The sequence below is a fragment of the Enterobacter sp. BIDMC 27 genome (genome assembly GCF_000534415.1).
Lineage (GTDB): Bacteria > Pseudomonadota > Gammaproteobacteria > Enterobacterales > Enterobacteriaceae > Enterobacter > Enterobacter hormaechei_C.
Genome location: NZ_KI973178.1, coordinates 1206992 through 1264662, shown reverse-complemented (window position 1 = coordinate 1264662; position 57671 = coordinate 1206992). Strand labels below are relative to the sequence as shown.

Annotated in this window: 52 protein-coding genes, 1 tRNA gene and 3 rRNA genes (2 of these 56 running past the window's edge); 42 read left to right on the top strand and 14 right to left on the bottom strand. The window is 52.5% G+C overall.

Features of this window, described 5'->3' with window-relative positions; all coding sequences use genetic code 11:
- Positions 1-58: the 5' end (the start) of a hypothetical protein gene (locus L463_RS16530; protein ID WP_032610111.1), read on the bottom strand. 1361 nt of this gene lie to the left of the window's left edge; 58 of the gene's 1419 nt are visible here — the first part of the coding sequence; the start codon lies at positions 56-58; its stop codon lies off the left edge, out of view.
- Positions 59-598: 540 nt separating this feature from the next.
- Between L463_RS16530 and L463_RS16535 the strand changes: the two genes are divergently transcribed.
- On the top strand, positions 599-1786 hold the full coding sequence (locus L463_RS16535) for a site-specific integrase (RefSeq protein ID WP_032673101.1): 1188 nt from the start codon (positions 599-601) through the stop codon (positions 1784-1786).
- Between the two features lie 51 nt (positions 1787-1837).
- On the opposite strand, the gene L463_RS16540 is transcribed toward L463_RS16535, so the two are convergent.
- From L463_RS16540 to L463_RS16550, 3 genes are all read right to left on the bottom strand, one after another.
- Positions 1838-2188, bottom strand: a complete 351-nt coding sequence (locus L463_RS16540) for a hypothetical protein (RefSeq protein ID WP_032673100.1) — start codon at positions 2186-2188, stop codon at positions 1838-1840.
- 75 nt (positions 2189-2263) lie between these two features.
- Entirely contained in the window at positions 2264-4186 is a 1923-nt protein-coding gene (locus L463_RS16545; RefSeq protein ID WP_032610115.1) for a DUF927 domain-containing protein, read from the bottom strand.
- Between the two features lie 61 nt (positions 4187-4247).
- The gene (locus L463_RS16550) at positions 4248-5579 is read right to left on the bottom strand and encodes a tyrosine-type recombinase/integrase (RefSeq protein WP_032610116.1); all 1332 of its coding nucleotides are present in this window, start codon (positions 5577-5579) and stop codon (positions 4248-4250) included.
- A 599-nt stretch (positions 5580-6178) separates the two neighbouring features.
- Here L463_RS16550 and L463_RS16555 point away from each other — a divergent pair.
- The 15 genes from L463_RS16555 (at position 6179) to L463_RS16620 (ending at position 20480) form a co-directional block, all read left to right on the top strand.
- Positions 6179-6532, top strand: coding sequence for a hypothetical protein (locus tag L463_RS16555; protein ID WP_023337776.1), 354 nt, complete (start codon positions 6179-6181; stop codon positions 6530-6532).
- The gene (locus tag L463_RS16560) at positions 6525-6956 is read left to right on the top strand and encodes a hypothetical protein (protein ID WP_050596928.1); all 432 of its coding nucleotides are present in this window, start codon (positions 6525-6527) and stop codon (positions 6954-6956) included. Before L463_RS16555 ends, L463_RS16560 begins: the two co-directional genes overlap by 8 nt.
- A gap of 47 nt (positions 6957-7003) precedes the next feature.
- Positions 7004-7432, top strand: coding sequence for a DUF2787 family protein (locus L463_RS16565; RefSeq protein ID WP_023337778.1), 429 nt, complete (start codon positions 7004-7006; stop codon positions 7430-7432).
- A gap of 58 nt (positions 7433-7490) precedes the next feature.
- Positions 7491-7955 carry a lecithin retinol acyltransferase family protein gene (locus L463_RS16570; RefSeq protein ID WP_032610117.1) on the top strand — a complete coding sequence of 155 codons (465 nt, stop codon included), beginning with the start codon at positions 7491-7493 and terminating at the stop codon, positions 7953-7955.
- Positions 7943-8173: a DeoR family transcriptional regulator gene (locus L463_RS23395; RefSeq protein ID WP_157843390.1), complete on the top strand. Its 231-nt coding sequence runs from the start codon at positions 7943-7945 to the stop codon at positions 8171-8173. Before L463_RS16570 ends, L463_RS23395 begins: the two co-directional genes overlap by 13 nt.
- 77 nt (positions 8174-8250) lie before the next feature.
- Positions 8251-8634, top strand: a complete 384-nt coding sequence (locus L463_RS16575) for a hypothetical protein (protein ID WP_023337780.1) — start codon at positions 8251-8253, stop codon at positions 8632-8634.
- Between the two features lie 142 nt (positions 8635-8776).
- On the top strand, positions 8777-9526 hold the full coding sequence (locus L463_RS16580) for a YaaW family protein (RefSeq protein ID WP_032610118.1): 750 nt from the start codon (positions 8777-8779) through the stop codon (positions 9524-9526).
- A 102-nt stretch (positions 9527-9628) separates the two neighbouring features.
- Positions 9629-10342: a helix-turn-helix transcriptional regulator gene (locus L463_RS16585; RefSeq protein ID WP_032610119.1), complete on the top strand. Its 714-nt coding sequence runs from the start codon at positions 9629-9631 to the stop codon at positions 10340-10342.
- Positions 10343-10400: 58 nt separating this feature from the next.
- A complete protein-coding gene (locus tag L463_RS16590; protein WP_000582609.1) occupies positions 10401-10712 on the top strand; it encodes a hypothetical protein in 312 nt (103 codons plus the stop codon).
- Positions 10713-10782: 70 nt separating this feature from the next.
- Complete coding sequence (locus L463_RS16595; protein WP_223866199.1) at positions 10783-12651, top strand: DUF262 domain-containing protein; 1869 nt, start codon at positions 10783-10785, stop codon at positions 12649-12651.
- A 203-nt stretch (positions 12652-12854) separates the two neighbouring features.
- Positions 12855-14411: a type I restriction-modification system subunit M gene (locus tag L463_RS16600; protein ID WP_032673099.1), complete on the top strand. Its 1557-nt coding sequence runs from the start codon at positions 12855-12857 to the stop codon at positions 14409-14411.
- A complete protein-coding gene (locus L463_RS16605) occupies positions 14408-15631 on the top strand; it encodes a restriction endonuclease subunit S (protein ID WP_032610121.1) in 1224 nt (407 codons plus the stop codon). Before L463_RS16600 ends, L463_RS16605 begins: the two co-directional genes overlap by 4 nt.
- Before the next feature lie 116 nt (positions 15632-15747).
- Complete coding sequence (locus tag L463_RS16610; protein ID WP_032673097.1) at positions 15748-18864, top strand: HsdR family type I site-specific deoxyribonuclease; 3117 nt, start codon at positions 15748-15750, stop codon at positions 18862-18864.
- 220 nt (positions 18865-19084) lie between these two features.
- Positions 19085-19423: a 5-fold beta-flower protein gene (locus tag L463_RS16615; RefSeq protein WP_020838577.1), complete on the top strand. Its 339-nt coding sequence runs from the start codon at positions 19085-19087 to the stop codon at positions 19421-19423.
- Positions 19424-19862: 439 nt separating this feature from the next.
- Positions 19863-20480 carry a DUF2238 domain-containing protein gene (locus tag L463_RS16620; RefSeq protein WP_032104127.1) on the top strand — a complete coding sequence of 206 codons (618 nt, stop codon included), beginning with the start codon at positions 19863-19865 and terminating at the stop codon, positions 20478-20480.
- 107 nt (positions 20481-20587) lie between these two features.
- On the opposite strand, the gene rrf is transcribed toward L463_RS16620, so the two are convergent.
- The 4 genes from rrf to L463_RS16640 all read right to left on the bottom strand — a co-directional run bounded on the left by rrf (position 20588) and on the right by L463_RS16640 (position 25685).
- Positions 20588-20703 (bottom strand): 5S ribosomal RNA (gene rrf / locus L463_RS16625).
- Positions 20704-20895: 192 nt separating this feature from the next.
- A 23S ribosomal RNA gene (locus L463_RS16630) occupies positions 20896-23801 on the bottom strand.
- A gap of 182 nt (positions 23802-23983) precedes the next feature.
- A tRNA-Glu gene (locus L463_RS16635) sits at positions 23984-24059 on the bottom strand.
- Positions 24060-24143: 84 nt separating this feature from the next.
- Positions 24144-25685 (bottom strand): 16S ribosomal RNA (locus L463_RS16640).
- The 16S, 23S and 5S rRNA genes sit together here with 1 tRNA gene alongside, the layout of an rRNA operon.
- A 485-nt stretch (positions 25686-26170) precedes the next feature.
- On the opposite strand from L463_RS16640, the gene L463_RS16645 reads away from it, so the two are divergent.
- Positions 26171-27124: a nickel/cobalt transporter gene (locus L463_RS16645; RefSeq protein ID WP_032105089.1), complete on the top strand. Its 954-nt coding sequence runs from the start codon at positions 26171-26173 to the stop codon at positions 27122-27124.
- A 33-nt stretch (positions 27125-27157) separates the two neighbouring features.
- Here L463_RS16645 and proP read toward each other — a convergent pair whose 3' ends face one another.
- Entirely contained in the window at positions 27158-28660 is a 1503-nt protein-coding gene (gene proP, locus L463_RS16650) for a glycine betaine/L-proline transporter ProP (RefSeq protein ID WP_015570231.1), read from the bottom strand.
- 646 nt (positions 28661-29306) lie between these two features.
- On the opposite strand from proP, the gene kdgT reads away from it, so the two are divergent.
- Complete coding sequence (kdgT, locus tag L463_RS16655; protein ID WP_017694692.1) at positions 29307-30299, top strand: 2-keto-3-deoxygluconate transporter; 993 nt, start codon at positions 29307-29309, stop codon at positions 30297-30299.
- 33 nt (positions 30300-30332) lie between these two features.
- On the opposite strand, the gene L463_RS16660 is transcribed toward kdgT, so the two are convergent.
- Together L463_RS16660 and crfC are read right to left on the bottom strand one after the other, a co-directional pair.
- Positions 30333-31211, bottom strand: coding sequence for a diguanylate cyclase regulator RdcB family protein (locus tag L463_RS16660; protein WP_023295782.1), 879 nt, complete (start codon positions 31209-31211; stop codon positions 30333-30335).
- The gene (gene crfC, locus L463_RS16665; RefSeq protein WP_023302944.1) at positions 31208-33562 is read right to left on the bottom strand and encodes a clamp-binding protein CrfC; all 2355 of its coding nucleotides are present in this window, start codon (positions 33560-33562) and stop codon (positions 31208-31210) included. The genes L463_RS16660 and crfC overlap by 4 nt, the downstream gene beginning before the upstream one ends.
- Positions 33563-34153: 591 nt before the next feature.
- Here crfC and L463_RS16670 point away from each other — a divergent pair.
- The 16 genes from L463_RS16670 to phnP all read left to right on the top strand — a co-directional run bounded on the left by L463_RS16670 (position 34154) and on the right by phnP (position 46208).
- Complete coding sequence (locus L463_RS16670) at positions 34154-34489, top strand: zinc ribbon domain-containing protein YjdM (RefSeq protein WP_003860206.1); 336 nt, start codon at positions 34154-34156, stop codon at positions 34487-34489.
- Between the two features lie 80 nt (positions 34490-34569).
- On the top strand, positions 34570-35007 hold the full coding sequence (gene yjdN, locus L463_RS16675) for a VOC family metalloprotein YjdN (RefSeq protein WP_032104775.1): 438 nt from the start codon (positions 34570-34572) through the stop codon (positions 35005-35007).
- Positions 35008-35143: 136 nt separating this feature from the next.
- On the top strand, positions 35144-35932 hold the full coding sequence (gene phnC, locus L463_RS16680; protein ID WP_032104776.1) for a phosphonate ABC transporter ATP-binding protein: 789 nt from the start codon (positions 35144-35146) through the stop codon (positions 35930-35932).
- Between the two features lie 23 nt (positions 35933-35955).
- Entirely contained in the window at positions 35956-36972 is a 1017-nt protein-coding gene (gene phnD / locus L463_RS16685; protein WP_032104778.1) for a phosphonate ABC transporter substrate-binding protein, read from the top strand.
- 158 nt (positions 36973-37130) lie between these two features.
- The gene (gene phnE / locus L463_RS16690; protein WP_023302942.1) at positions 37131-37910 is read left to right on the top strand and encodes a phosphonate ABC transporter, permease protein PhnE; all 780 of its coding nucleotides are present in this window, start codon (positions 37131-37133) and stop codon (positions 37908-37910) included.
- Positions 37911-37930: 20 nt separating this feature from the next.
- Positions 37931-38656, top strand: a complete 726-nt coding sequence (gene phnF / locus L463_RS16695; RefSeq protein WP_006810434.1) for a phosphonate metabolism transcriptional regulator PhnF — start codon at positions 37931-37933, stop codon at positions 38654-38656.
- A complete protein-coding gene (phnG, locus tag L463_RS16700; RefSeq protein WP_017694700.1) occupies positions 38657-39109 on the top strand; it encodes a phosphonate C-P lyase system protein PhnG in 453 nt (150 codons plus the stop codon).
- Positions 39106-39690, top strand: a complete 585-nt coding sequence (phnH, locus tag L463_RS16705) for a phosphonate C-P lyase system protein PhnH (RefSeq protein WP_003860219.1) — start codon at positions 39106-39108, stop codon at positions 39688-39690. The genes phnG and phnH overlap by 4 nt, the downstream gene beginning before the upstream one ends.
- A complete protein-coding gene (locus L463_RS16710; RefSeq protein ID WP_032104783.1) occupies positions 39690-40754 on the top strand; it encodes a carbon-phosphorus lyase complex subunit in 1065 nt (354 codons plus the stop codon). Before phnH ends, L463_RS16710 begins: the two co-directional genes overlap by 1 nt.
- On the top strand, positions 40747-41592 hold the full coding sequence (gene phnJ / locus L463_RS16715; protein WP_006810438.1) for an alpha-D-ribose 1-methylphosphonate 5-phosphate C-P-lyase PhnJ: 846 nt from the start codon (positions 40747-40749) through the stop codon (positions 41590-41592). The genes L463_RS16710 and phnJ overlap by 8 nt, the downstream gene beginning before the upstream one ends.
- Complete coding sequence (gene phnK / locus L463_RS16720) at positions 41589-42344, top strand: phosphonate C-P lyase system protein PhnK (protein ID WP_015570221.1); 756 nt, start codon at positions 41589-41591, stop codon at positions 42342-42344. Before phnJ ends, phnK begins: the two co-directional genes overlap by 4 nt.
- A gap of 307 nt (positions 42345-42651) precedes the next feature.
- Complete coding sequence (gene phnL / locus L463_RS16725; protein WP_017382651.1) at positions 42652-43332, top strand: phosphonate C-P lyase system protein PhnL; 681 nt, start codon at positions 42652-42654, stop codon at positions 43330-43332.
- Positions 43329-44465, top strand: a complete 1137-nt coding sequence (gene phnM, locus L463_RS16730; RefSeq protein WP_032104478.1) for an alpha-D-ribose 1-methylphosphonate 5-triphosphate diphosphatase — start codon at positions 43329-43331, stop codon at positions 44463-44465. Before phnL ends, phnM begins: the two co-directional genes overlap by 4 nt.
- Positions 44462-45013, top strand: a complete 552-nt coding sequence (gene phnN, locus L463_RS16735; protein WP_032104477.1) for a ribose 1,5-bisphosphokinase — start codon at positions 44462-44464, stop codon at positions 45011-45013. The genes phnM and phnN overlap by 4 nt, the downstream gene beginning before the upstream one ends.
- Positions 45006-45440, top strand: coding sequence for an aminoalkylphosphonate N-acetyltransferase (gene phnO, locus L463_RS16740; RefSeq protein WP_032104475.1), 435 nt, complete (start codon positions 45006-45008; stop codon positions 45438-45440). Before phnN ends, phnO begins: the two co-directional genes overlap by 8 nt.
- 9 nt (positions 45441-45449) lie before the next feature.
- Positions 45450-46208: a phosphonate metabolism protein PhnP gene (phnP, locus tag L463_RS16745; protein WP_015570216.1), complete on the top strand. Its 759-nt coding sequence runs from the start codon at positions 45450-45452 to the stop codon at positions 46206-46208.
- Between the two features lie 54 nt (positions 46209-46262).
- Here phnP and yjdP read toward each other — a convergent pair whose 3' ends face one another.
- The gene (yjdP, locus tag L463_RS16750) at positions 46263-46586 is read right to left on the bottom strand and encodes a DDRRRQL repeat protein YjdP (RefSeq protein ID WP_017382647.1); all 324 of its coding nucleotides are present in this window, start codon (positions 46584-46586) and stop codon (positions 46263-46265) included.
- A gap of 69 nt (positions 46587-46655) precedes the next feature.
- Positions 46656-47105 (bottom strand): bifunctional allose-6-phosphate isomerase/ribose-5-phosphate isomerase RpiB, encoded by a 450-nt coding sequence (gene rpiB / locus L463_RS16755; RefSeq protein WP_023295775.1) that lies wholly within the window; start codon positions 47103-47105, stop codon positions 46656-46658.
- A 351-nt stretch (positions 47106-47456) separates the two neighbouring features.
- On the opposite strand from rpiB, the gene alsR reads away from it, so the two are divergent.
- From alsR to alsK, 6 genes are all read left to right on the top strand, one after another.
- The gene (gene alsR / locus L463_RS16760; RefSeq protein ID WP_015570213.1) at positions 47457-48347 is read left to right on the top strand and encodes a MurR/RpiR family transcriptional regulator; all 891 of its coding nucleotides are present in this window, start codon (positions 47457-47459) and stop codon (positions 48345-48347) included.
- A gap of 64 nt (positions 48348-48411) precedes the next feature.
- Positions 48412-49347, top strand: coding sequence for a D-allose transporter substrate-binding protein (alsB, locus tag L463_RS16765; RefSeq protein WP_015570212.1), 936 nt, complete (start codon positions 48412-48414; stop codon positions 49345-49347).
- Between the two features lie 76 nt (positions 49348-49423).
- Positions 49424-50956, top strand: coding sequence for a D-allose ABC transporter ATP-binding protein AlsA (gene alsA / locus L463_RS16770; RefSeq protein WP_017382645.1), 1533 nt, complete (start codon positions 49424-49426; stop codon positions 50954-50956).
- Positions 50935-51915, top strand: coding sequence for a D-allose ABC transporter permease (gene alsC, locus L463_RS16775; protein WP_017382644.1), 981 nt, complete (start codon positions 50935-50937; stop codon positions 51913-51915). Before alsA ends, alsC begins: the two co-directional genes overlap by 22 nt.
- Positions 51916-51925: 10 nt before the next feature.
- Positions 51926-52621 (top strand): D-allulose 6-phosphate 3-epimerase, encoded by a 696-nt coding sequence (gene alsE / locus L463_RS16780; RefSeq protein WP_032104472.1) that lies wholly within the window; start codon positions 51926-51928, stop codon positions 52619-52621.
- Positions 52605-53549: an allose kinase gene (gene alsK / locus L463_RS16785; protein WP_032104466.1), complete on the top strand. Its 945-nt coding sequence runs from the start codon at positions 52605-52607 to the stop codon at positions 53547-53549. The genes alsE and alsK overlap by 17 nt, the downstream gene beginning before the upstream one ends.
- On the opposite strand, the gene L463_RS16790 is transcribed toward alsK, so the two are convergent.
- On the bottom strand, positions 53482-55779 hold the full coding sequence (locus L463_RS16790) for a hybrid sensor histidine kinase/response regulator (RefSeq protein ID WP_032104465.1): 2298 nt from the start codon (positions 55777-55779) through the stop codon (positions 53482-53484). The two genes, alsK and L463_RS16790, sit on opposite strands and share 68 nt — an antisense overlap.
- A gap of 181 nt (positions 55780-55960) precedes the next feature.
- Between L463_RS16790 and L463_RS16795 the strand changes: the two genes are divergently transcribed.
- On the top strand, positions 55961-57481 hold the full coding sequence (locus L463_RS16795) for a sugar ABC transporter ATP-binding protein (protein ID WP_032104464.1): 1521 nt from the start codon (positions 55961-55963) through the stop codon (positions 57479-57481).
- Positions 57478-57671, top strand: the start of a protein-coding gene (locus tag L463_RS16800; protein WP_015570206.1) for an ABC transporter permease subunit. Its footprint extends 802 nt past the window's final position; the window shows 194 of its 996 coding nt (coding positions 1-194); its start codon is at positions 57478-57480; the stop codon falls past the right edge of the window. The genes L463_RS16795 and L463_RS16800 overlap by 4 nt, the downstream gene beginning before the upstream one ends.

Sequence of the window (57671 nt, the reverse complement as noted above, 5' to 3'; positions counted from 1 at the left end):
ATATATCGTCAAACGAAACATCATTTGAAACATAGAAACCAGTGGAGAAAAACTTCATTGGCATTGTCCTTTTGATATGAGGTTACCTTAAGAAGATAATGAAAATTAAATTTAAAATCAACCCACAAGCCCTCCCTTCCCCCAAAAAAACAACTATATCAACTGAGATAGGGGGGGCAGAACAAAGACGATGTATTCCACATGATCATGAAATAAACCTACAACACCAAAATTAAAAAATGTAGCCCTATAAAAAACAACACCTACTAAATTAATGATTAATCATTAATGCAGAAGCATGCTCTCAAAATAAGCACATACTCTCCAATAAGGTATTTCTGGATAATGTCGCCCATATATGTAATTAAAATCAACCAAAGCACATATTATTTTTTTGAATACATCCCCCACCGGTATTTTTTCCATTAAGACCAGAAACAGACCGTAACACCTATTTTTGCGGCATTTCTCGCCTTCAATCATCTCAAGTAACACCAGCATCCCCTTCGCCACGCTAGAAAATCAACTTAGCCATTTACAACACCGTGCCGGGGATGGGTCAACCCTGACGTACTTAACACCAGTCACAGGAGGTAATATGTCCAGCCCGAAACGCTTCCGTTTTACTAATCAGCTCATTAAATCCCTGCCCCCTAACACATCAGATTCACACAGCACCGATGCCGAATACAGCGATACCGAGATTTCTGGCCTGAAGTGTCTGGTCAGCAAAGCGGAAGGACGTAAAAAATTTTTGCTCCGCTACCTCTATCATGGACGAAAACGCGCCATAGCTATTGGTCACTGGCCTGAGGTAGATGTCACCTTAGCCCGTAAGATTTCCATGGAGCATAAACGCTCACTTGCCACCGGAACTGACCCTAAGCAGGAACGTGAAAACAAGAGACAAGAAATGACATTCGATGAACTCTTTAACCAGCATTATCTGGTATGGGCAAAATCTGCAAAACGTAGCTGGGGAAAGGATTTCCAGCGCTACCGGGATCATATCCGTCCCGTCTTAGGTCTAATGCTACTGAGTGATATCACACCAGCCAGGATTCTTCGCCTCCAGCAGACGTTAAGCATTTCACTGTCAGCAGCAACCTGTAATCGTGTCATCGTACTGGTTAAAGCGGTATTTACCTGGGCAGGAAGGCGAGGCATTACCTCTATCCATCCGGCAAGAGTGGTACAGCTTCTCAGGGAGAACAACGCCCGACAGCGCTATTTCACCGAGGATGAAATTCGTCGTATTTTTCTCTCCGCCGATGATGATACCAGCACCGTCGCTGCATGCTATGTCAAACTGCTGTTACTGACCGGCCTTCGTCGTGATGAGCTGCGTCTGGCTAAGTGGGAGCATGTTGACCCGGTTAAACGCACCCTGTGGCTCCCTGAAACCAAGAATGGCTATGGACGGATTGTTCATCTTAACTCACTGGCGATGGACGTAATCAGAACGCTGCCAACACAGCGTGGAAATCCGTGGTTGTTTATCGGTAAAAAACAAGGAATGCCGCTGAACAATCCGGTCAAAGCCTTTCAGCGTATCGTGCGACGGGCGGGAATTTTCGACAAAGAAGTGTGTATTCATACCTGCCGCCATTCGGTTGCGGCGCTCATCGTTTCCCATGGTGGAACGCTGTATGACGTTCAGGCGCAGTTAGGTCATCGCAGTAGTCAGTCATCACAGCGTTATGCGCACCTTCATCCTCAGCGCTTACAAAACACCAGCCAACTTCTGGCGGAAAGGATAACAGCTCAGCTACCTTCTTTGCGATAACTGAAAAGCAGAGGCAAATGCCCCTGCTTTTTTTGAGGGTAAACTCATCAATCAGAATGGGATGTATTCATAAGCGGTCTCATCCTCATTACTTCTGGCAAGATATCGGGCTTTATTGCGAGCCTGATCGATTGATAGTGTTGGTAATTCGCCAAGATAATCATAACGAACGTTACCTTTGAAAATATAACTGGCAAAGAAACGAATCTTTTCATTCCGGTTAATCATTGCTTTTAATTCAGGATACTCACTGTCTGTCACTTCCCTACAGATACCATAGAAATTGCATTTAGCCTGCGTCATGATAAGACCATAAAGCGTAAATGGTGGACGAATAGTTTCACAGCCTGTAATAGCGCCAGGAAAAAAGTGAGTCTCATTTAATTCGCAGAATTCAGTCATGGGGTTCCCCTTCTGTTAATTTATTCAGAATAATAAGTTTAAAGATAAGTTAGTTAACTACATTCAGATAATGCTTTAAGAAAAATTCAAATCAACACTGATAAACTCCCGCTTAATATGGTAGTAACACTTATCCATACCAGTAAGAGGACGCTTTTTGTAATGCCCTTTACTTTCTACCCGAAGAAGTTTTCGGCATGCCAGCTCCTTAGCGACTTCTCGAGCGCTTAATGAATGTTTCTGGCACCACTCTTCAAATACAGGTGCGAAGATTAAAAAATCCTCATTAGTATGGTGGATATACCCCCAGTGGTTTCCGGGTTTACGGCTCTCACGATCTTTCAGGCCGATGAAATGTGCCCCTTCCCTTTTTACAAGATCACGCTGAATATCAATCAATGCTTGCTGGACCGGGTTATATTGCACAGAGGTATCACTCAGCCAACGAACAACTATTTCCCAGACGGCGGTCGCAATTCGTTCCGGAGAGTAAGGCAAGATACCCAGTTCCTGCGCCAGCAGACCTACAGCCATTACGAAAGAAAAGCGTCGAAGCGCACGGAGTTGAACATCCGTCAGGAGATACCCTTCATCAATCAGCTCAGCCAGAAGCAGGCCTTCACATTCTGATACCTTAGCTTTAACGGATTCATGTAACCATTGATAACTCACGGGAAGCCCCTCTTCATCAGTCTGAGAAAGCAGACTACGGAGAAAAGCGGGTCCAGCCGTCCCACAGAAGTGCTCAAGTCCCGACTTAAGTTTGTCAGCATGCTGACGAATAATTTCCGGCCCCTCTCCAGGGGCTCCGGCATCTTTCGGGAAAATCTGGAGATTGATAACCCGATGCTCATGACCGCCCTGCAGGTTTTGTTTTTTTTCTCGCAGCTTATGGGAAAATGATATCTCGCCGGAAGACACAAAGAACGAGTTCCACCTTAACGGTTCGCGCATCTCCTGCGTTTTATCCATACGAATTTTTGAGACACCGGATGTCAGGTTATAGATCAGGGAGGAAAGCTCTTTTCCAGAAAATGCTCCTAATTCATCAAGACATACCACGGTACCGGATTGTAAAGCAGCATGACTCTCGATACCGTTGCTCGTGGCATTCCACCGGGCAATGAGCGACGGGCCGTTACTTCCGGCATCTCCTCCATACCCGTGACACGATGCACTCAGTTGCAGCAGGATTGTTTTTCCTGTCGTGGAAAGACCATAGAAATGGAATATAGCAATATCCTGCCCGGCAAGCCCAAGCAAAGGGGATGCAAGAGAGAGCATGATGGCAAAAATTTGATAATCACCTTTTGCATGTTCAGCAATAAGTTCCTGCCACTGATCTAGCTCACCGTATTCCTTAATCCCTTCGGGGATACGCTTTACAGAAGCCGGGATAATATTTTCAAATCCGTCAAGGTCACAGAAAATAGGGGTTTTTCCGTGCAAAAAAGCGGCTTTCTTATCGATCATCCCCATAGATGGCGTCACCAGATAACACGGTAACTTCATATCCATGCACTTGAGAATGAATCTAATCAGTTCATTTTTACGAACAGGATCAATCGCAACGCCTCTGTGAGCGAGAGAGGCCATTACCCGATCAATATCGGCATACAGTTCATCCATTTTGATACGAATAGAAATAATCTTTCCAGCCTGATTCCTTGCAACAAGCAACAACTGCATATCAGACTGACTATCAGCAGAAAAGCATTTCGCATAAGGAAATACAGGTGTAAATGTAAACGGTACCGGGGCCTTACCTGAGAGTGAATAAAGCGCTTCTGCACTGGCTCCATAACCCTCCGGCAATCCCTCACGGAATACCATTTCGTTGATAACGGAAAGATCGATATCTTTATGTTGTGAAGCTTTTCTCAGCAGCTTCTTGACATCTGACCTGTCAGTTTTTTCACGATGCATATTTGACATAATTTTCGCGAGTGGTGAAAGCGCAGGTGGTAGCGTTGATAATGTTTTAGTTTCAATTGTCATTAATTCTGTCCTGTAAAATATATAACGGTATAAGCCATGTCCTGCTCTATGAATGTTTTCATTAAGTCATGTTTACAAGGTTCAAATCTGCCATCGCCCGGTTAACGGCTTCGTGGTAACGCGCCGGTGATGAGTGCAAGTAAAGTGACGTTACTTTGATCGTGCTGTGGCCCAGTAAGTCTTTGACGGTGTGAATGTCGGCCCCGCTCTCAATGAGCTTTGTCGCAAAGGTATGACGCATCTCATGGATGGTGAACGGTGGAATACCCGCAGCCTCACAAAGTCGTTTTTGCAGGCGACGCGGCTCAGCAACCGGATTGTCGGTCCCCTTGCCCGGAAATACCCAGCCTTCATCACCCAGATGCTGACGCTGTTCTGTCAGAAGAACGAACGCCTTATCACATACCGGTACACGGCGGAGTTTGCCGTTTTTGGTGTGGCGAAGAGTGATAACTTTGCGGCTCCAGTCCACATCCTCAAGGCGAAGATGACGGGTTTCCCCCAGACGCAGTCCCGTCAGGGCAAGGAACATGAGCAGAGCAAGGGCTTCATGATCGGGTTTACCATTACGCCAGCACTCACACACTTCCATCCAGCACTGAAGCTGGGAATCATCCATGGCGCGGCGATCTGACGTCACTTCAGGCAGCGCTTTGATATAAAGCGCCGGAGAGCGGTTGGTGTATCCCATGCGTATAGCCCAGGTAAACACCGCTTTAATGAGCGCCAGATGGCGGTTGCGGGTGGCTGGCTTGAGATCGAGAGCATACAGATAGCTCAGAATATCCGCCTCCGTCATACCTGCCAGCTTTTTGTCACCGAGAAGAGGGCGCAGGTATTTACGGATCTTAGAAAGGTCGGTGTTAGCTGAACGCTTAACGCCCGTGCTGAGTACGCTTTTCTCATACTCATCCACAAGCTCATTAAACGTCATTTTACTGTGAGTAAGAAAACGCTCACCGTAAGCCTCAACGGCGGTCTTGAGCTCCTGAATTATTTTAAAGGCATGCTCCCTTGCATCTTTAATTGAAATTTCCGGGTAGCCTCCTACGGCAACGTAGATATTCTTTCCGCGAATACTTTTGCGGACAATAAATTTAATGCGACCTGATGGATAGAATATTGCCTTAAGTCCGGTTAACTTCTTATCGCTGGTCTCGATTGTTTGTGCAGCTTGTACTGCACGGATTTTATATTCATCAAAAAGGGCTTTAGTAAAAACACCTCCAGTATTTTTAGGTGCAACCCCTGGATATTCTACAACATCAGATACTCCAGAGTCGGAATACCCCTGAGCTTCCACATCTACATTGAAGGAATTTTTATGAGCAGCTGTGATGCTCTTTTCATCCAGCACTTGCGTTATTTTATTTAAAGGGTAATTAACATTCATAATATGTACATGGTCCTCTGAAAATTCAGATGATAATGAGTAATTTAATATGTCGGCCAACAATGGGATAAGCTTATTTATTCGTGGCATCACTTTCAAGCCCATGAAAAATCAGCTCTTACATGCCCATTGACATTTAATACTCAAGTCAGAAAGACCATGATGATTCATCAGGAGTACTCCTGCTCAGGGAAAAGGGAAAATAGCGTTAAACCCTATAAAAAAATTGTGTTCCGGATGCATCGCCCAAAGTAAGTCAACTTTTGAGGCCCTGAAATAAGAAAATGGTAATAGACCCCACCGATTTTCGACTAAAAAACAACCCAATAAGGCATTTAAAATTAATGCTATTTAAATCAATAGATTAAAGTGATGATTTTGACAATATGCAGCCCAACTTAAGGGTAAATCAACCTTTCAACAATCAAAACCACACTCCATTAATTTTTATTATTGTGACAATCATCACATTTTACACCTGCGGGTGCTTTGATTTTGTACATTCACAAAGCTCACCAACCCCAACGACTATGAACGTAAAAAACCTCTTTTTATGCACATATTATTTCCATGTAAATCAATTCATTATGGAGATAATCATGTTCAAGCTCACGACACCCACCAGTCTTCCCCTTCTCAACCTGCCCGCCTCCGCACTGGCGGCCCTCAGCAATGAAATTCTTGGCCCCGTAGATGATATCGACCTGTTTACTGCTTTCTGGAACGAAACAAGAACCCTGCTCTGGCATCTCAACCACGACGACACTCTCCCCGAAGACCCGCTGCTGGCAGTGGCACTGGCTAACCCGGAATACGTCACCGCACTTGATGATGGCTGGTATCTCCTGCTCGGTATCGTCTGCGATAACGGACAGGGTATCTATCTGGTGTTCCCGGACACGACCGTTATCACTCAACTCCAGAACCTGATTGAGGCGCTGAACCATGAGTAAGAAAAAAGTCGCTACCGAAGCCGCCGTCACCGAAAGCTATACCGTGTTCTACGGGGGTGAAGCCGAGAAAATCAGTCCATACAGTAAGGGACTGCTGACGTATGAGCTGGGTAAGGAGGATGAAACCGGAAGCCTTGCCCTGCGTTTAACCGCCAATGGCGAAGGGGGCCTGTTCTCCCGTGAATGGATAGCGCTTGATGCGATTCACGCCATTCTGGAACAGCAGCCAGACAGCTTTCCGTCCCGTGTATTTCGCCCACTGTTTGGTCAGGGCAGCACCAATAACGCAGGGTTTCTTGCCGCTGTGCTCAGAAGTCCGGATATCTGCCTTATCGAAGCGGACAGCAGCAGACTCTTTATGCACCGTTGTTATGCCGACTGGCAACATCGTATGACGCAGCTTGCTGCGCTCAGTCAGGACTAATCCTCACTTTTTCTGTGTTCCGTTAATCCAAAATCAGGATATTCACTATGTCATCACCCGCAATATTGCAGGGCGGCTATGTGCTGCCTGTCTCCCGGTCATTCACCCAAATGCTTCTGGATATCGTCGCGCAAAAACCGCCTCATCGTCACCCCATCACCGGATTAACCATTAACTTTCGTGACCCTGAATACTCACCGGAAACGGGCGGCTGGCATCCGGTCGAAATACGCCTCACCTCTGCCGGAGAAGACTGGCAGCTCGATTACGTCACCGACTTTCACTATGCAGGGTATCCGTGGCCTGAACTTGAAAAAGATGTCGATGTGAGCTGGACGCATCAATACACGTGGCTTTCCCGCTGTGGCGATATCTCTCATATCGACGCCCGTGAGTTCTGGTCGCTATGGGAAAGTAACTTTATGGCTTACCACGATATGGGGGTTTTCACGGTCCGTACGTTGTGGGAAAGCTGAGTGTTCACTACGTTTCCCACGCATCCCCCCTCTCCCCCGTAGTAAGGAACTGAATGTTATGTACCGGCTTCTGCTGCTGAACTTCGTGGATTCATTTATCGATAACTGCATTCTGTCCTGCGTCGATGAACCGGCTTACGGCGGTATCGTGCAGTGCGAACTGCTTTTTGGCCTTGCCGCACACAGCGGTATCTATGTGGGTAATGGCAACATTGTTCATCTTGACGGTGACGGCATCGTTATCAGAAGTCAGGCCAGCGAGTTTCTTGACCGGCTCGATGGCTGGAACTCCGCTATCTCGGTGTATACCGACTGTATGGATTTAACTCCACAGGGCTGTACGCAGGCCGCTGAACGGGCAAAGGCGGCAGTGGGTCAGCGCTATACCTACAGCCTGCTGGATTTTAACTGCCACCGGTTTACTGCCCGCTGCGTTACCGGCAATTCATGCCCTGATATCTGGCTTGCCAGACACCTCGATAGATTTCAGAAAGGGGACCGATGGCGCGTATGGCAACGATGAATGTTAATCGTCGCAGGCAACACACTACCGGACAGGGAGAACGGCTTATCCGGCTGACCATGGCCCTGTTTTACGGTCAGACAATATCTGTTCGCTACATCATCCGGCAGTTTGACGTGTCTCCCCGTACAGCAAGACGGGACCTCACCCATCTGGCCTTTGTGCTGGAATCCGCTGGCCCTCACCTCTGGCGACTCTCTCCCTCTCTTAAACCCTGACTTTTTTCTCTGCCGGACATCTCCTGACCACCCCGTATGGCAGGCTGTCTCCGCTTTTCAATCCATAAGGGAACATGATGAAAATTTTAAAACTGTTAACCGCCACAATTCTGCTTTCAGCCTTCAGCCACAGCGCGTTCGCCGACGAGCAGGCTGACGCTCAGATGATAACCAACTCGACCTTCTGCGCGATGTACTCCACCCGCCTGACCCAGACCAGTGACAGCGGCCTTCAGGTAAAAGGCGTTAATCTCAATGCCCGCTTCAACGGCTCGGTATTCAACAAGGTACTTCAGGTGATGAACAAAACCTATGGCAGAACCTGGCTCGAATCAAATGCCCGTAACGGCAGCATGACCGCCATGCAGCTTTCGCAGTCGGAGCTGCTCTATAACCCCGAGTATGCCCGGCAGTGCGATGCCTTTGCGGATAAAGTGGAAAAGGAATGGCGCGGAAAGTAATCCCGACGCGTTATACCTCCATCCGGTGAACAGAAACCTGCTTTCGGGCAGGTTTTTTTTACTTTTTTGTTTTTCAGGCGGACAAACCCTGTCCGGGGGCTTCCTTAAACTGTCAGGTCCAATATCTGCAATGAGGTGAAATATGGCTACCTACCGACACGACCCTGACCTTGAGTTTCTGCGCCACTGTCATCGTGACGATCTGGATTTACTGGTTTCTGTGCTTATCTGCGATCCGAAAGACGGACTGGCACGCATCACGGAAACGCTGACCTACGATCCTCAGTATAAAAAACACAAACCCAACCACCCGCGCTACTGGGATGCCATTGCCGCCGAGGTTCAGACGTTTGGGGCAAACAGCTTTGCCACGCTGCTCCGCTGGGGTAAAGGGGTGCTGTACCGGGAAATTCTTACCGATGCCTGCGATAAAATGAAGGTGAACTACAACAGCAAATCCAGTGTTGAAACCATTGAAATGAATCTGCTGATGAAGATCCTGGAGAAAAGCCTTGAGAAGATGACACCCGCTCAGCTAAAGACCGTGGCGGAAGAATTGCAGACAGGCTACAGCAATCCCACGCCGGAGCTGCTGACCATGGCAATCCAGGCGGGGATTAAAACATCCGGGTTTGCGGCCTATCAGATGGCACTTGTTGTCACAAATGGTGTGGCGAAAGCCCTGTTAGGCAGAGGGCTGACCGTTGCAGGAAATGCCATGCTGACGCGTACCATGGGCGCTTTTGCCGGTCCCGTGGGCTGGGTGCTCAGTTCTCTCTGGCTGCTGATTGATTTAGCCGGTCCCGCATACCGGGTGACGCTACCATCCTGCATTTTTATTGCCTACATGCGCCAGAAGCATCTTTATTCACCTGAGAATACTGACGTTTAGCACTTACATTTAAGGTATTCAGACTTTAAAAAACTTCAGAGGGCGGACAAATCCTGTCCGCTACTGCTGGCATTATTTCCCGGCTAAATTCGGAAATGATGTATGACGCTGATAACACAAGAAAACGAACATGACAGACTGGCAACCCGCCTTTCCATCATCCTGAGCCGTTTGTTTCAGGGTGAAAAGCTGCATATCGGGACGCTGGCAGAGGAATTTGGAGTGACGACGCGAACGCTGCGACGGGATTTTAACGTCCGCCTCACCTATCTTGATATTGAACAGAACAACGGCGTATATCAGCTCGCTTCGCATTACTTTCGTCGCCGCACGGAACGGGATATGAAGATACTGGCGAGACTGCTGCATCTTGACCGTCTGTTACCCGCGATGGATGCCAAACTGCTGAGCCTTCTGCTTGACGGGGAGCACCCTTCACCCTACAGGATTATGCTACCGGAGCCGCACCAGAAACCCACGCTCTTTGGTGATTTCAGCAGACTGACGCTCGCCATACTTAACCAGACCCAGGTGCGTATCAGAACCGACGAAAACGTCAGCCATACCGTTCATCCCTACCGTCTGCTTTGCAGCCATGCGGAGTGGTTTCTTGCCGGATGTACGTCATCGGGCGTGTTCGTTATTTCCCTGTCCCGAATCAGGCTGGTTGAGGTATTACCGGATACAACGTTTGAGATCGATAACACACTCATTTCGCTGATTGAACAGTCTGACTTTATGGAAGCCTTACCCCACATGAACATTATTCATCAGATAATGCATTACGGGAGAAAACAGACGAATAATCGTAATTAAAATCACAACATATTATTAGTGATGATTAAATCACATTAACATGATAAGTGAGAAAGTTATGATTATCGATAAAGAATACGCACTTGTAGATGCAACAGCAAGACTTAACACTGACCTGAGGGATTATGAACATGAAATAAACAACGCCGCCATTATAACATTTGGCAATGACCTCATTGAGGTAATCGTATATCAGTTCAGCTTTATCATCAGCATCAGGGCAGAGGGTGAAAAAATAAAGCACGGCCTACTTGTTAACTTCGGTAAAAATATAGCAAGACAGGTTTCATCACTTTGTGCATCCGCAATGCGAGTCTACCCGAATGAAAAACACAAACCGAGCCGTCAGCTTTTCCATTGCATAAATTAGTTTGTGCAAAGACTGTACTACCGACACGCAATAAATTAAAATAGGCCAGCTAATATAACATATGAGGTTTATGATGGCTGGCCAGTATGAAAAAGCAATAACGATAAAACAAGCGATAGATTCAATTAATTTACGCCACTATCTTCTGCCTGCAATTCAGAGGAAGTTCGTCTGGAACAGCAGTCAAATATGTTTGCTGTTTGATTCCATCATGCGAGACTACCCGATAAACTCTTTCATGATGTGGGATATCCGTAGTGCCAGTATTAAAAATGATTACAAATTCTATGAATTCCTGAAAGAATACTGTCAGCGATTTAATGAAGAAAACCCCTGCGTAGCAACAAATGCTGGATTTCATGATTTCAAGGCGGTGATTGATGGTCAGCAGCGTCTCACATCATTATATATTGGATTGTGTGGAACGTATGCGTATAAACAGCCCCGGGTGTGGTGGCCTTCGGCACAGGATGATCGCATCCTGCCGCCAAGAAAGCTTTACGTCGATTTAACAGCGCCACTTAATTCAGACGATGAGCTCATGATGAAGTATAACTTCAGGTTCCTGACCGACAAGCAATACACTGATTCACTTACAGACAACAAACATCACTGGTTCTGCCTGCACGAAATATTCAAATACGAGCAGTATGATTCCCCGGATGATATTTTATTTAACGTTGTCGTACCAGAACTTGAAAAAAGAGGACTCATTTCCAGTGAGTTTTCCAGAAAAACTCTGCTTAAACTTTATACCAAGATAAGAACTGAGAATCTTATCCACTACTTCAATGAGAGCAGTCAGGACATTGATCATGTGCTGGATGTTTTCATCCGCACGAACAGCGGGGGGACAAAACTTGAGTTCTCCGACTTACTGATGTCAATAGCGGTAGCGCACTGGCAGGGTGATTTCAGAAGAGAACTGGATGAACTGACAAAAAACATTTATCAGAATAATGAAATGGGGTTTTATATTGAAAGAGACTGGTTCTTAAAAACCAGCCTGATGCTTATTGACTCTGACGTCCGGTTCAAAGTAAAAAACTTCACTTCAGAGGAGGTCGGTAAGATACAACAGCAATGGTCTGAAATAAAATCCTGTATCAAGGAGACCTTTATTCTTATCAGGCGATTCGGCATCAATCCACAGTCTTTGATATCTAAAAATGCAGTCATTCCTGTGGTCTACTGGCTTTACAAAAAGCAAACCAGTGGACATCCATTATATACAACGATTAATCTCCTGAATAAGAACCACAATGAACGCTCAGTAATTAGCCAGTGGTTTTACATGGTACTTCTGAAAGGGATCTTTGGAAGCCAGGCCGATGCGCTACTCACGAGCATCAGAGATGTAATGAAAAATAGTCTTTCAGATATTCATTTTCCTCTTGAGAAGATTATTGACAGATATAAAGGCTCGAATAAGGACCTCAGATTTGACGACGAATACATCGAAAGCCTTCTCAATATCAGATATGGCGAAGGTCGTTGCCGCGCACTATTGCATCTTCTGTTCCCTGAAATGAATCCGACCGAGGTGTTTCATATTGATCACCTTCACCCAAGAAATCATTTTTCAAAGAAATATCTTGAAAAATTAGATTATGTTGCGAACTCACCAGAGAACCTCAGCTTTTATGAAAATCCAGAATACTGGGACACCATACCGAATCTTCATTTACTGAATCACTCTCAGAATATAAGTAAACAGGATACTTCCCTGAAACAATGGCTATCTCAGCCATCAAACAACTATTCGCCATCAATGCTGTTAGTTTCAGATGAAAATATTGAGTTCATTCGCTTCCCGGAATTCTACAATGAGCGAAGAAACGCCCTGAAGCAAAGACTACTGAATCGGGTATTTCTTACAACAAAAATAGATTCATCACCATCCACAATGGATACGGATGAAGAAATTCTCACCGACTGAACGTTCAGCCCCGATAGTATTGGGGCTTCAGTATTTATCGTCAGCACAACGTTTCTACTGGCCTGACTGAAAGAGCGTTGGCTACACAACCGGGAAAACGAACTCTCAGTGAAACGTATGACATACAAAGCCTGTCATCAATATGAAATTGCGATAAAATCGGGCCAATAACAGTACTTAAGAATCATACAACAGGATACAAAATGACAAGCCTTCAGCAGCGTGCCGAGCTACACCGTCAAATCTGGGCCATTGCCAATGATGTCAGAGGCTCCGTAGACGGATGGGATTTTAAACAGTATGTACTCGGTGCACTTTTCTATCGCTTCATCAGTGAGAATTTTTCCAGCTACATGGAAGCAGGGGATGAGAGCATACATTATGCAGCACTTGATGACAGCATCATTACCGATGACATCAAAGATGATGCCATCAGGACTAAAGGCTATTTCATCTACCCGAGCCAGCTGTTCTGCAACGTTGCAGCTAAAGCTAACACCAACGACAGGCTGAATGCTGATTTAAACAGTATCTTCGTCGCTATTGAAAGCTCTGCCTACGGCTATCCGTCTGAGGCCGACATCAAAGGTCTCTTTGCCGATTTCGATACGACCAGCAATCGACTGGGGAACACCGTCAAAGACAAAAACACCCGTCTTGCCGCCGTTCTCAAAGGCGTTGAGGGGCTAAAACTGGGGAATTTTAACGAGCACCAGATTGACCTGTTTGGTGATGCCTACGAGTTCCTGATTTCTAACTATGCGGCAAATGCCGGTAAGTCTGGCGGGGAGTTCTTCACACCTCAGCACGTCTCTAAGCTGATTGCTCAGCTTGCGATGCACGGTCAGACTCACGTCAACAAAATCTATGACCCTGCAGCTGGCTCCGGTTCACTGCTGCTTCAGGCGAAAAAACACTTTGATAACCATATCATTGAAGAAGGTTTTTATGGTCAGGAGATAAATCATACAACCTTTAACCTGGCGCGTATGAACATGTTCCTACATAACATCAACTACGACAAATTTGATATCAGACTGGGGAATACCCTGACTGAGCCTCACTTTGTCGATGAAAAACCGTTTGATGCGATTGTCTCTAACCCGCCGTACTCGGTTAAGTGGATTGGCAGTGACGACCCGACCCTGATTAACGATGAGCGCTTTGCTCCGGCTGGCGTACTGGCCCCGAAATCAAAAGCGGACTTTGCATTTGTCCTACATGCGCTGAACTACCTGTCTGCTAAAGGGCGTGCAGCAATAGTTTGCTTCCCCGGTATTTTCTACCGTGGCGGTGCAGAGCAGAAAATCCGCCAGTACCTGGTCGACAATAACTATGTTGAAACGGTGATTTCTCTGGCACCGAATCTGTTCTTCGGCACCACCATTGCCGTTAACATTCTGGTGATGTCAAAGCACAAAACAGATACCCGCGTTCAGTTTATTGATGCCAGCGGGTTGTTTAAGAAAGAAACCAATAACAATATCCTGACTGATGGTCATATCGAAAAGATTATGCAGGTCTTTGCCAGCAAAGCAGATATTGACCACCTCGCGAAAACAATCCCTTATGAAACAGTATCCGCCAATGACTATAACCTGTCAGTCAGCAGCTACGTCGAAGCCATGGATACCCGCGAAATTGTAGATATTGCAGTGCTGAATGCCGAGCTAAAAACTACCGTCAGCAAAATCGATCAGTTGCGCAAAGACATTGATACGATTGTGGCCCAAATTGAAGACAATGAGGCACGGGCATGAGCGAGTTAAGTTATCTGGAAAAACTGCTGGATGGCGCTGAGGTTGAGTGGCTGCCACTCGGTGTTTTAGGTGAGCTTGTTCGTGGAAATGGCTTACCAAAAACTGATTTTACTGAGGCAGGTATTCCTGCTATTCACTATGGTCAGATTTATACCTTTTATGGCCTTTCAACAGAAACCACAAAGTCCTTTGTTTCACAAGATACAGCTAAAAAGCTGAAAAAAGTAAATACTGGCGATGTAGTGATCACTAATACAAGTGAAAATCTTGATGATGTCGGTAAAGCCCTGGTTTATCTTGGTAAAGAGCAAGCTGTCACCGGCGGCCATGCGACAATATTTAAGCCCAGGGAAGGTATTATTGGAAAATACTTTGCTTATTTCACCCAGACAAATTCATTTTACAATGAAAAAAGAAAGTACTCAAAAGGGACAAAAGTAATTGATGTTTCCGCATCAGATATGGCAAAAATAATCATCCCCATACCTTGCCCCAACAATCCAGAAAAGTCTCTTGCTATCCAGTTAGAAATTGTCCGGATTCTGGATAAGTTTACTGCACTTACAGCTGAGCTTACAGCTGAGCTTACAGCTGAGCTTAATATGCGAAAAAAACAGTACAACTACTATCGCGACCAGTTGCTGAGTTTTGATGAGGATGAAGTTGAGTGGAAGATGCTGGGAGATCTAGGGGAAAATCTGGATTCGAAAAGGAAACCCATTACCAGCGGTCTGAGGGAAGCCGGAAGTATTCCTTATTATGGCGCTTCTGGAATTGTCGATTATGTTAAAGATTACATTTTTGATGGTGATTTTTTACTGATTTCTGAAGATGGCGCAAATTTGTTAGCCCGCAATACGCCTATAGCATTTAGTATCAGTGGTAAGTCTTGGGTAAACAATCATGCACATGTGATTAAATTCGATTCCTATGCAGAACGAAGGTACGTGGAGTACTATCTGAATAGCATTGATTTAGCCCCCTATATTTCCGGAGCAGCGCAACCAAAACTAAATAAGAAAAATTTAGAGAGCATACGTATTCCAAATCCTTCACCTGAAGATAAAGAGCGAATAGTTTCTATTCTGGACAAATTTGATGCGCTAACAAACTCCATCAACGAAGGCCTTCCTCGTGAAATCGAGCTACGTCAAAAGCAGTACGAGTACTATCGTGACTTGCTGTTCAGCTTCCCGAGACCAGAAACCGCCAGCAACTGACGGACCATTGATACCGGCAGGGTTTGTTCTCACCCGCCCGGTATCAGGCTTTACGAATGCCGGAAGACGCTTCTGATATCCTTCCGGACTTTGCCAGATGACGCACAGGATGCACCATGACACAACAGACACACACCATTGCTGAATCAAATAACTTTATCGTCCTTGATAAATACACCAAAGTTCTGGATACCGGTGACAGCTACCAGAGCGAATCGGACCTTGAGCGGGAGCTGATTCAGGACCTTCTTAATCAGGGGTATGAGTTTATCTCCGTTAAGTCACCGACTGCGATGCTGGCGAATGTGCGGGACCAACTTCAGCGTCTTAATGGTGTGGTGTTTAACGAAAGTGAATGGCGGCGTTTCGCAGAGCAGTATCTCGACAGCCCCAGTGACAGCAGCCTGGACAAAACCCGTAAAATCCATATCGACTATATCTGTGATTTCACGTTTGATGACGGTCGTCTGGAAAACATCTATCTGATAGATAAAAAGAACCTGCTGCGCAATAAGGTGCAGGTCATTCAGCAATTTGAGCAGACTGGCTCACACGCTAACCGTTATGACGTCACCATTCTGGTCAACGGCCTTCCACTGGTGCAAATCGAACTCAAAAAACGCGGTGTGGCGATTCATGAAGCCTTTAACCAGATACACCGTTACAGCAAGGAAAGCTTTAACAGCGATAACTCCCTGTTTAAATACCTGCAACTCTTCGTGATTTCCAACGGGACTGATACCCGGTACTTTGCCAGTACCACTAAGCGGGATAAAAACAGCTTTGATTTCACCATGAACTGGGCAAAGTCGGATAACACTCTGATTAAGGACCTGAAGGACTTTACCGCCACTTTCTTCCAGAAGCATACTCTGCTGAATGTTCTGTTTAATTACAGCGTGTTTGACAGCAGCCAGACGCTGCTCGTCATGCGCCCCTATCAGATTGCTGCCACTGAGCGAATCCTCTGGAAAATCAACAGCTCTTTTAAAGCGAAGAACTGGTCAAAACCCGAAAGCGGTGGATTTATCTGGCATACCACAGGGTCAGGAAAAACCCTGACCAGCTTTAAGGCCGCACGTCTGGCTACGGAACTGGACTTTATTGATAAAGTCTTCTTCGTGGTCGACAGGAAAGACCTCGATTACCAGACCATGAAGGAGTATCAGCGCTTCTCTCCGGACAGTGTCAATGGTTCCGATAATACAGCAGGCCTCAGAAGAAACCTGGATAAGGACGATAACAAAATCATCGTCACAACCATTCAGAAACTCAATAACCTGATGAAAGCCGAAGCTGACCTGCCCGTCTATCAGCAGCAGGTGGTGTTTATCTTTGATGAGTGTCACCGCAGCCAGTTTGGTGAGGCCCAGAAAAACCTCAAAAAGAAATTCAGACGCTTTTATCAGTTTGGTTTTACTGGTACGCCTATTTTCCCGGAAAATGCACTGGGGGCAGAAACCACAACCAGCGTGTTCGGACGTGAATTACATTCTTACGTCATTACTGATGCGATTCGTGATGAAAAAGTGCTGAAGTTTAAGGTGGACTATAACGATGTCCGCCCACAGTTTAAGTCTCTTGAAACGGAAACTGATGAGAAAAAACTCAGCGCGGCTGAAAACAACCAGGCATTTTTGCACCCCCTGCGTATTCAGGAAATAACGCAATACATTCTCAATAACTTCCGTCAGAAAACGCACCGAACCTTCCCGGGAGCTAAGGGCTTTAACGCCATGTTAGCAGTTAGCAGCGTGGAAGCGGCAAAAGCTTATTACACGACGTTTAAAATGCTACAGGAAGAAGCGGAGAAGAAATCTGGCAGCTATAAACGCCTTCGGGTTGCAACCATCTTCTCCTTTGCTGCAAATGAAGAGCAAAGCGCCATTGGTGATATTACCGACGAAAGCTTTGATACCAGCGCAATGAACAGCAGCGCAAAGGAATTCCTGGATTCAGCCATTGATGACTATAACAACCACTTTAAAACCAATTTCAGTACCGACAGTAACGGCTTCCAGAACTACTACCGCGATTTAGCTCAACGAGTGAAAAATCAGGATATCGACCTTCTCATCGTGGTGGGAATGTTCTTAACCGGCTTTGATGCCCCGACGCTTAACACTCTTTTCGTTGACAAAAACCTCCGTTATCACGGCCTGATGCAGGCATTCTCCCGCACAAACCGTATCTATGATGCCACCAAAACCTTCGGCAATATCGTGACTTTCAGGGACCTGGAGCGTCCGACCATTGATGCCATCACACTATTTGGCGACAAAAACACCAAGAATGTGGTGCTGGAAAAAAGCTACGAAGAGTACATGCAGGGCTTTACCGATGCGGCAACCGGTGAGGCTAAACGAGGTTTTATGGCTGTTGTTTCGGAGCTGGAGCAGCGCTTCCCTGACCCTGCCAGTATCGACAGTGAAAAAGAGAAAAAAGCCTTCGTCAAACTGTTTGGTGAATATCTGCGGGCAGAAAACATCCTTCAAAACTATGATGAATTTGCCACGCTGAAAGCCCTGCAGAAGGTTGATATTAGTGACCCGGAAGCGGTAGAAACCTTTAAAGCAGAGCACTATGTGGATGATGAAAAATTTGCTGAATTACAAACCATTCGTCTCCCGGCAGAACGTAAAGTTCAGGACTATCGCTCAGCATACAATGATATCCGGGACTGGCAGCGACGCGAGAAAGCATCAAACGACAGGGATAAATCAACCACAGACTGGGATGACGTGGTGTTTGAAATTGACCTGCTGAAGTCGCAGGAAATTAACCTGGATTACATCCTTGGTCTGATTTTCGACCACAATCGTCAGAAAAAAGGTAAAGAAGCCCTGACTGAAGAGGTCAGACGCTTAATCCGCTCAAGTCTGGGCAACCGTGCCAAAGAAGGTCTGATTGTTGACTTTATTCAGCAAACTAACCTTGATGACATGCCGGACAAGGCCAGTATCATTGATGCATTCTTTACCTATGCTCAGCGTGAACAGCAGCGGGAAGCAGAAGCGTTGATTAAGGAAGAAAACCTCAATGAAGAGGCTGCAAGGCGCTATATCCGCACATCACTAAAACGGGAGTATGCCACCGAAAATGGGACGGAGCTAAATGAGACGCTACCAAAGCTCAGTCCGCTGAATCCTCAGTACAAAACGAAAAAGCAGACTGTATTCCAGAAAATTGGGGCGTTTATCGAAAAATTTAAAGGGGTTGGAGGACACCTCTAGTTGCCAGATAAAAGAACAATGCGCCACCGCAATTTATAGGTAAGATTGTATCTTTTAAACTGCGTCAGACCTGTACGATCGATGAAGCGCTGGTTAATGTTAATGCTAACTGGATGAATTTTTAACGCACATTCAAACAATTAGCATCCAGAACTTACAGAAACCAGTGCTTGATTTTGGATGGTAAAGTACTGAATGGATGTATCACAGGAGAATGCTTATGAGCGTAACTATAAAAGACGATCGACTCCGTACCATCGCTACCTTTGACGGTAAAACCCTGAAAGACGACCGACTCAGGACCATCGCAACGTTTGACGGTAAAACCCTGAAAGACGACCGCCTCAGAACCATCTCAACTTTTGACGGTAAAACCCTGAAAGACGACCGACTCCGCACCATCGCTACCTTTGATGGCAAGACCCTGAAAGACGATCGACTCCGCACCATCGCAACATTTGATGGTAAAACACTTAAAGACGATCGACTCAGAACCATCGCGACAGTTAATGGTAATGTCAGTATTGTTGTTTTGGCGTTTGCTGCTCGGCTATTTTAGGGCTAAGAGCCTATCTCAACAGAGATTAATACTTTACCCAAAAGATATAATATCAGTATCTAAAAGCCTGCACCGTCTGATTTTTAGTCATTGAATCGCGAGAACGGGAGATAATTTCTCTTCTATGGGCATAGGCTCATAATGGTAGGATTCTGGTAGCTTCGAAACGCCGTATTTAAGCAATACTTAAGTCATGAAGAACCAAACTTAAACATTTTTCTCAAGGTAAACCAGTAAAAAGCTGTTAGTGCTGATGGATCGTTTGGGCTCTTTTAAAGGGATTGAAAATCCCCGTGTCCTTGGTTCGATTCCGAGTCCGGGCACCACTATTTAAAGAACCCAGCCTATGGCTGGGTTTTTGCTTTTCTGTATCCGCTACGCATTGAATTTTCCCTTCTGTCAGGTAATAGTGATTTTTTTCCCTGACAATGAAAATGATATGACCTTATCTGCTTTAAAAGTCGGGTCACTGCTCCTGCTGATGATCCTGTTTTATACCGGCCTGTTCACGAGCGATCGTGTCACCTGGCTGATGGAGGTGACGCCCGTCATTATCATCATCCCACTTCTGCTTGCCACGCACCGGCGATACCCCCTCACTCCCCTTCTCTATACCCTGGTTTTCTTCCACGCCATCATTCTGATGGTTGGTGGTATGTACACCTATGCAAAGGTTCCGGTTGGTTTTGAGGTTCAGGAGATGCTCGGGCTTAGCCGAAATCCGTATGACAAGCTCGGTCACTTCTTCCAGGGGCTGGTTCCCGCCCTGGCAGCGCGAGAAATTCTGCTGCGCGGTGGGTATGTTCGTGGACATAAGATGACGGGATTTCTGGTGTGCTGTGTTGCTCTGGCCATTAGCGCCACCTATGAACTCATTGAGTGGTGGGCAGCTTTGGCAATGGGACAGGGTGCGGATGATTTTCTTGGGACGCAGGGCGATCCATGGGATACCCAGTCTGATATGTTTTGCGCGCTGCTTGGTGCGTTAACGACGGTGCTGATCCTTGGGCGTTTCCATCAGCGGCAATTGCTTCGTTTGAATGTTTGTCAGGGATAGTACGCTCTGAGTTGCCGGGTGGCGGCTTCGCCTTGCCCGGCCTGCCGTTTTTCAGCAAACAAACGCAAAAAGGCCATCCTTCCGGATGGCCTCTTCACTTGTTTGATGCCTGGCAGTTCCCTACTCTCACATGGGGAGACCCCACACTACCATCGGCGCTACGGCGTTTCACTTCTGAGTTCGGCATGGGGTCAGGTGGGACCACCGCGCTACAGCCGCCAGGCAAATTCTTGTGCTCTGTCCTGTGTCTTTCGCACTGATACTGCGTTGGCTGCTCTCGTAAAGTCAGTCACATACCTCAGTATGCTCCTTCCTTTCCTTCGTTTGCCGCCTTGTCTCAGCGCAAAATCCTTCGGACTCTGAATCTAAGCTGAAAATCGTGTCTGTCTCTTCGCCAAAACACCTTCGGCGTTGTAAGGTTAAGCCTCACGGTTCATTAGTATCGGTTAGCTCAACGCATCGCTGCGCTTACACACCCGACCTATCAACGTCGTCGTCTTCAACGTTCCTTCAGGAGACTTAAAGTCTCAGGGAGAACTCATCTCGGGGCAAGTTTCGTGCTTAGATGCTTTCAGCACTTATCTCTTCCGCATTTAGCTACCGGGCAGTGCCATTGGCATGACAACCCGAACACCAGTGATGCGTCCACTCCGGTCCTCTCGTACTAGGAGCAGCCCCCCTCAATTCTCCAGCGCCCACGGCAGATAGGGACCGAACTGTCTCACGACGTTCTAAACCCAGCTCGCGTACCACTTTAAATGGCGAACAGCCATACCCTTGGGACCTACTTCAGCCCCAGGATGTGATGAGCCGACATCGAGGTGCCAAACACCGCCGTCGATATGAACTCTTGGGCGGTATCAGCCTGTTATCCCCGGAGTACCTTTTATCCGTTGAGCGATGGCCCTTCCATTCAGAACCACCGGATCACTATGACCTGCTTTCGCACCTGCTCGCGCCGTCACGCTCGCAGTCAAGCTGGCTTATGCCATTGCACTAACCTCCTGATGTCCGACCAGGATTAGCCAACCTTCGTGCTCCTCCGTTACTCTTTGGGAGGAGACCGCCCCAGTCAAACTACCCACCAGACACTGTCCGCAACCCGGATTACGGGTCCACGTTAGAACACCAGCCATTAAAGGGTGGTATTTCAAGGGCGGCTCCACGCAGACTGGCGTCCACGCTTCAAAGCCTCCCACCTATCCTACACATCAAGGACCAGTGTTCAGTGTCAAGCTATAGTAAAGGTTCACGGGGTCTTTCCGTCTTGCCGCGGGTACACTGCATCTTCACAGCGAGTTCAATTTCACTGAGTCTCGGGTGGAGACAGCCTGGCCATCATTACGCCATTCGTGCAGGTCGGAACTTACCCGACAAGGAATTTCGCTACCTTAGGACCGTTATAGTTACGGCCGCCGTTTACCGGGGCTTCGATCAAGAGCTTCGCGTTGCCGCTAACCCCATCAATTAACCTTCCGGCACCGGGCAGGCGTCACACCGTATACGTCCACTTTCGTGTTTGCACAGTGCTGTGTTTTTAATAAACAGTTGCAGCCAGCTGGTATCTTCGACTGATTTCAGCTCCACCCGCAGGGGCTTCACCTACACATCAGCGTGCCTTCTCCCGAAGTTACGGCACCATTTTGCCTAGTTCCTTCACCCGAGTTCTCTCAAGCGCCTTGGTATTCTCTACCTGACCACCTGTGTCGGTTTGGGGTACGATTTCGTGTTACCTGATGCTTAGAGGCTTTTCCTGGAAGCAGGGCATTTATCACTTCAGCACCGTAGTGCCTCGTCATCACACCTCAGCGTTAATAAAGTACCGGATTTACCTGGAACCTCCGCCTACATGCTTAAACCGGGACAACCGTCGCCCGGCTGACATAGCCTTCTCCGTCCCCCCTTCGCAGTAACACCAAGTACAGGAATATTAACCTGTTTCCCATCGACTACGCCTTTCGGCCTCGCCTTAGGGGTCGACTCACCCTGCCCCGATTAACGTTGGACAGGAACCCTTGGTCTTCCGGCGAGCGGGCTTTTCACCCGCTTTATCGTTACTTATGTCAGCATTCGCACTTCTGATACCTCCAGCATGCCTCACAGCACACCTTCAACGGCTTACAGAACGCTCCCCTACCCAACAACGCATAAGCGTCGCTGCCGCAGCTTCGGTGCATGGTTTAGCCCCGTTACATCTTCCGCGCAGGCCGACTCGACCAGTGAGCTATTACGCTTTCTTTAAATGATGGCTGCTTCTAAGCCAACATCCTGGCTGTCTGTGCCTTCCCACATCGTTTCCCACTTAACCATGACTTTGGGACCTTAGCTGGCGGTCTGGGTTGTTTCCCTCTTCACGACGGACGTTAGCACCCGCCGTGTGTCTCCCGTGATAACATTCTTCGGTATTCGTAGTTTGCATCGGGTTGGTAAGCCGGGATGGCCCCCTAGCCGAAACAGTGCTCTACCCCCGAAGATGAGTTCACGAGGCGCTACCTAAATAGCTTTCGGGGAGAACCAGCTATCTCCCGGTTTGATTGGCCTTTCACCCCCAGCCACAGGTCATCCGCTAATTTTTCAACATTAGTCGGTTCGGTCCTCCAGTTAGTGTTACCCAACCTTCAACCTGCCCATGGCTAGATCACCGGGTTTCGGGTCTATACCCTGCAACTTAACGCCCAGTTAAGACTCGGTTTCCCTTCGGCTCCCCTATACGGTTAACCTTGCTACAGAATATAAGTCGCTGACCCATTATACAAAAGGTACGCAGTCACCTAACAAGTAGGCTCCCACTGCTTGTACGTACACGGTTTCAGGTTCTTTTTCACTCCCCTCGCCGGGGTTCTTTTCGCCTTTCCCTCACGGTACTGGTTCACTATCGGTCAGTCAGGAGTATTTAGCCTTGGAGGATGGTCCCCCCATATTCAGACAGGATACCACGTGTCCCGCCCTACTCTTCGAGTTCACAGCAAGTGTGCTTTCGTGTACGGGACTATCACCCTGTACCGTCGGACTTTCCAGACCGTTCCACTAACACACAAGCTGATTCAGACTCCGGGCTGCTCCCCGTTCGCTCGCCGCTACTGGGGGAATCTCGGTTGATTTCTTTTCCTCGGGGTACTTAGATGTTTCAGTTCCCCCGGTTCGCCTCGTTAACCTATGTATTCAGTTAACGATAGTGCAACGGATTGCACTGGGTTTCCCCATTCGGACATCGCCGGGTCAAAGGTTCATATCACCTCGCCGGCGCTTTTCGCAGATTAGCACGTCCTTCATCGCCTCTGACTGCCAGGGCATCCACCGTGTACGCTTAGTCGCTTAACCTCACAACCCGAAGATGTTTCACTTCTGATTGCGAAAATTTGAGAGACTCGAACACACATGAGCTGTGTGTCGTTTCAATTTTCAGCTTGATCCAGATTTTTAAAGAGCAAATATCTCAAACATGACTCGCAAGTCAGTTTTGAGATATTAAGGCAGGTGACTTTCACTCACGAACCAGCAAGTGGCGTCCCCTAGGGGATTCGAACCCCTGTTACCGCCGTGAAAGGGCGGTGTCCTGGGCCTCTAGACGAAGGGGACGTACAGTCTCAATCGCAAGACGCCTTGCTATTTACTTTTCATCAGACAATCTGTGTGAGCACTGCAAAGGCAGGTTCTTTAAGGTAAGGAGGTGATCCAACCGCAGGTTCCCCTACGGTTACCTTGTTACGACTTCACCCCAGTCATGAATCACAAAGTGGTAAGCGCCCTCCCGAAGGTTAAGCTACCTACTTCTTTTGCAACCCACTCCCATGGTGTGACGGGCGGTGTGTACAAGGCCCGGGAACGTATTCACCGTGGCATTCTGATCCACGATTACTAGCGATTCCGACTTCATGGAGTCGAGTTGCAGACTCCAATCCGGACTACGACGCACTTTATGAGGTCCGCTTGCTCTCGCGAGGTCGCTTCTCTTTGTATGCGCCATTGTAGCACGTGTGTAGCCCTACTCGTAAGGGCCATGATGACTTGACGTCATCCCCACCTTCCTCCAGTTTATCACTGGCAGTCTCCTTTGAGTTCCCGGCCTAACCGCTGGCAACAAAGGATAAGGGTTGCGCTCGTTGCGGGACTTAACCCAACATTTCACAACACGAGCTGACGACAGCCATGCAGCACCTGTCTCAGAGTTCCCGAAGGCACCAATCCATCTCTGGAAAGTTCTCTGGATGTCAAGAGTAGGTAAGGTTCTTCGCGTTGCATCGAATTAAACCACATGCTCCACCGCTTGTGCGGGCCCCCGTCAATTCATTTGAGTTTTAACCTTGCGGCCGTACTCCCCAGGCGGTCGACTTAACGCGTTAGCTCCGGAAGCCACGCCTCAAGGGCACAACCTCCAAGTCGACATCGTTTACGGCGTGGACTACCAGGGTATCTAATCCTGTTTGCTCCCCACGCTTTCGCACCTGAGCGTCAGTCTTTGTCCAGGGGGCCGCCTTCGCCACCGGTATTCCTCCAGATCTCTACGCATTTCACCGCTACACCTGGAATTCTACCCCCCTCTACAAGACTCTAGCCTGCCAGTTTCGAATGCAGTTCCCAGGTTGAGCCCGGGGATTTCACATCCGACTTGACAGACCGCCTGCGTGCGCTTTACGCCCAGTAATTCCGATTAACGCTTGCACCCTCCGTATTACCGCGGCTGCTGGCACGGAGTTAGCCGGTGCTTCTTCTGCGGGTAACGTCAATCGACAAGGTTATTAACCTTATCGCCTTCCTCCCCGCTGAAAGTACTTTACAACCCGAAGGCCTTCTTCATACACGCGGCATGGCTGCATCAGGCTTGCGCCCATTGTGCAATATTCCCCACTGCTGCCTCCCGTAGGAGTCTGGACCGTGTCTCAGTTCCAGTGTGGCTGGTCATCCTCTCAGACCAGCTAGGGATCGTCGCCTAGGTGAGCCGTTACCCCACCTACTAGCTAATCCCATCTGGGCACATCCGATGGCAAGAGGCCCGAAGGTCCCCCTCTTTGGTCTTGCGACGTTATGCGGTATTAGCTACCGTTTCCAGTAGTTATCCCCCTCCATCAGGCAGTTTCCCAGACATTACTCACCCGTCCGCCACTCGTCAGCAAAGCAGCAAGCTGCTTCCTGTTACCGTTCGACTTGCATGTGTTAGGCCTGCCGCCAGCGTTCAATCTGAGCCATGATCAAACTCTTCAATTTAAAAGTTTGATGCTCAATGAATTAAACTTCGTAATGAATTACGTGTTCACTCGTTGAGACTTGGTATTCATTTAGTGTCCGAGGACATTAAGAATCCATGTCACTTTGAGTGCCCACACAGATTGTCTGATAAATTGTTAAAGAGCAGTTGCGACGCGCTTCAGCGCTCTGTCGCGAGGTGGCGTATATTACGCTTTCCTCTTTCAGAGTCAACCCTGATTTTCAGGATTTTTTCTCTTCAACCGACCGGGTTATCTGTGAAGTGATTCACATCCGCCGTGTCGATGGAGGCGCATTATAGGGAGTTCTCCGCAGGCCGCAACCGCTAAATGACAGAAAAATGACTGACTGCTGCATTCCACAGCAAAACCCCGCCTTATACCTTTTTACACACAGACTTATCCACAATCTATTGACGATCCCGGTGTGATCCAGCGATTTGAACACTATACTAGCGGCAAATATTTCTCTCGCGGGCCAACCTCATGACGACACAACGACTTCAACGTGACTGGCGTATCCCAACCGCCGGGCTCGCCGTGCTGGTGTTACTTATGGCAGGTTTTGCACTGCATACGCACTGGAATGCTTTTATTCAGTGGTGCCTCGCCACCCAGATCACCCTGCACCGATATCTGGTGATGTATCTGCTGCAACTTAATAATCATCAGTACAGCGGTGGGCTATGGTTGTTAACCGGTGCGTTTCTTTATGGTGTACTCCATGCCGTTGGACCTGGGCACGGCAAATTTATCGTCACCACGTATCTCACCACCAATAAAGAGAGCCAGCTCGCGGCGCGCGTCGTACCGTTTATCGGTAGCATGATGCAGGGCGTCAGCGCGATCGTCTTTGTCTTTATCCTGGCGGTTGGATTGAACCTCGCGTCAGGAGATATCAGCACCAGCCGTTGGTACGTCGAGAAAATCAGCGCCGTGCTGATTGCCGTCTTCGGTGCGTTTATCATTTATCAGGCGCTCAGCAGCCTGCGTCCGCGCAAAATGGCGATTAGCGCCATCAAGCCGCTTCACCAGCATAATGAACGCTGTGGCTGCGGCCGTCACGGCGTAGGGGTGGATCTGACTAAAAGCGACTGGAAAACCCGTCTGGGCGTGGTGCTGGCCATTGGCGCACGCCCGTGCAGCGGGGCAATTATGATCCTGATGTTCTCGAATGCGCTCGGTATTATTAGCTGGGGGATTGCTGCTGTGATGACAATGTCGCTGGGCACGGCGCTGTCGATTATGGGGCTGTCGCTGGCAGTACGTTACGCGCGTGAACGCACAGTAACCTGGTTTGGCGGCGGCACGTCCCTGAACTGGGTAATGCCGATGGTCAAAATTGCCGGAGGGGTTGTTCTGATACTGTTCGCGATGATCCTGTTCCTGACGGTGATCCCCGTCAGCGCCGGCGGCGACTATATTGCCGCAGGATGCTAATAAAAGAAAACCCGCCAGCGGCGGGTTTTTTTATCACTCGTTAATTCGCGGATGCTGATCGACAAGGCGAGAGCGTTTTGTCTGGAGCGCCTCAATCTCTGCGTCAATATCTTCAATCTTCTGCTCTACATTATCGTAGTGCTCACGCAGGATCTCTTTCGCTTCCTGAATATCAGACGCCGCAGGCGTTGCCCCTTTCAACGGACGATTCGCCGTCTCCTTCATGGTAATACCGGTAATCAGGCCGATCACCGCAATGACCATCAGATAGTAAGCAGGCATCATCAGGTTCTGCGTGCTCTCCACCAGTGAAGCAGCAAGCGTCGGCGTCAGGCCCGCAATCAGAACGGAGATATTAAAGGCTGCCGCCAGCGCACTGTAGCGAATATGCGTCGGGAACATTGCCGGCAGCGTAGAAGCCATCACCCCGATGAAGCAGTTGAGGATCACCGCCAGCATCAGCAGACCGGCGAAAATCAGCCCCAGCACATTGCTGTTAATCAGAATAAAGGCCGGGATTGCCAGTGCGAACAGGGCGACGCTGCCGAGAATAATGAATGGCTTACGGCCAAAGCGGTCGCTCAGCAGACCCATAATCGGCTGCACAAACAGCATACCCACCATGATGGCGATAATAATCAGCACACCGTGGTCTTCCGAGTAGTGCAGGTTATGCGACAGGTAGCTCGGCATGTAGGTCAACAGCATGTAATAGGTGACGTTGGTGGAAATCACCAGACCAATACAGGTCAGCAGGCTGCGCCAGTGTTTGGTCGCAATCTCCTTGAACGACACTTTCGGGCCATCCTGTAACCCTTCACGGTCACCCTGCTCCAGCTTTTCAACGTGCTGCTGGAACGCAGGCGTCTCTTCCAGGGCGTGACGCAGATAAAGCCCAATGATGCCCAGCGGCAGCGCCAGGAAGAACGGAATACGCCAGCCCCAGTCAAGGAAGTTCTCTTCACCCACTACGGTTGAGATCAGAACCACAACCCCCGCGCCCATGACAAAACCGGCAATCGAACCAAAGTCCAGCCAGCTGCCCATAAAGCCACGTTTACGGTCCGGAGAATATTCAGCGACAAAAATCGATGCGCCGGTATATTCGCCACCAACGGAGAAGCCCTGCGCCATCTTACAGATCAACAGCAGAATCGGCGCCCATATACCAATAGTTGCATACGACGGAATAAGGCCGATACAGAATGTACTTATCGACATGATGACAATGGTAATAGCCAGGATCTTCTGGCGACCATATTTATCACCCAGCATGCCGAAGAAAAGGCCACCGAGAGGACGAATCAGGAAGGGAACGGAGAACGTACCCAGCGCAGCAATCATCTGCAAGCTGGGATCGGCACCAGGGAAGAACACTTTACCAAGTGCATAGGCCACAAAGCCGTAAACACCAAAATCGAACCACTCCATCGCATTACCGAGCGAGGCCGCTGTAATCGCTTTGCGCAGTTTCGCGTCATCAATAATGGTGACATCGCGCAGCGTGATGGGTTTTACTTTTTTCCTTCTAAGCATAGCTTTCCTCGTAGACTCAGCCCCGTCCGTTTCACAGCGCATTTTGCAAGCTGTGAACCAGAGACCCGCTCCATGCGAATCTCCTTATTCAAGCGTAGCAGGTTTACTTACATTGACGTTTTACCTCAATACAACCGAACCTGTTGACGCCTGTCTGGGCAGTTAAAGACCTTTTTACCCTACCAGCGTTTATATATGTGATCAACTTCACACATATTTTTCCTGTTCGTAAGTTGCCTTCAGCTTTTGTCAATTCACGATAAATAAGGTCATTCTAAACCCCCTTATCAAACAGATCTTAACGCCCGTTATTATTCTTCCCCAAACAAAATGCAAGCACATTTCTTCACAGCAAATTTACACAAAATTCAATTATTAACAGTGGGCAATCCTGTTTACATTCAATATGTGACGAAGATAACTAAAACAGCGTTTTATTTTCGTTGAATCACAATTCCAAAGATCGCATGATAAATCCGAACACGATATCCCAGCAGCTTTCAAATGAAGGAATGCTGAACACCTGAATTTCGCTCTACAGCATAAATAACGAATCGATTGGTCCCAAAAAAGGCAATCGTTTGAATTTGTTGATCTATTTTTTGAGCTTTCCGCCAGCCATGCGGACGAGATGTGAGGGTTAATGATGAAGATTAAAGCAACAATAGAACGCATCCCGGGCGGGATGATGCTGGTCCCGCTGGTACTTGGCGCGATATTAAATACGCTAGCCCCGAATACCGGTGCTTATTTTGGCGGTTTTACAAAAGGTATGATTACCGGAACGGTACCGATTCTGGCAGTCTGGTTCTTTTGCATCGGCGCATCTATTAACTTGCGTGCAACAGGTACGGTATTACGTAAATCAGGGACGCTGGTCATTACTAAAATTGCGGTCGCCTGGGTTGTTGCCATGATCTGTGCGATGTTCATTCCGGAGAATGGAATTCAGACCGGCTTCTTCGCCGGATTATCTGTTCTGGCCATAGTCTCAGCAATGGATATGACCAACGGCGGTCTCTATGCAAGCCTGATGAATCAATATGGCACCAAAGAAGAATCGGGCGCGTTCGTGCTGATGTCCCTGGAGTCGGGTCCGCTGATGACGATGTTGATTCTGGGTTCTGCCGGCCTTGCCTCTTTTGAACCACACCATTTTGTCGGGGCGATCCTGCCGTTCCTGATTGGTTTTGCGCTGGGCAACCTCGATCACGATCTGCGTGATTTCTTCAGCAAAGCCACCCCGGTACTGATCCCGTTCTTCGGCTTCGCGTTGGGCAATACCATCAACCTGAACGTGATTCTGGAAACCGGCCTGCTGGGCATTGTGCTGGGTGTTGCCGTCATCGTCATCACGGGTATTCCACTGATTATTGCAGACCGCGTCATCGGGGGCGGCAACGGAACCGCGGGCGTGGCCGCCTCTTCGGCCGCAGGCGCTGCGGTAGCCAACCCGGTGATTATCGCCCAGATTAACCCGGCCTTTGAACCCGTGGCCGCTTCCGCCACGGCTCTGGTTGCCGCCAGCGTGATTGTGACGGCAATTCTGGTCCCTGTCATCACGGCACTGTATGCCAGACGCTTTGGGCATGTGCCTGAGTCCCAAACAGAACCTGAAGCGGTAGAAATGCACCACTAACCCTTTCGCCCCCTCCTTAAAAAGAGGGGGCAATCACGTACCAAATATCTCTTCCACCATGCCATCCACCAGCCGTTTTGCCGAACAGAGTCTCGGCATCCCCAGCGCGACCGTTTGCCAGCTCTGCGTCACTGACCAGCTCACCGGATGTTTATCCGCCTGACACCAGTCCCCCAGCCAGCCCAGCATATCTTTATAATCAATCAGACCGGGAGAAGCGGGCGTCGTCAGCCACTGATGGTAAAAATGCCGGGTGGTGGGAGAAGCATTAATTCCCTGTGCCAGATAGTTTGCGGCCATGCTGCGCAAATTATCTTTCAGCATGGCCGCCACATCGCTATTCGCCAGACGACAGGCATCGCCAAACGCCCCCCAGCGCAACTCTTCCAGCACGATAAAGCAGCGGCCAGCCAGCGACCAGCCGTCATACTGCCCGGCTCGCCAGCGGGTAAAAATTTGCTCGCTGTGCTCACCCGCCTGAACCGTCAGGCCGCGCTGCGCGAGCGCTTTCTCTTTATAGGCGGCACGCTGGTTGAAATGTGCGGAGAGCTCCTCGTACTGTTGCAACAATCCGGGCGGTTGAGGGAGGCGTGGATTCACCTGCTGGCGCAGGGCTACCAGCCTGTCGGACATACGGGTCAGCGCAAGGTGTCCGGGGTCGAGCATACCGGCCAGTTTCTCCGCCAGACCCAGCCGCAGCGCTGCATTTTCGTTGAGCATTCCCGCCATTGCCCACGGCCGCAGCCGGGTCTGCGTAATGATCTCCTGCGTCAAACGCTCACGAAATTGCAGTTGCTGTGGCCCCAGGAGGGAGTGACGTGCAGCATCCGCCCCCTGGACCAAATCGACCATAAATTTTGGATGAATACACTCCAGCGTCCGCCCGGGACCGTCCAGTAGCTGTGTTGTCATGGTTGCTCTGCCGCGAATAAGGTTTGAATATCATCGCGTAACAGTCGGGTATCTTCCTGAATCCACGCCGCAGTAGTCATACTTTGCTTCAACAACTGGCTAAGCGCCCGGGTTGAATGTTCATTCTGCTGCCGCACGGCAAGGCTATCACGCAAGCTTTCCTGTAACCCGGTCAGGCACAACGAAAACTCTGCAAAGAACGTTGCCATACCTGCCGTAACAGAGACATCGACCTGCGCGGCCAAAGCTTTACGTATTTGATCGCAAAACTGATCGATATGTTGCGTAAATTTGCCATGAAGCTGAACGATGTCGATGACATAGCGTGTGCGCGTCACGACATACTCTTCCCAGCCCCAGCCGGGATTATTGAGCCAGCGCGAGACGGTATTACGTACGCTGCCTGCCCCTGCTGGCTGACTGGCGGGAGGGGTGTCCTGCACAATGGCATCATTAAATAAGCCGCGCGTATTGAAATTAAGCTGGTTTGCCTGAAACGCCGGGAAGCTAATCCGCGCCCGAAATCCGGCATGACTGAGCTGCTCCTTAATTCGCGTCTCGATGGGTCGCATCGCCTCATTCAACGATCGGGCGAGCGTAGACTCCAGCTGATCGAAGCGTAACGCCAGCTCCCGGCCAATTCTGCTCTGCGCATTCAGCATAATCTGCTCGCATGACGATCGGATCTTGCTCAGGACAATCTGCGCCTGCCCTTCATCGTCAAGCACCAGCTGCTGGATCGCATCCGCGTCGTCTGCACGCAAACTGGATGGCTCGCGCCCTGCTAAATCAAGAATAGACGGGCGGCTAAAAATGTCGCCCAGCGCCTGGTGAAGTTCCCCTTTCTGGCGAAGCAGGAATGCATCCGTTGCGTTAAGCGCCTCTTCAACTTCATGCTGGACCTCATCGCTCACCACGCTCTGCCGCTGACGCAGCATCGTCATATCCTCTTCCAGGCGCGCAATATTCAGCTCCAGCTCATCAAAAGCGACCGTCAGTCCCTGATGGCGAAAATCCAGGTATTCTCTGGCATTTTGCGCATAGTTCAGCAGCTTATGCGATGCCGACCGCAAAGCGAACAGCGAGGCGTTGGCGTAAGCCGCGTAAATCAGTTTGCGGATGGGCTGTTCGAACAGCGAATCCTCCCACAGCAGATCCGCCGCATGGCGAATATGGTCAATATCGTCCAGGTCGGCCGTTCGCCAGCGGCGGCCCAGCGCGGCCTCGGCAAAATCCTGTACCCAACGCTGATCCTGATGATCGGGAAGGCGCCCATGAACGTTCATCTCATAGCGGGCGCGGTTTGCCAGATAGGCCCACATAGAAGAGACCGGATAAATTTGCCCCGGAGAAATATTTCCTTTCATCAGCGTGCCGGAAATCATCGCCCGCACCTGCTCTTCATCGTCGCTGTTACGATCTTTCTGATCGAATTTGTTGACCAGGGCGTAAAGCGGTACGGATTTCCCGGCAGCCGAAATTGCCTGACGAACCTCCGCATCAGAAATAGATTTAAGCTGTGTATAGTCCATCACCGCCAGCACGGCGGAGGCGCGCGCCAGCTGCTCGCTGAGCATTTTTTGCAGGTGCGGCTGACCGGCCTCGTTCGGCCCCGGCGTGTCGAGCAGCGTCAGTTGCCCCAGGTGCGCATCCAGACCGGCGAGATGCACAAACTCCACCTCAATCACCGGAATATGTTCTATCGCGGCATACTCAGAGAACGGAAACTCCACGCCCAGCGCCTGAGACAGCCGCACCAGATCGTTCAGGCTTTTCAGACAATGAAAGATGGGCTCCGCGCCCAGGTGATGTTTTTCAAACGCCTCACCTCTTTCTATGCGCTCCAGCAGCGTATTCATGTCCTTGTCGATTTCCAGACGCCGCGCCAGCTTGCCGCGATCTTTATCACACAGTTTTTTCTGCAACTGGGTAATCAGGGTATCGATGGGCGAAACGTGCAAAAAATGCAGCACCGGCTCCTTCTGGCCCGGCGTATGGCGGATCAGCGTGGGAAGTGCCGTCATCGGACGATTGCGGTTCGGCAGCACTTCCGTGCCCACAATCGCATTAATGGTGGTCGATTTTCCCGCTTTCATGGTACCCACAATCGCCAGCACCATTTCGAGGCGGGTTATTTTGCGTAATTCGTTATTCAGCATCGCCTGCTGAGCGTCGACACCCCGTGCGCTAAAATGTAACGGCAAAACGTTGTTATTAACGCCGCTCATCGCAGCGGCTGTGCTATCCAGCTTTGCAATCGGCATAGATTTTAATGAATCAAGATTGTTCAGAGCGAGCTGTAACAATCGTTCAGCTTCCTGGCTTAATTCAAATATGGTCTGTGTGTGCATGATAAAAGCCTTCCCTTAACGCAAATTTATTACTTTTATTAAGCCACGATGTTTTAATTATACTTTTCAGGCTTATATGATCACGTATGGAAAACATGTTCATTTAATACAACTAACTGAAGATAATGAGAATTTAAAAACCACCCTCGTAATACGTGTAAAACATCCCCTGGCCAGAAAGCCAAAAGTGAATAGACAAAACGCATTTTCAGGAAACATCAGGATATATCATCGTTATTTACCCACCAAAAAAGAGAGGTATTCCCTGGCGCCAAAAGATGTATGGCGTCAGAAAAGGATAGATAAATAACGGCTTGTTCCTTCACCTTATCCGAAATGGCACAACGTAGCAATTTGCTGTAATAAAATATTCGATACATTTAGCATGATTACGATCTCTGCCGTTCAGGGCTTAAGCTTCCCTTAATTCACTGACAGTTCGTGTCATCGCTTGCGCATTTATGCGCTATTTTTATAAAACAATATCACCGACAAAAGTGGGGATTTGCGTTATACTCGCTGCCTTTTTCGGCACACTGCCGTCATTTAGCTGGCGTTTTCCAGCGTGTTAACACTTTTGAGGATACCAACATGCAACTTCCACACTGCCCGAAATGCAATTCTGAATACACCTATGAAGACAATGGCATGTTCGTTTGCCCGGAATGCGCCCATGAATGGAACGATGCGGAGCCTGCGCAGGACAGCGATGCGCTGATCGTGAAAGACGCGAACGGCAACCTGCTGGCAGACGGCGACAGCGTTACCGTTGTGAAAGATCTGAAGGTAAAAGGCAGTTCCTCCATGCTGAAGATCGGCACTAAAGTCAAAAATATCCGTCTGGTTGAAGGCGATCATAATATCGACTGCAAAATTGACGGCTTCGGTCCGATGAAACTGAAATCTGAGTTCGTGAAAAAGAACTGATTGTCCCGCCCGGTGACGCTTCGCTTACCGGGCGTTCGGGAACTACACTTAACGGGCTTTTCTTACGTGAGGTAAAGATTATGCCGTTAAGTCCCTACATCTCTTTCGCCGGCAACTGTGCGGAGGCGACCGCCTTCTATCAGCAGGCCGTCGGCGCAGAGCTCCTCTACAAAATCACCTTCGGCGAAATGCCCAAAGACGAAAACAGTGAAGAAGGCTGTCCGTCAGGCATGAACTTCCCGGATACCGCCATCGCCCACTCTAACGTCCGCATTGCCGGCAGCGATATCATGATGAGCGATGGTCTGCCACCCGGCAGCAGCGCGCAGTACGCCGGATTTACGCTGGTGCTCGACACGCAGGACGTGGATGAAGGCAAACGCTGGTTCGACAACCTCTCTGATGGCGGCAATGTCGAAATGGCCTGGCAGGAGACTTTCTGGGCGCACGGATTCGGGAAAGTCACCGACAAATACGGCGTGCCGTGGATGATTAACGTCGTTAAGCAGCAGCACTAATTTTCGGGCGGTGGGCAGTCTGCCTCCGCCTGTCATCAAACTCCCCTCAACTCTTCAAATTCCCGCAACCGAGACTTAACCCAAATGTCATATTGATGCGCCAGCATGAGGCCACATTTATCGTGAGGCCCGGCACATGCAAACTGTCATTCGCGTCGAGAAACTGAGCAAAACCTTCCATCACAACAAGGCGCTGCATGCCGTTGATCTGACCGTCCAGCAGGGCGAAATGGTGGCGCTGTTGGGACCGTCTGGTTCAGGTAAATCCACCCTTCTTCGTCACTTGAGCGGCCTGATTACCTGTGACAAAACGCCGGAAAGCCGCGTCGAACTGCTGGGGAACACCGTGCAACATGCGGGGCGTCTGGCGAGCGATATTCGCAAAAGCCGCGCTCAGACGGGCTATATCTTTCAGCAGTTCAACCTGGTGAACCGCCTGACCGTGCTCGAGAACGTGCTGATTGGCGCGCTCGGCAGCACCCCGTTCTGGCGCACCTGCCTGCGCTGGTTCTCCCCATCCCAGAAGCAAGAAGCCTTACAGGCGCTGACCCGCGTCGGCATGGCGCATTTCGCCCACCAGCGCGTCTCCACGCTCTCCGGCGGACAGCAGCAGCGCGTCGCCATCGCCCGCGCCCTGATGCAGAAAGCCAAAATCATTCTGGCCGATGAACCTATCGCCTCGCTGGACCCGGAATCGGCCCGCATCGTGATGGAAACCCTGCGCGACATCAATCAGAACGACGGTATCACCGTGGTGGTGACGCTGCACCAGGTGGATTACGCCCTGCGCTACTGCGAGCGCATCGTCGCCCTGCGTCAGGGCAATGTGTTCTTCGATGGCGCAAGCCACCAGTTTGATAACGAACGTTTCGATCATCTCTACCGCAGCGTAAACCGCGTCGAAGAGCGCGCGCAGGCTGCTTAACGTCCCCATAACGAGGAATGGACATGAACTACAAAGCCGTTGCCGCGCTGGCCTTCACCAGCATGTTCAGCATCAGCACCCTGCTAAGCCCTGCTTACGCTGAGGAACAGGAAAAAGCGCTGAACTTTGGCATCATTTCAACGGAATCACAGCAAAACCTGAAGCCGCAGTGGGAACCGTTCCTGAAAGATATGGAAACCAAACTGGGGATCAAAGTAAACGCCTTCTTCGCCCCGGACTACGCGGGCATCATTCAGGGAATGCGCTTCAACAAAGTCGACATCGCCTGGTATGGCAACCTCTCTGCTATGGAAGCGGTAGATCGCGCGAACGGCCAGGTTTTCGCCCAGACCGTTGCGGCAGACGGCTCCCCGGGCTACTGGAGCGTGCTGATCGTGAACAAAGACAGCCCGATCAACAACCTCAACGACATGCTCGCCAAACGCAAAGAGCTGACGTTTGGTAACGGCGACCCGAACTCCACTTCCGGCTTCCTCGTCCCTGGCTACTACGTCTTCGCGAAAAACAACGTCTCCGCCAGCGACTTTAAGCGCACGGTCAACGCCAGCCACGAAACCAACGCCCTGGCCGTGGCGAATAAGCAGGTTGACGTCGCCACCAACAACACTGAAAACCTCGACAAGCTGAAGACCTCCGCGCCGGACAAGCTGAAGGAAATCAAGGTTATCTGGAAATCACCGCTGATCCCGGGCGACCCGATCGTGTGGCGCAAAAACCTCTCTGAGAACACCAAGGACAAGGTCTACGACTTCTTTATGAACTACGGCAAAACGCCGGAAGAGAAAGCGGTTCTGGCACGTCTGGGCTGGGCGCCGTTCCGCGCGTCCAGCGATTTGCAACTGGTGCCGATTCGCCAGCTGGCGCTGTTCAAGCAGATGCAGGGCGTGAAGGACAACAAAGGTCTGAAGGAAGAAGAGAAGACCAGCAAAGTGTCGGAAATTCAGGCGCAGCTGGACGATCTCGACCGCCTGACCGCCGCGCTCGGCGCCATGACCAGCGTGAATAAAGCGGTGCAGTAACTTACGTCCCCTCTCCCTTGAGGGAGAGGGTTAGGGTGAGGGGGAAATGAGCACGCTGATGCCCTCACCCCGGCCCTCTCCCACAGGGAGAGGGAGAACAGATCGTAGGCCGGATAAGCGTAGCGCCATCCGGCACACAAAGAGCCACGGAGTAAAACATGCAAACCATCACCCTCCCGCCGCCAAAGCGCAGCTGGTTCTCGCTCATAAGCTGGGCCGTTCTGCTGGCGGTGCTCGTTATCTCCTGGAAGGGCGCGGAGATGGATCCGCTGCTGCTCTTCAGGGACTCCGGCAACATGGCGACCTTCGCCGCCGACTTCTTCCCGCCGGACTTCAGCCAGTGGCAGGACTACCTCGGTGAAATGGCGATCACCCTGCAAATTGCCGTCTGGGGCACCGCCCTCGCCGTGATCCTCTCCATTCCGTTTGGCCTGATGAGCGCCGAAAACATCGTGCCGTGGTGGGTTTACCAGCCGATGCGTCGCCTGATGGACGCCTGTCGCGCCATCAACGAAATGGTCTTTGCGATGCTGTTCGTGGTCGCCGTCGGCCTGGGTCCGTTCGCGGGCGTGATGGCGCTGTTCATCCACACCACCGGCGTGCTCTCCAAGCTGCTCTCCGAAGCGGTTGAAGCCATCGAGCCCGGCCCGGTGGAAGGCATCCGCGCAACCGGAGCGAACAAAATCGAAGAGATCCTGTACGGCGTCCTGCCGCAGGTGATGCCGCTGCTCATCTCCTACTCCCTGTACCGCTTCGAGTCCAACGTTCGCTCCGCCACCGTGGTCGGCATGGTGGGCGCAGGCGGCATTGGCGTCACCCTGTGGGAAGCCATTCGTGGTTTCCAGTTCCAGCAAACCTGCGCCCTGATGGTGCTCATCATCGTCACCGTCAGCCTGCTGGATTTCCTCTCTCAACGTTTGCGTAAGCACTTCATCTGAGAAGCGAGGCTTTGATTTGTATGCACTTATCCAGACATCCGACCAGTTACCCCACCCGCTGGCAAGAGATTGCGGCAAAGCTCGAAGTGGAGCTGCGCACGCACTACCGCTGCGGAGACTACCTGCCCGCCGAGCAGCAGCTTGCCGACCGCTACGAAGTGAATCGCCACACCCTGCGTCGCGCCATCGATCAACTGGTGGAGCGCGGATGGGTCCAGCGCCGTCAGGGCGTCGGCGTACTGGTGCTGATGCGTCCGTTCGACTACCCGCTCAATGCCCAGGCGCGTTTTAGCCAGAACCTGCTCGATCAGGGCAGCCACCCCACCAGCGAAAAGCTGCTGTCAGTTCTGCGCCCCGCCTCCCGCCACGTGGCGGACGCGCTGGGGATTCAGGAGGGCGACAACGTCGTTCACCTGCGCACGTTGCGCCGGGTGAACGGCGTGGCGGTCTGTCAGATCGACCACTACTTCGCGGACCTCACCCTCTGGCCCGTGCTGCAACATTTCGCCAGCGGTTCCCTGCATGATTTTCTTCAGGACGCGACGGGTATCGCGCTCAAACGCACCCAGACGCGCATCAGCGCCCGCCGCGCGCAGGCGAAAGAGAGCAAGGTGCTGGAGATCCCCAACATGGCCCCGCTGCTCTGCGTGCGCACCCTCAACCACCGTGACGGCGACGTCAACGCAACGGAATACTCCGTCAGCCTGACCCGCGCCGACATGATTGAATTTACCATGGAGCACTGAATGCACTTCGACACCTCCACTCGTCAGCGCTGGATGCGCGTGCTGGCCCACAGCCAGCCTGATGCGCTGGCTGCCCGCATGAGCGCGCTCGGCCTGACGCCGGACTACGACACGATCCGCGCGCCGGAGATCGGCCTGGTGCAGATCCAGGCACGCATGGGCGGCACCGGCGAGCGCTTCTTCGCCGGCGATGCCACCCTCACCCGCGCGGTGATCCGCCTGAAAAGCGGCACGCTGGGCTACGGCTACGTACTTGGGCGCGACAAAACGCACGCCGAGCGCTGCGCAGCGATCGACGCGCTTTTACAGGAACAGCCGCATTTTCAGACGTTAATGGAAACCCTTATTGCCCCGCTGGAAGCCGACCGCGCCGCACGCCTTGCCGCGCGTCAGGCCGAAGTGAATACCAGCCGGGTCGACTTCTTTACGCTCGTTCGCGGAGACAACGCATGACGCTTCAACCTGCTTTTACCCTGGCCGTCCAGGATGCCCAACAGAGTTTCCGTCGCCTGCTGAAAGCCATGAGCGAGCCGGGCGTCATTGTCTCGCTGCACCAGCTCTCCCAGGGCTGGCTGCCGCTGAACCTCGCCTCGACCAGCGTGCTGCTGACGCTGGCGGACAACGACACCCCGGTATGGCTGTCAGGCGCATTGCTGAACGATATCGCCAGCCAGAACCTGCGCTTTCACACCAACGCGCCGCTGGTCGAGCAGCCCCAGCAGGCGGTCTTCGCCGTGGCCGACGAGCAAATCAGCCACGAACAGCTTAACGCCCTGAGCGAAGGCAGCGCCGTCGCACCAGAAACCAGCGCTACGCTGATTTTGCAGGTCTCCAGCCTGAGCGGTGGCCGCATGCTGCGCCTGACGGGTGCAGGGATCGCCGACGAGCGGATGGTCGCCCCCCAGCTGCCGGAGTGCATCATTCATGAGCTGACCGAGCGCCCGCATCCGTTCCCGCTCGGTATCGACCTGATCCTGACCTGCGGCGAGCGCCTGCTGGCGATCCCGAGAACCACTCACGTGGAGGTGTGCTGATGTACGTTGCCGTCAAAGGGGGCGAGAAGGCGATCGCCGCCGCCCATGCCTTGCAGGCGCACAGACGCCGGGGGGATGACGCCCTTCCCGAGCTGAGCGTCGCCCAGATTGAACAGCAGTTAAACCTGGCCGTCGACCGCGTGATGACCGAAGGCGGCATCGCGGACCGCGAACTGGCGGCGCTGGCGCTGAAACAGGCCAGCGGCGATAACGTGGAAGCCATCTTCCTGCTGCGCGCTTACCGCACTACGCTTGCGAAGCTGGCGGTTAGCGAGCCGGTGAATACGGCGGAAATGCGATTAGAGCGCCGTATTTCTGCGGTGTACAAAGATATTCCTGGCGGCCAGCTGCTTGGTCCGACCTACGACTACACCCATCGCCTGCTGGACTTCACTCTGCTGGCGAACGGTGAAACACCGCAGCTCAGCGTCTCTGACGCTGAACAAGACGCCTCCCCTCACGTCTTTAGCCTGCTGGCAAACCAGGGGCTGGCGAAGGCGGAAGAGGACACCGGCAGCACACCGGATGACATCACCCGCACGCCGCCGGTCTATCCCTGTTCGCGCTCGTCCCGCCTGCAACAGCTGATGCGCGGCGATGAAGGGTATCTGCTGGCGCTGGCCTACTCCACGCAGCGCGGCTATGGGCGCAACCACCCCTTCGCGGCAGAGATCCGCAGCGGTTATATCGACATTGAAATCGTGCCGGAAGAGCTGGGTTTTGCGGTGAACATCGGCGAAATGCTGATGACCGAGTGCGAAATGGTCAACGGTTTTGTCGCGCCAGAGAATGAAGATCCGCACTTTACCCGCGGCTACGGGCTGGTGTATGGCCTGAGCGAGCGCAAGGCGATGGCGATGGCGCTGGTTGACCGTGCACTCCAGGCGCCGGACTACGGCGAGCATATTGCAGGCCCGGCACAGGACGAAGAGTTCGTGCTGGCCCACGCGGATAACGTTGAGGCCGCCGGCTTTGTCTCGCACCTCAAGCTGCCGCACTACGTCGATTTCCAGGCCGAACTGGAACTGCTGAAACGCCTGCAACGGGAGCGCGCCAATGGCTAACTTAAGCGGCTACAACTTTGCCTATCTGGACGAACAAACTAAACGCATGATCCGCCGCGCCATCCTGAAGGCAGTGGCGATCCCCGGCTACCAGGTGCCGTTCGGCGGCCGCGAAATGCCAATGCCCTACGGCTGGGGCACCGGCGGTATACAGATCACCGCCAGCGTGATTGGCGAAGCGGACGTGCTGAAGGTCATCGACCAGGGGGCAGACGACACCACCAACGCCGTGTCGATCCGCAACTTCTTTAAGCGCGTAACAGGCGTCAACACCACCGAAAAAACCGAAGACGCGACGCTGATCCAGACCCGTCACCGCATTCCGGAGACCCCGCTGACTGAAGATCAGATTTTGATTTTCCAGGTGCCGATCCCGGAGCCGCTGCGCTTTATCGAGCCGCGGGAAACCGAAACCCGCACCATGCACGCTCTGGAAGAGTACGGGATCATGCAGGTCAAACTGTATGAGGACATCGCCCGCTTCGGCCATATCGCCACCACCTACGCCTACCCGGTGAAGGTGAACGGCCGCTACGTGATGGACCCGTCGCCGATCCCGAAATTCGATAACCCGAAGATGGACATGATGCCCGCCCTGCAACTTTTTGGCGCCGGACGGGAAAAACGCATCTACGCCGTACCGCCGTACACCCGTGTGGAGAGTCTGGATTTTGACGATCACCCGTTTACGGTGCAGGAGTGGGACGAGCCGTGCGCCATCTGCGGTTCGAAGCATAGCTATCTGGATGAAGTGGTGCTGGACGACACGGGCAAACGGATGTTTGTCTGCTCCGACACCGATTACTGCCGCCAACAGAGCGAGGCGAACAGCCAATGAAACCGCTGCTTTCGGTTAATAACCTGACTCACCTTTATGCGCCGGGCAAAGGCTTTAGCGACGTGTCGTTTGAGCTGTGGCCGGGCGAAGTGCTGGGCATTGTCGGCGAGTCCGGCTCCGGTAAAACCACCCTGCTGAAGTCCATCTCCGCGCGCCTGACGCCGCAGAATGGCGACATTTTGTATGAGGGCGTGTCGCTGTATGGCATGAGTGAAGCCGATCGCCGCCGCCTGCTGCGCACCGAGTGGGGCGTGGTGCACCAGCACCCGATGGATGGCCTGCGCCGCCAGGTGTCGGCGGGGGGCAACATCGGCGAACGGCTGATGGCCACCGGCGCGCGCCACTACGGCAACATCCGCGCCACGGCGCAGCACTGGCTGGAAGAGGTTGAAATTCCCGCCTCGCGCATCGACGACCTGCCGACCACCTTCTCCGGCGGCATGCAGCAGCGTTTACAGATTGCCCGCAATCTCGTCACCCATCCGAAGCTGGTGTTTATGGATGAACCGACCGGCGGGCTGGACGTCTCCGTGCAGGCTCGCCTGCTCGACCTGCTGCGCGGCCTGGTGGTGGAGCTAAACCTGGCGGTGGTGATTGTCACCCATGATTTAGGCGTCGCGCGCCTGCTGGCGGACCGCTTGCTGGTGATGAAGCAGGGTCAGGTGGTGGAAAGTGGGTTAACCGACCGCGTGCTCGACGATCCCCATCATCCGTATACCCAACTGCTGGTGTCGTCCGTATTGCAGAACTGAGGGCGCGGTTGCCGGGTGGCGCTGCGCTTACCCGGCCTACGAACACCGCACCTTGTAGGCCGGGTAAGGCGAAGCCGCCACCCGGCAAAACGAACACCGCACCCGTAGGCCGGGTAAGGCGAAGCCGCCACCCGGCAAAACGAACACCGCACCCGTAGGCCGGGTAAGGCGAAGCCGCCACCCGGCAAAACGAACACCGCACCCGTAGGCCGGGTAAGGCGAAGCCGCCACCCGGCAAAACGAACACCGCACCCGTAGGCCGGGTAAGGCGAAGCCGCCACCCGGCAAAACGAATCGCGAGGCCAACATGATCCACGTACAAAACGTAAGTAAAACCTTTGTGCTCCACCAGCAAAACGGCGTCCGCCTGCCGGTACTGCAAAATGCCTCGTTAGAGGTCAGCAACGGCGAATGCGTGGTGCTGCATGGCCATTCCGGCAGCGGAAAATCCACCCTGCTGCGCTCCCTGTATGCCAACTACCTGCCGGACGAAGGCCATATTCATATTCGCCATAACAATGAATGGGTCGATCTGGTTCAGGCTCCCGCGCGCAAAGTGCTGGAAGTGCGCCGCTCGACGATCGGCTGGGTCAGCCAGTTCCTGCGAGTGATCCCGCGGATCTCCGCCCTGGACGTGGTCATGCAACCCCTGCTGGATCTCGGCGTGCCGCGCGAAACCTGCGCCGCTAAAGCCGCCAGCCTGCTGACGCGCCTCAACGTACCGGAGCGTCTGTGGCACCTCGCCCCGTCGACCTTTTCCGGCGGCGAGCAGCAGCGCGTCAACATCGCCCGCGGCTTTATCGTCGATTACCCGATTTTACTCCTGGATGAACCCACCGCCTCGCTCGACAGTAAGAACAGCGCAGCGGTGATGGAACTGATCGAACAGGCCAAAGCGCGCGGCGCGGCGATCGTCGGGATCTTCCACGACGACGCCGTACGCCAACGCGTGGCGGACAGACTGCACCCGATGGGGACAAACGTATGATTATCAATAATGTCAGGCTGGTGCTGGAAAATGAGGTCGTGAACGGCTCGGTTGAGGTGCGGGACGGTGTCATCCGCGCCTTTGCCGAAACCCGGAGCCACACTCCTGAAGCGATGGACGGCGAAGGCGGCTGGCTGCTGCCGGGGCTGATTGAGCTGCATACCGATAATCTCGATAAATTCTTCACCCCGCGCCCAAAGGTGGACTGGCCTGCTCATTCAGCGATGAGCAGCCACGACGCGCTGATGGTAGCCAGCGGCATCACCACCGTGCTGGACGCGGTGGCGATTGGCGACGTGCGCGACGGCGGCGATCGCCTGGAGAACCTGGAGAAGATGATCAACGCCGTGGAGGAGACGCAAAAGCGCGGCCTCAACCGCGCCGAGCACCGCCTGCACCTGCGTTGCGAGTTGCCGCACCACACCACCCTGCCGCTGTTTGAGAAGCTGGTGGGCCGCGAGCCGGTCTCGCTGGTTTCCCTGATGGATCACTCGCCGGGGCAGCGCCAGTTCGCCAACATTGAAAAGTATCGCGAATACTATCAGGGCAAATATTCGCTCAACGACGCGGAGATGGCGCGCTACGAAGAAGAGCAGCTGGCGCTGGCGGCCCAGTGGTCGCAGCCGAATCGCCTCTCCATTGCCGCGATGTGCCGGGACCGTAATATTGCCCTGGCCAGCCATGACGACGCCACGCACGATCACGTGCGCGAATCCCACCAGCTTGGCAGCGTGATAGCTGAATTTCCCACCACGTTTGAAGCGGCAGAGGCGTCGCGCCAGCACGGCATGAACGTTCTGATGGGCGCGCCAAATATCGTGCGCGGCGGATCGCATTCCGGCAACGTGGCGGCAAGTAAGCTCGCCTCGCTCGGCCTGCTGGATATCCTCTCCTCTGACTATTACCCCGCCAGCCTGCTGGACGCGGCCTTCCGCGTCGCGGACGACGAGAACAACAGCTTCACGCTGCCACAGGCGATTCGCCTGGTGACGAAAAACCCGGCCAGCGCGCTTAATCTTCACGATCGCGGTGAAATTGCCGAGGGGAAACGGGCCGATCTGGTGCTCGCCCACCGTAAGGGCGAGCACATTCATATCGACCACGTCTGGCGTCAGGGAAAGAGGGTGTTCTGATGGGAAGACTCATCTGGTTAATGGGCCCGTCCGGCTCCGGGAAGGACAGCCTGCTGTCGGCGTTACGGCAGCGGGAACATTCACAGCTGCTGGTCGCGCACCGCTATATCACGCGCGATGCCAACGCCGGAAGCGAGAACCATATCGCCCTGAGCGAGCAGGAGTTTTTTACCCGTGCTGGACAAAACCTGCTGGCGCTGAGCTGGCATGCCAACGGTTACTACTATGGCGTCGGTATTGAGATTGACCTCTGGCTGCATGCGGGGTTCGACGTACTGGTTAACGGCTCGCGGGCGCATCTCCCGCAGGCTCGCGCCCGGTACGAAGCGGCGCTGCTCCCGGTCTGTTTGCAGGTTTCCCCGGACGTTCTGCGTAGCCGGCTGCAAAAGCGGGGGCGCGAAAACGCGCGCGAGATCGACCAGCGGCTGGAACGGGCGGCGCGCTACACCCCGTCGGGTTGCCATCTCCTCAATAACGACGGAAGTTTGCTACAGTCAGTCGAGACCTTGCTATCGCTTATTCGCCAGAAGGAGAAACAGCATGCCTGACTGCCAGCTTCGCCCCGCCACCGCCGACGATGCGCCGATCGTTTACGCGCTGATCTGCGAACTTAAGCAGGCCGAGTTCGATCATCAGGCGTTTCACGCCGGGTATCTGACCAACTTGCAGGATCACAATATGCGTTACCAGCTGGCCGAGCTGGACGGGCAGATCATCGGTATGATCGGCCTGCATATGCAGTTTCACCTGCATCACGCCCGCTGGATCGGCGAGATCCAGGAGCTGGTGGTGATGCCGCAGGCGCGCGGATTAAAAGTGGGCAGCCAGCTGCTGGCCTGGGCAGAGGACGTCGCGCGACAGGCAGGCGCCGAGCTGACCGAGCTTTCCACCAGCGTGAAGCGCGTGGACGCGCACCGTTTTTATGTTCGTGAAGGATATACGCAAAGCCATTTCCGCTTCACCAAACCGCTGTAGAGGTGCGTTATGAGTCTGACGATCACGCTGACAGGAACCGGAGGGGCGCAGCTGGTGCCGGTGTTTGGCTGCGACTGCGCGGCGTGCCGACGGGCGCGTTTACAGGAAAATTATCGCCGTCGCCCCTGTAGCGCGGCGGTGAAATTCAACGATTCGGTCACCTTGCTGGACGCGGGTATTCCACACCTGATGGACGACTGGCCCGCGGGGAGTTTCAGGCAGATTTTGCTTACCCATTATCATATGGATCACGTTCAGGGGCTTTTTCCTCTGCGCTGGGGCGTGGGAGCGACCATTCCGGTTTACGGTCCGCCGGACGACGCAGGCTGTGACGACCTGTTCAGGCATCCGGGCCTTCTCGATTTCAGCCACACGGTGGAGCCGTTTGTGATGTTTGAACTTCAGGGCTTGCGGGTCACGCCGCTGCCGCTCAACCATTCAAAACTCACGTTTGGCTATCTGCTGGAGTCCGCCCACAGCCGCGTGGCGTGGCTTTCTGATACCGCCGGGCTACCGGATAAAACGGTGACGTTTCTGCTAAACAATCAGCCGCAGGCGATGATTATCGACTGTAGCCATGAACCGCGCCCGGAGACGCCGCGCAACCATTGTGATTTGAATACGGTGATTGCGCTGAACGAGGTGATTGGCTGTCCGCAGGTGATCCTGACGCATATCAGCCATCAGTTTGACGTGTGGATGATGGATAACCCGCTGCCGTCCGGCATTGAAGCGGGGTATGACGGGATGATGCTGGTACTGGATTAGGTTTTGCCGGGTGGCGGCTGCGCCTTACCCGGCCTACGCGTTGCAATACCGGGGTTACCACCGATCGTAATCATCCTCCAACCGGCGCTCATCCTCTTCTAACCGACGCCGATCGTCATCCAGCTGCCGCTGACGCTCGTCTAAACGCTGGCGTCGATCTTCTAACTGTCGACGACGATCGTCGTACTGGCGGCTGTCGGTTTGACGGCTGCGATCGTAACGATCGTCGTCATCATCATTACGGCTGCTGCCGGGGTTATAGGCGTCGTTGATCGCCTGCTGAATATTGCCAATGGCATCATCAATCACATCGGCATGCGCCAGTTGGCTGGTTAAAGTCAGCAGACCCAATAACAGAGCGGTAGAGTAACGTTTCATAAGGCCAGACTCGCAGGTGAACTGGCCTTACGGTAATGAATGGCAGGGAACCGGGGTAGCGGAGGAATCTCAATTCCTGGCCTGTTCAATCGCCCCTATCGCATCGACTCGCGCCTGATGTCGTCCCCCTTCAAACGGTGCATTTAGCCAGGCATCGACGATCATTTTTGCCAGCTCCAGTCCGACCACGCGCGAACCAAATGCCAGCACATTCGTGTTGTTATGCTGCCTTGAAAGCTGAGCTGAATAAGGTTCGCTACAGACCACTGCGCGGATGCCCGGGAACTTATTGGCCGTAATGGAGATCCCTACCCCCGTTCCGCAGATCAGGATGCCGCCATCCACCTCCTTATCGATAATAGCCTGTGCAACCGCGCTGGCATAATACGGGTAGTCAGTACGCTCCGGGGAACAGGTGCCTTTATCCACCACGTCGATGCCACGCGCGCGCAGATGGGCCAGAATATCCTCTTTCAGCATAAAACCTACGTGATCGCAGCCAAATGCAATCTTTTTCATAATAAACCTCATCGTGGGTTAACTTTACGAACTCGATGGAGTTGTGATTTAAGACCGGTCAGTTGTGCAATAAAACCTCAAAACCATCGAGTTCTGCGCGTGTTCTACACCCCTGACTTTGACATTTCAACTCTCTCATGACGGTATATTTCTTACGGCATGCATTAAAATCCGTTAACGTGTCATAATTATATTATTGATTTTTAAGGTCATCCTAAAGCAACCGCCCATCAAAACTTCACAGACAATAAAACTTTATGAATTTTCAAACATTGTGAAGTTGCCAGCATATTTTCATGCCAGAGTGTGGTGATATAGTGTCGTCTTCATTTTTAAGGACAAAAGAGAGCGATGAGTCAGTCAGAATTTAAAAAAGAGCTGCCTAACGGCATTGGCCTTGCACCGTACCTGCGCATGAAGCAGGAAGGCATGACCGACAACGAAAGCCGTATCGTCGACTGGCTGCTCCAGCCGGGTAACCTGAGCGGCGCGCCTGCGATTAAAGACGTTGCCGAAACGCTGATGGTGTCGGAAGCGATGATCGTGAAAGTGGCCAAACTGCTCGGCTTTAGCGGTTTCCGTAACCTGCGTGCGGCGCTGGTCGACTACTTCTCGCAATCCGAACAAGTATTACCTGCGGAACTCGCTTTTGATGAAGCACCACAGGATGTGGTTAACAAAGTGTTCAATATTACGCTGCGCACCATTATGGAAGGCCAGTCGATAGTGAACGTGGATGAAATTCACCGCGCGGCACGTTTCTTCGCCCAGGCCAACCAGCGCGATCTGTACGGTGTGGGTGGTTCTAACGCTATTTGCGCCGACATCCAGCATAAGTTTCTACGCATCGGCGTGCGCTGCCAGTCGTATCAGGACGCGCACATTATGATGATGTCGGCATCGCTGCTGAAGGAAGGGGATGTGGTACTGGTGGTCTCCCATTCCGGCCGCACCAGTGATGTGAAAGCAGCAGTTGAGTTAGCAAAAAAGAACGGCGCCAAAATTATCTGTATTACTCATAGCTACCATTCACCGATTGCTAAACTTGCTGATTATATTATTTGTTCGCCAGCACCAGAGACCCCGTTATTAGGGCGCAACGCCTCCGCGCGTATATTACAGCTTACATTATTAGATGCGTTATTTGTTTCCGTTGCACAACAAAACATCGAACAGGCCACACTTAATATGCAAAAAACCGGCGCTATTGTGGATTTCTTCTCTCCTGGCGCACTGAAGTAAATTAAAAGGTTAATCCTGCTCAGGCGGGATTAACAACAACATACCCTACATTGAGAACACTGCTATGAATAAATATCTGAAATATTTCAGCGGCGCCGCTATGGGCTTAATGTTATCCACCAGCGCGTTTGCTGCTGCGGAATATGCGGTGGTATTAAAAACGCTCTCCAATCCATTCTGGGTGGATATGAAGAAAGGGATTGAAGATGAAGCCAAAACCCTGGGAGTAAGCGTTGATATTTTTGCCTCGCCGTCAGAAGGGGATTTTCAGTCCCAGCTACAGCTGTTCGAAGATCTGAGTAATAAAAAATACAAGGGTATCGCTTTTGCCCCACTCTCCTCCGTGAATCTGGTCATGCCCGTCGCGCGCGCCTGGCAGAAAGGTCTCTATCTGGTGAATCTCGATGAAAAAATCGATATGGATAACCTGAAAAAAGCAGGTGGCAATGTAGAGGGGTTTGTCACAACGGACAACGTGGCCGTCGGCGCAAAAGGGGCCGATTTTATTATCAATAAACTTGGTGCGGAGGGGGGCGAAGTCGCAATCATTGAGGGTAAAGCTGGTAACGCATCGGGCGAGGCGCGCCGCAATGGCGCAACAGAAGCCTTCAAAAAAGCAAACCAAATTAAGCTGGTTGCCAGCCAGCCCGCTGACTGGGATCGCATTAAAGCTCTGGATGTGGCAACCAACGTGCTGCAACGAAACCCGAATCTGAAAGCCTTCTACTGCGCGAACGATACCATGGCAATGGGCGTGGCACAGGCGGTGGCAAACGCCGGTAAAATCGGCAAAGTGCTGGTGGTCGGCACCGATGGTATCCCAGAGGCGCGTAAGATGGTCGAAGCCGGTCAGATGACGGCAACCGTCGCACAAAACCCGGCGGACATCGGGGCGACCGGCCTGAAATTAATGGTGGATGCCGCGAAAACCGGGAAAGTCATCCCGCTGGAAAAAACGCCTGAATTCAAGTTGGTGGATTCGATTCTGGTGACAAAATAACGCAGAACTGTGCGGCTTGATGCCCTCACTCCGGCCCTCTCCCACAGGGAGAGGGTGAACAGAGAAGGAAATAAACATGGTCACGCCATATATCTCGATGGCGGGGATCGGCAAATCCTTTGGTCCGGTTCACGCATTAAAATCGGTTGATTTAACTATATACCCTCATGAGATCCACGCGTTATTAGGGGAAAATGGTGCCGGTAAATCAACCTTAATGAAAGTATTGTCGGGAATTCATGAACCGACCAAAGGCTCCATTATTATTAATGAAAAGAATTACGATAAATTGGATCATAAACTGGCAGCAAGACTGGGCATCGGCATTATATATCAGGAACTCAGCGTTATTGATGAATTAACCGTGCTGGAAAATCTATATATAGGCCGTCACCTGACTAAAAAGGTTTGTGGCATCAGGATTATTGACTGGAAAGAGATGCGCATTCGCGGTGCGATGATGCTCTTACGCGTCGGATTAAAAGTCGATTTAGATGAAAAAGTAGCGAATTTATCCATCAGCCATAAACAGATGCTGGAAATCGCGAAAACCTTAATGCTCGATGCCAAAGTGATCATTATGGATGAACCCACATCTTCATTAACCAATAAAGAGGTGGATTATCTTTTCTTGATCATGAATCAGCTGCGTAAAGAAGGCACCGCCATTGTCTATATCTCGCATAAGCTCGCGGAAATCCGCCGCATCTGCGACCGCTACACGGTAATGAAAGACGGTTCCAGCGTATGCAGTGGCCTGGTGAGTGACGTTTCAAACGACGACATTGTGCGCCTGATGGTCGGCCGCGAACTGCAAAACCGCTTTAACGCCATGAAAGAGAGCACCGGCAACATCGAACGCGACACGGTGTTTGAGGTGAACAACGTCACCAGCCGGGACAAGAAAAAAGTGCGAGATATTTCGTTCAGCGTGAACCGCGGCGAAATACTGGGTTTTGCGGGTCTGGTCGGCTCGGGACGTACCGAACTGATGGACTGTCTCTTCGGCGTGGATAAACGCGCGAGCGGTGAAATTCGCCTCAACGGCAAAACCATCTCCCCGCGTTCGCCTCTGGATGCGTTGAAAAAAGGGATGGCCTACATCACCGAAAGCCGCCGCGAAAATGGCTTTTTCCCCAATTTCTCTATCGCCCAAAACATGGCCGTCAGCCAGAGCCTGAAAAACGGTGGCTATAAAGGGGCCATGGGGCTCTTTCGCGAGCATGAAGAACGCAAGACCGCCGAAGCACAGCGCCAGTTGCTGGCGTTGAAGTGCCATAGCGTAGAGCAAAACATCACCGAACTCTCCGGCGGCAATCAGCAAAAGGTGCTGATTTCTAAATGGCTGTGTTGCAACCCGGACGTCATCATTTTTGATGAACCCACGCGAGGCATCGACGTCGGCGCAAAGGCCGAAATCTACAAGGTGATGCGCCAGCTGGCTGACGAAGGCAAGGTCATCCTGATGGTGTCATCTGAATTACCTGAAATTATCGCCGTCTGCGACCGCATCGCCGTGTTCTGCGAAGGGCGGCTGACGCAAATCCTGACCAATCGCGACGACATGAGCGAAGAGGAGATCATGGCATGGGCATTACCACAAGAGTGAAAGGCGATATGGCGGAGAAAAAGCCATTTAACTTCGCGCTGTTCTGGGACAAGTACGGTACCTTTTTTATCCTCGCGATTATAGTCGCCATCTTTGGCACGCTGTCATCGGAGTACTTCCTCACCACCAACAACATCACGCAGATTTTTGTCCAGAGCTCGGTAACGGTGCTGATCGGGATGGGCGAATTCTTTGCCATCCTTGTCGCGGGTATTGATCTGTCCGTCGGAGCCATTCTGGCACTCTCCGGCATGGTGACTGCCAAACTGATGCTGGCTGGTGTCGACCCGTTTTTTGCAGCACTGATTGGCGGCGTACTGGTCGGCGGCGCGCTGGGTGCGATCAATGGCTGTCTGGTCAACTGGACCGGGCTACATCCGTTCATTATCACTCTCGGTACTAACGCCATTTTTCGCGGCATCACGCTGGTGATTTCCGACGCTAACTCCGTCTATGGCTTCTCGTTCGACTTTGTAAACTTCTTCGCTGCCAGCGTCCTCGGGATACCCGTACCGGTCATCTTCTCGCTGATCGTCGCGGTGATCCTCTGGTTCCTCACCACCCGTATGCGGCTGGGGCGTAATATCTACGCCCTGGGCGGTAACAAAAACTCGGCGTTCTACTCCGGCATCGACGTGAAGTTTCATATTCTGGTGGTGTTCATTATTTCTGGCGTATGCGCCGGGCTGGCGGGCGTGGTGTCGACCGCGCGTCTGGGCGCAGCGGAGCCGCTGGCCGGGATGGGATTTGAAACATACGCCATCGCCAGCGCCATCATCGGCGGAACCAGCTTCTTCGGCGGTAAAGGCCGCATCTTCTCGGTCGTGATTGGTGGTCTCATCATCGGCACCATCAATAACGGACTCAATATCTTACAGGTACAAACCTACTACCAGCTGGTGGTAATGGGCGGGTTGATTATCGCCGCTGTTGCCCTCGACAGATTGATCAGTAAGTAAGGAAATCACTATGAAAATTTCACCCTCCCTGATGTGTATGGATCTGCTGAAATTCAAAGAACAGATCGAATTCATTGACCAGCACGCGGACTACTTCCATATCGACATCATGGACGGCCACTTTGTGCCTAATCTGACGCTGTCTCCGTTCTTTGTCGGCCAGGTGAAGAAGCTCGCCACCAAACCACTGGACTGTCACCTGATGGTGACTCGCCCGCAGGACTACATAAGCCAGCTGGCTCAGGCCGGAGCAGACTTCATCACACTGCACCCGGAGACCATCAACGGTCAGGCTTTCCGCCTGATTGAAGAGATCCGTCGTCACGGTATGAAGGTGGGACTCATCCTCAACCCGGAAACCCCGGTTGAGGCGATGAAATACTATATTCATAAGGCGGAAAAAATCACCGTGATGACCGTCGATCCAGGCTTTGCCGGGCAGCCGTTCATTCCGGAAATGCTGGAGAAAATTGCCGAGCTGAAAGCCTGGCGCGAACGCGAAGGGCTGAGCTATGAGATTGAGATCGATGGCTCATGCAATCAGGCCACCTATAAAAAACTGATGGCCGCCGGCGCAGATGTCTTTATCGTCGGAACGTCTGGTCTGTTCAACCATGCAGAGAATATCGGGGATGCATGGCAGCTTATGGCCGGGCAGATCCTGTCGGCACGAAACGAGGTTGTTCCTCATGCAAAAACAGCCTGATGTCGTCGCCGGAGTGGATATGGGGGCCACTCATATCCGTTTTTGCCTGCAAACGGCCGACGGTGCGGTGTTGCATTGTGAAAAACAGCGCACCGCGGAGGTTATCCGCTCTGGTGTGGTGTGCGGCGTGACGGAAATGATCGCGGCTCAGCTGCGTCATTTACAGGTTCACTGTCGCGGTCTGGTCATGGGCTTTCCGGCACTGGTCGGCAAAGACAAACGCACCATTATATCGACGCCAAATCTGCCTTTGCAGGCGAATGAGCTCCGCGATCTGGCGGGCAAACTTGAAGATGCGCTAGGCTGCCCGGTCGAATTTTCCCGCGACGTTAACCTTCAGCTTTCGTTTGACGTGGTGCAACACAATCTCCAGCAGCAAGAGGTTCTGGCGGCCTATCTTGGCACCGGCATGGGATTTGCCATCTGGCTAAACGGTGCTCCATGGACGGGCGCGCACGGCGTAGCGGGCGAGCTCGGGCATATTCCACAGGGGGATATGACGCGGCACTGTGGTTGTGGCAACCCGGGCTGTCTGGAAACAGTTTGTTCCGGTATCGCATTGAAACAGTGGTACGAACAGCAGCCCCGCGAGTATGCGATGGGAGATATCTTTTCAGCCGTACCCGATGACCCCTTCGTACAGCAACTCCTGAATCATGCAGCCCGCGCCATTGCCACCAGTGTAAATCTGTTCGATCCGGATGCGGTGATCCTCGGTGGCGGCGTAATGGATATGCCTGGCTTTCCGCGCGAAGCGCTGATTGTCGGGATAAAGCAGCATTTGCGCCGCCCGCTGCCGCATGAGTCCGTGAAATTTATCCCTGCCTCGTCGTCGTCTTTTAACGGCGCTCAGGGGGCCGCTACCCTGGCTCGCTGCCGGTTCCTGCCATCACCTTGCGCAGCGCCTGCGCCAGCTGTGCGCGGGTGAACGGTTTTCGCAGTAACTGAACGTCCGGCAGCTGCGGGTTATGCGCCGGGCGCAAATCCTGCCCGCTGATCAGCAGCACCGGCAACTGCGGATAGTGGCTGCGTACATGGCCGATCACCTCCGCACCGCTCAGGCCGCCCGGCAACATCAGGTCGCTGATAAACATGCCGATATCCGGTGATGCGTCCAGCATGTTCAGCGCCTGCTCGCCGTTTTCGGCTTCAAGCGTCAGGTAGCCAAGCTGGTGCAGTTGCTCGCAGAGGGTCTGCCGCACGCCCGCCTCATCTTCCAGGACCAGCACAAGCAGTTCGCTTTCTGCCGCGGCCGTGGTCGCCAGCGCGGCATCATCGGAGAACGCGGGCAGCGTCGAGCGCGGCAGCTGGAGCCGCACGGTGGTTCCCTGCCCCGGCGCGCTTTCGATCTCAACGCGCCCCCCGGACTGGCGCACAAAGCCGTACACCATCGACAGCCCTAACCCGCTGCCGCTGCCGGTCTGTTTGGTGGTGAAGAACGGTTCAAAGACCTGCGATTTCACCTCCTGCGACATCCCGCAGCCGTGGTCAATCACCTCCAGCGCGACCATATCCTGCCTGCGCCCGTCGCTGCGGGTCACACGCTGGTTCCAGGTGCGGATTTTGATCACACCATTTTGCCCCTCCATTGCATCACGGGCGTTCATCACCAGGTTGATAATGGCGTTTTCCAGCTGGCTGACGTCAATCCATGCGGGCCAGGCCGGGGTTTGAGCTTCAATATCCAGCGTCAGCGTGGCGGGAAGCGAGTGCCGCATCAGCTCGCTCAGGTTCTCCAGCAGCGGCTTCATCTCTACCGCATGGGGTTGCAGGGATTGCTTGCGCGAGAAGGCCAGCAGACGCTGGGTGAGCATGGCCCCGCGTTCCGCGGCTTTGAGCGCACGAGTGATGCGCGGCGCGTCCGGTGACGCTGAATCGGTCAGCTCCAGACTGCCGATAATCACCGCCAGCAGGTTATTAAAATCATGCGCCAGCCCGCCCGTCAGTTGCCCAACCGCCTTCATTTTCTGGCTGTGCAGCAGCGCCTCCTCCAGCCCCTGACGTTCGATGCGGTCGACCTCCATCTGCGAGGTCTTCTCCTTCAGTAGCCGCGTGGTGTGCTCCAGCGAAGCGGTATTGCGGGCAAAAACGTTAAACGCGCGCGCCAGTTCCCCCAGCTCATCACGCCGCTGTAGCGCGGGCACCGACACATCCTGCTCGCCGTGAGCGAGGCGCGACATTGCCCTTGAGATAGCCGTCAGGTTGGAGCCCAGATTGCGGTAAATATACCAGCAGGCGCAGCCGGTGATGATCAGCGCCAGCACCGCGAAGACGCTGATAAATACGCTGATGGAGCGCAGCTCCTGATGGCTTTGGGCGGTACGCAGCCGGGAGGCCTGCGCCACCTGTTCAACGTACTGATTGATGTCGCGGTTTAATATCGCTACCAGCGCCTTGATGTGGAACATGTACCAGCTGATGGACAGATCGCTCTCCTCCAGCTGCTTCGACAGTGGCGCGAGCTTGCGCAGCTCATCATTAAAATCCGGGAGCACCAGGTTGACCACCGGTTGCAGGGCGCTCGCGGGTAACATCGCGGTTACTGCATCCAGCTGCTGCACCGTGGCGCGCGGTGAAGGGGTATCAATGGCGGCAACGATCAGCCTGTCCATCTCTGCAAGCTGCCGGGCGTCTGGCACATTGCTCGCGTAACGGCGGTTGATATCCTGCAAATGACGCAGATAGCTTTGGCTTTGATACAGCGCGCTGAGCAGCGCGTTACGCTCCAGATGCCGTTTTTGCCCGCGCTCCAGCATTCCCGTCACGCTCTGCTGTAACTCATTGCTCCTGCGGATAATACGCGCCACCAGCGCCGGCTCCTGCTGCGCCAGCGGCGCATCGGCAAGCTGCTCCAGCGAGTGGCGCAGCGCCATCTGCGTCTGTTTAAGCCGTTCAGCTTCGCCTTTGTACTCCAGCGCACCGACTACCTGCGACAGCCGCACCGCCGCCGTCGCCACATTCGCGGTATCACGCGCGAGGTTCATGCTGCCAGTCATATCATCCAGCGTTTGCTGCTGCACCTGCTCCTGGATCTGGCTGGCATGACGAAAGCCGAGCACCGCCACGCCGCTTACCATCAGCGTTACCGCCACCACCAGCAGGTTAAATATCAGCAGGCGACCGCGGGCGCTGGTGAAGAACGGGGGGCGTGAAGACATGGGTTTGGGCTCCTCTGCGATTTGGTGCCCTCACCCTGACCCTCTCCCGCCGGGAGAGGGAAAAGGAAAATGTGATGGCGATTAGCTATTCATAACTATGACAAATATGAACAGCTTCTGACATTTTGCATTTACGCACCTGTGATGAAGTGCAGATATCGACATTCACAGGAGATCCGCCATGAGCAGAACCCCGGTTTTAGAGATGCGCCACATTGCCAAGACGTTTGGCAATTTCCACGCGCTCAAGGGTGTGGATTTGACGGTTTTCCCCGGAGAGATCCACGCGCTGATGGGGGAAAACGGCGCCGGAAAAAGCACGCTGATGAAGATCCTCGCAGGCGCCTATACCGCCAGCAGCGGCGACATCCTCATCGACGGTCAGCCGTTTCACATCAAAGGTCCGAAGGATGCGCTGGCCGCAGGCATTACCCTGATTTATCAGGAGATGCAGCTTGCTCCTAACCTGACCGTGGCGGAAAACATTTTTCTCGGCAGCGAGCTGTCGCGCGGCGGGCTGGTCCAGCGCAAAGAGATGGCTGCCCAGGCGCAGGCGGTCATTGACCGTCTGGGCGCGCAGTTCAGCGCCACCGACCTGGTCATGAAGCTGACCATCGCCGAGCAACAGCAGGTGGAGATCGCCCGCGCGCTGCACCGCAACAGCCGTATTCTGGTGATGGATGAACCCACCGCCGCCCTCTCTTCGCGCGAAACCCACCGTCTGTTCGAACTGATTTTGCGCCTGCGCGATGAAGGGATGGCGATTATCTACATCAGCCACCGGATGGCGGAAGTGTATGAGCTCTCTGACCGCGTCAGCGTCCTGCGCGACGGGCAGTACGTCGGCAGCCTGACGCGCGACAAGCTGAATGCCTCTGAGTTGGTGCGCATGATGGTGGGCCGCCCGCTCAGCGATCTGTTTAACAAAGAGCGCGATATTCCGCTCGGCAGCCCGCGTCTGAACGTGCACCACCTGACAGATGGCAAAAAAGTGCTGCCGTGCAGTTTGCAGGTTCGCTCCGGTGAAATCGTCGGGCTGGCGGGGCTGGTCGGGGCCGGTCGCTCCGAGCTGGCGCAGCTGATCTTCGGCGTGCGCAAAGCCACCGGCGGCATGATCGAGGTCGACGGCGAACCGGTGGTGATCCACTCCCCGCGCGCGGCCATTGAGAATGGCATCGGTTTTCTTACCGAGAACCGCAAGGAGCAGGGGCTGTTTCTGGAGCTGGCGGCGCAGGAGAACATCACCATGGCGACGCTGGAGCGCGACGCCACCTTCGGCTGGCTGAACCGCAAAAAAGCGCAGTCTATTTCCGATGACGCCATCGCCCTGCTCAATATCCGCGTGCCGCATTCTCAGGTGCGCGCGGGCGGGCTCTCCGGCGGCAACCAGCAAAAGCTGCTGATCTCCCGCTGGGTGGCGATTGGCCCGCGCATTCTGATTCTGGACGAGCCCACGCGCGGGGTGGACGTCGGCGCGAAAAGCGAGATCTACCGCATCATGAACCAGATGGCGCGCAAAGGGGTGGCGATTCTGATGATCTCCAGCGAGCTGCCGGAAGTGGTGGGCATGAGCGACCGGGTGTACGTGATGCGCGAAGGCAGCATCGCGGGTGAACTGCACGGGCGCGACATCTCTCAGGAAAACATTATGACGCTGGCAACCGGCGTGAACGACACTCATCATCAGGCGGTGCAATCATGACAACTCCTACCCATCCGCAGCAGGTGGCGAAATCCGCCTCCGCCAAAAAAATGCTGATGAGCGATCTGATGCAAACGGTCGGTATCCTGCCGATTCTTATCCTGATTGTGGCGGTATTTGGCTTTATCGCCCCTAACTTTTTCACCGAGAGCAACCTGCTGAATATTACCCGGCAGGCGTCGATCAACAT

Bases quoted from the DNA above. Each gene is read 5' to 3' on its own strand.
- alsC (WP_017382644.1), top strand. From the start codon at position 50,935: ATGGGCATTACCACAAGAGTGAAAGGCGATATGGCGGAGAAAAAGCCA.
- alsB (WP_015570212.1), top strand. From the start codon at position 48,412: ATGAATAAATATCTGAAATATTTCAGCGGCGCCGCTATGGGCTTAATG.
- L463_RS16535 (WP_032673101.1), top strand. From the start codon at position 599: ATGTCCAGCCCGAAACGCTTCCGTTTTACTAATCAGCTCATTAAATCC.
- crfC (WP_023302944.1), bottom strand. From the start codon at position 33,562: ATGCACACACAGACCATATTTGAATTAAGCCAGGAAGCTGAACGATTG.
- phnG (WP_017694700.1), top strand. From the start codon at position 38,657: ATGCACTTCGACACCTCCACTCGTCAGCGCTGGATGCGCGTGCTGGCC.
- kdgT (WP_017694692.1), top strand. From the start codon at position 29,307: ATGAAGATTAAAGCAACAATAGAACGCATCCCGGGCGGGATGATGCTG.
- L463_RS16605 (WP_032610121.1), top strand. From the start codon at position 14,408: ATGAGCGAGTTAAGTTATCTGGAAAAACTGCTGGATGGCGCTGAGGTT.
- L463_RS16670 (WP_003860206.1), top strand. From the start codon at position 34,154: ATGCAACTTCCACACTGCCCGAAATGCAATTCTGAATACACCTATGAA.
- phnM (WP_032104478.1), top strand. From the start codon at position 43,329: ATGATTATCAATAATGTCAGGCTGGTGCTGGAAAATGAGGTCGTGAAC.
- L463_RS16595 (WP_223866199.1), top strand. From the start codon at position 10,783: ATGATGGCTGGCCAGTATGAAAAAGCAATAACGATAAAACAAGCGATA.
- L463_RS16620 (WP_032104127.1), top strand. From the start codon at position 19,863: ATGACCTTATCTGCTTTAAAAGTCGGGTCACTGCTCCTGCTGATGATC.
- L463_RS16610 (WP_032673097.1), top strand. From the start codon at position 15,748: ATGACACAACAGACACACACCATTGCTGAATCAAATAACTTTATCGTC.
- phnC (WP_032104776.1), top strand. From the start codon at position 35,144: ATGCAAACTGTCATTCGCGTCGAGAAACTGAGCAAAACCTTCCATCAC.
- phnE (WP_023302942.1), top strand. From the start codon at position 37,131: ATGCAAACCATCACCCTCCCGCCGCCAAAGCGCAGCTGGTTCTCGCTC.
- L463_RS16585 (WP_032610119.1), top strand. From the start codon at position 9,629: ATGACGCTGATAACACAAGAAAACGAACATGACAGACTGGCAACCCGC.
- L463_RS16565 (WP_023337778.1), top strand. From the start codon at position 7,004: ATGTCATCACCCGCAATATTGCAGGGCGGCTATGTGCTGCCTGTCTCC.
- proP (WP_015570231.1), bottom strand. From the start codon at position 28,660: ATGCTTAGAAGGAAAAAAGTAAAACCCATCACGCTGCGCGATGTCACC.
- phnL (WP_017382651.1), top strand. From the start codon at position 42,652: ATGATCCACGTACAAAACGTAAGTAAAACCTTTGTGCTCCACCAGCAA.
- L463_RS16570 (WP_032610117.1), top strand. From the start codon at position 7,491: ATGTACCGGCTTCTGCTGCTGAACTTCGTGGATTCATTTATCGATAAC.
- phnJ (WP_006810438.1), top strand. From the start codon at position 40,747: ATGGCTAACTTAAGCGGCTACAACTTTGCCTATCTGGACGAACAAACT.
- L463_RS16645 (WP_032105089.1), top strand. From the start codon at position 26,171: ATGACGACACAACGACTTCAACGTGACTGGCGTATCCCAACCGCCGGG.
- rpiB (WP_023295775.1), bottom strand. From the start codon at position 47,105: ATGAAAAAGATTGCATTTGGCTGCGATCACGTAGGTTTTATGCTGAAA.
- L463_RS16575 (WP_023337780.1), top strand. From the start codon at position 8,251: ATGAAAATTTTAAAACTGTTAACCGCCACAATTCTGCTTTCAGCCTTC.
- L463_RS16600 (WP_032673099.1), top strand. From the start codon at position 12,855: ATGACAAGCCTTCAGCAGCGTGCCGAGCTACACCGTCAAATCTGGGCC.
- L463_RS23395 (WP_157843390.1), top strand. From the start codon at position 7,943: ATGGCAACGATGAATGTTAATCGTCGCAGGCAACACACTACCGGACAG.
- alsK (WP_032104466.1), top strand. From the start codon at position 52,605: ATGCAAAAACAGCCTGATGTCGTCGCCGGAGTGGATATGGGGGCCACT.
- phnH (WP_003860219.1), top strand. From the start codon at position 39,106: ATGACGCTTCAACCTGCTTTTACCCTGGCCGTCCAGGATGCCCAACAG.
- L463_RS16710 (WP_032104783.1), top strand. From the start codon at position 39,690: ATGTACGTTGCCGTCAAAGGGGGCGAGAAGGCGATCGCCGCCGCCCAT.
- phnP (WP_015570216.1), top strand. From the start codon at position 45,450: ATGAGTCTGACGATCACGCTGACAGGAACCGGAGGGGCGCAGCTGGTG.
- phnK (WP_015570221.1), top strand. From the start codon at position 41,589: ATGAAACCGCTGCTTTCGGTTAATAACCTGACTCACCTTTATGCGCCG.
- L463_RS16580 (WP_032610118.1), top strand. From the start codon at position 8,777: ATGGCTACCTACCGACACGACCCTGACCTTGAGTTTCTGCGCCACTGT.
- L463_RS16790 (WP_032104465.1), bottom strand. From the start codon at position 55,779: ATGTCTTCACGCCCCCCGTTCTTCACCAGCGCCCGCGGTCGCCTGCTG.
- yjdN (WP_032104775.1), top strand. From the start codon at position 34,570: ATGCCGTTAAGTCCCTACATCTCTTTCGCCGGCAACTGTGCGGAGGCG.
- L463_RS16545 (WP_032610115.1), bottom strand. From the start codon at position 4,186: ATGACAATTGAAACTAAAACATTATCAACGCTACCACCTGCGCTTTCA.
- yjdP (WP_017382647.1), bottom strand. From the start codon at position 46,586: ATGAAACGTTACTCTACCGCTCTGTTATTGGGTCTGCTGACTTTAACC.
- L463_RS16555 (WP_023337776.1), top strand. From the start codon at position 6,179: ATGTTCAAGCTCACGACACCCACCAGTCTTCCCCTTCTCAACCTGCCC.
- phnF (WP_006810434.1), top strand. From the start codon at position 37,931: ATGCACTTATCCAGACATCCGACCAGTTACCCCACCCGCTGGCAAGAG.
- L463_RS16660 (WP_023295782.1), bottom strand. From the start codon at position 31,211: ATGACAACACAGCTACTGGACGGTCCCGGGCGGACGCTGGAGTGTATT.
- L463_RS16795 (WP_032104464.1), top strand. From the start codon at position 55,961: ATGAGCAGAACCCCGGTTTTAGAGATGCGCCACATTGCCAAGACGTTT.
- phnD (WP_032104778.1), top strand. From the start codon at position 35,956: ATGAACTACAAAGCCGTTGCCGCGCTGGCCTTCACCAGCATGTTCAGC.
- L463_RS16590 (WP_000582609.1), top strand. From the start codon at position 10,401: ATGATTATCGATAAAGAATACGCACTTGTAGATGCAACAGCAAGACTT.
- phnO (WP_032104475.1), top strand. From the start codon at position 45,006: ATGCCTGACTGCCAGCTTCGCCCCGCCACCGCCGACGATGCGCCGATC.
- L463_RS16540 (WP_032673100.1), bottom strand. From the start codon at position 2,188: ATGACTGAATTCTGCGAATTAAATGAGACTCACTTTTTTCCTGGCGCT.
- L463_RS16550 (WP_032610116.1), bottom strand. From the start codon at position 5,579: ATGAATGTTAATTACCCTTTAAATAAAATAACGCAAGTGCTGGATGAA.
- L463_RS16615 (WP_020838577.1), top strand. From the start codon at position 19,085: ATGAGCGTAACTATAAAAGACGATCGACTCCGTACCATCGCTACCTTT.
- alsA (WP_017382645.1), top strand. From the start codon at position 49,424: ATGGTCACGCCATATATCTCGATGGCGGGGATCGGCAAATCCTTTGGT.
- L463_RS16560 (WP_050596928.1), top strand. From the start codon at position 6,525: ATGAGTAAGAAAAAAGTCGCTACCGAAGCCGCCGTCACCGAAAGCTAT.
- alsR (WP_015570213.1), top strand. From the start codon at position 47,457: ATGAGTCAGTCAGAATTTAAAAAAGAGCTGCCTAACGGCATTGGCCTT.
- alsE (WP_032104472.1), top strand. From the start codon at position 51,926: ATGAAAATTTCACCCTCCCTGATGTGTATGGATCTGCTGAAATTCAAA.